The 47,377-nt window shown below is 48.4% G+C and carries 38 protein-coding genes; 15 read left to right on the top strand and 23 right to left on the bottom strand.

Going from position 1 to position 47,377, the window contains the following annotated elements; all coding sequences use genetic code 11:
• The 3 genes from GJR95_RS05940 to GJR95_RS05930 form a co-directional block, all read left to right on the top strand.
• On the top strand, nucleotides 1-1,082 hold a 1,082-nt coding region (locus GJR95_RS05940), incomplete at its 5' end, for a hypothetical protein (protein ID WP_198424810.1).
• A complete protein-coding gene (locus tag GJR95_RS05935; protein WP_162385001.1) occupies nucleotides 1,019-2,155 on the top strand; it encodes a S41 family peptidase in 1,137 nt (378 codons plus the stop codon). The genes GJR95_RS05940 and GJR95_RS05935, both read left to right, overlap by 64 nt.
• Before the next feature lie 192 nt (nucleotides 2,156-2,347).
• The gene (locus GJR95_RS05930; protein ID WP_162385000.1) at nucleotides 2,348-2,962 is read left to right on the top strand and encodes a hypothetical protein; all 615 of its coding nucleotides are present in this window, start codon (nucleotides 2,348-2,350) and stop codon (nucleotides 2,960-2,962) included.
• A 296-nt stretch (nucleotides 2,963-3,258) separates the two neighbouring features.
• Here the strand turns inward: GJR95_RS05930 and GJR95_RS05925 are convergent, their stop codons facing one another.
• Nucleotides 3,259-3,843 (bottom strand): S41 family peptidase, encoded by a 585-nt coding sequence (locus GJR95_RS05925; protein WP_162384999.1) that lies wholly within the window; start codon nucleotides 3,841-3,843, stop codon nucleotides 3,259-3,261.
• A gap of 357 nt (nucleotides 3,844-4,200) precedes the next feature.
• Between GJR95_RS05925 and GJR95_RS05920 the strand changes: the two genes are divergently transcribed.
• On the top strand, nucleotides 4,201-5,664 hold the full coding sequence (locus tag GJR95_RS05920; protein WP_162384998.1) for a S41 family peptidase: 1,464 nt from the start codon (nucleotides 4,201-4,203) through the stop codon (nucleotides 5,662-5,664).
• Between the two features lie 314 nt (nucleotides 5,665-5,978).
• On the opposite strand, the gene GJR95_RS05915 is transcribed toward GJR95_RS05920, so the two are convergent.
• The 3 genes from GJR95_RS05915 to GJR95_RS05905 all read right to left on the bottom strand — a co-directional run bounded on the left by GJR95_RS05915 (nucleotide 5,979) and on the right by GJR95_RS05905 (nucleotide 8,284).
• The gene (locus GJR95_RS05915; RefSeq protein ID WP_162384997.1) at nucleotides 5,979-6,497 is read right to left on the bottom strand and encodes a DinB family protein; all 519 of its coding nucleotides are present in this window, start codon (nucleotides 6,495-6,497) and stop codon (nucleotides 5,979-5,981) included.
• 540 nt (nucleotides 6,498-7,037) lie between these two features.
• Nucleotides 7,038-7,217 carry a hypothetical protein gene (locus GJR95_RS05910; RefSeq protein WP_162384996.1) on the bottom strand — a complete coding sequence of 60 codons (180 nt, stop codon included), beginning with the start codon at nucleotides 7,215-7,217 and terminating at the stop codon, nucleotides 7,038-7,040.
• 77 nt (nucleotides 7,218-7,294) lie between these two features.
• On the bottom strand, nucleotides 7,295-8,284 hold the full coding sequence (locus GJR95_RS05905) for a site-specific integrase (RefSeq protein WP_162384995.1): 990 nt from the start codon (nucleotides 8,282-8,284) through the stop codon (nucleotides 7,295-7,297).
• A 569-nt stretch (nucleotides 8,285-8,853) separates the two neighbouring features.
• On the opposite strand from GJR95_RS05905, the gene GJR95_RS05900 reads away from it, so the two are divergent.
• The 6 genes from GJR95_RS05900 to GJR95_RS05870 all read left to right on the top strand — a co-directional run bounded on the left by GJR95_RS05900 (nucleotide 8,854) and on the right by GJR95_RS05870 (nucleotide 17,450).
• Nucleotides 8,854-9,447, top strand: coding sequence for a hypothetical protein (locus tag GJR95_RS05900; RefSeq protein ID WP_162384994.1), 594 nt, complete (start codon nucleotides 8,854-8,856; stop codon nucleotides 9,445-9,447).
• A gap of 506 nt (nucleotides 9,448-9,953) precedes the next feature.
• The gene (locus tag GJR95_RS05890; RefSeq protein WP_162384993.1) at nucleotides 9,954-10,367 is read left to right on the top strand and encodes an energy transducer TonB; all 414 of its coding nucleotides are present in this window, start codon (nucleotides 9,954-9,956) and stop codon (nucleotides 10,365-10,367) included.
• A 1,352-nt stretch (nucleotides 10,368-11,719) separates the two neighbouring features.
• Nucleotides 11,720-15,784, top strand: a complete 4,065-nt coding sequence (locus GJR95_RS05885; RefSeq protein WP_162384992.1) for an FG-GAP-like repeat-containing protein — start codon at nucleotides 11,720-11,722, stop codon at nucleotides 15,782-15,784.
• A gap of 91 nt (nucleotides 15,785-15,875) precedes the next feature.
• The gene (locus GJR95_RS05880) at nucleotides 15,876-16,223 is read left to right on the top strand and encodes a LytTR family DNA-binding domain-containing protein (protein WP_162384991.1); all 348 of its coding nucleotides are present in this window, start codon (nucleotides 15,876-15,878) and stop codon (nucleotides 16,221-16,223) included.
• A gap of 212 nt (nucleotides 16,224-16,435) precedes the next feature.
• Nucleotides 16,436-16,663, top strand: a complete 228-nt coding sequence (locus GJR95_RS05875) for a hypothetical protein (RefSeq protein WP_162384990.1) — start codon at nucleotides 16,436-16,438, stop codon at nucleotides 16,661-16,663.
• Between the two features lie 199 nt (nucleotides 16,664-16,862).
• Nucleotides 16,863-17,450: a DUF4082 domain-containing protein gene (locus GJR95_RS05870; protein WP_162384989.1), complete on the top strand. Its 588-nt coding sequence runs from the start codon at nucleotides 16,863-16,865 to the stop codon at nucleotides 17,448-17,450.
• 186 nt (nucleotides 17,451-17,636) lie between these two features.
• Here GJR95_RS05870 and GJR95_RS05865 read toward each other — a convergent pair whose 3' ends face one another.
• From GJR95_RS05865 to GJR95_RS05825, 9 genes are all read right to left on the bottom strand, one after another.
• Nucleotides 17,637-18,212, bottom strand: a complete 576-nt coding sequence (locus GJR95_RS05865) for a hypothetical protein (RefSeq protein WP_162384988.1) — start codon at nucleotides 18,210-18,212, stop codon at nucleotides 17,637-17,639.
• Nucleotides 18,213-18,345: 133 nt separating this feature from the next.
• The gene (locus tag GJR95_RS05860) at nucleotides 18,346-18,819 is read right to left on the bottom strand and encodes a hypothetical protein (RefSeq protein WP_162384987.1); all 474 of its coding nucleotides are present in this window, start codon (nucleotides 18,817-18,819) and stop codon (nucleotides 18,346-18,348) included.
• 74 nt (nucleotides 18,820-18,893) lie between these two features.
• On the bottom strand, nucleotides 18,894-19,169 hold the full coding sequence (locus GJR95_RS05855; protein WP_162384986.1) for a hypothetical protein: 276 nt from the start codon (nucleotides 19,167-19,169) through the stop codon (nucleotides 18,894-18,896).
• 390 nt (nucleotides 19,170-19,559) lie between these two features.
• Entirely contained in the window at nucleotides 19,560-19,982 is a 423-nt protein-coding gene (locus GJR95_RS05850) for a UPF0158 family protein (protein ID WP_162384985.1), read from the bottom strand.
• A 380-nt stretch (nucleotides 19,983-20,362) separates the two neighbouring features.
• Nucleotides 20,363-21,097, bottom strand: a complete 735-nt coding sequence (locus tag GJR95_RS05845) for a head GIN domain-containing protein (RefSeq protein ID WP_162384984.1) — start codon at nucleotides 21,095-21,097, stop codon at nucleotides 20,363-20,365.
• Nucleotides 21,098-21,108: 11 nt separating this feature from the next.
• Entirely contained in the window at nucleotides 21,109-22,542 is a 1,434-nt protein-coding gene (locus tag GJR95_RS05840; RefSeq protein ID WP_162384983.1) for a S41 family peptidase, read from the bottom strand.
• Nucleotides 22,543-22,566: 24 nt separating this feature from the next.
• Nucleotides 22,567-24,978, bottom strand: a complete 2,412-nt coding sequence (locus tag GJR95_RS05835) for a TonB-dependent receptor domain-containing protein (RefSeq protein ID WP_162384982.1) — start codon at nucleotides 24,976-24,978, stop codon at nucleotides 22,567-22,569.
• A 176-nt stretch (nucleotides 24,979-25,154) separates the two neighbouring features.
• Complete coding sequence (locus GJR95_RS05830; RefSeq protein ID WP_162384981.1) at nucleotides 25,155-27,551, bottom strand: ABC transporter permease; 2,397 nt, start codon at nucleotides 27,549-27,551, stop codon at nucleotides 25,155-25,157.
• A complete protein-coding gene (locus GJR95_RS05825; RefSeq protein WP_162384980.1) occupies nucleotides 27,548-28,210 on the bottom strand; it encodes an ABC transporter ATP-binding protein in 663 nt (220 codons plus the stop codon). Before GJR95_RS05825 ends, GJR95_RS05830 begins: the two co-directional genes overlap by 4 nt.
• A gap of 92 nt (nucleotides 28,211-28,302) precedes the next feature.
• Between GJR95_RS05825 and GJR95_RS05820 the strand changes: the two genes are divergently transcribed.
• Both GJR95_RS05820 and GJR95_RS05815 read left to right on the top strand, forming a co-directional pair.
• On the top strand, nucleotides 28,303-29,658 hold the full coding sequence (locus GJR95_RS05820) for a sigma-54-dependent transcriptional regulator (protein WP_162384979.1): 1,356 nt from the start codon (nucleotides 28,303-28,305) through the stop codon (nucleotides 29,656-29,658).
• Nucleotides 29,655-30,971: a sensor histidine kinase gene (locus GJR95_RS05815; RefSeq protein WP_162384978.1), complete on the top strand. Its 1,317-nt coding sequence runs from the start codon at nucleotides 29,655-29,657 to the stop codon at nucleotides 30,969-30,971. Before GJR95_RS05820 ends, GJR95_RS05815 begins: the two co-directional genes overlap by 4 nt.
• A gap of 998 nt (nucleotides 30,972-31,969) precedes the next feature.
• Here the strand turns inward: GJR95_RS05815 and GJR95_RS05810 are convergent.
• The 6 genes from GJR95_RS05810 to GJR95_RS05785 all read right to left on the bottom strand — a co-directional run bounded on the left by GJR95_RS05810 (nucleotide 31,970) and on the right by GJR95_RS05785 (nucleotide 40,986).
• Entirely contained in the window at nucleotides 31,970-33,310 is a 1,341-nt protein-coding gene (locus tag GJR95_RS05810) for a hypothetical protein (RefSeq protein WP_162384977.1), read from the bottom strand.
• A gap of 54 nt (nucleotides 33,311-33,364) precedes the next feature.
• Nucleotides 33,365-34,855, bottom strand: coding sequence for a RagB/SusD family nutrient uptake outer membrane protein (locus GJR95_RS05805; RefSeq protein WP_162384976.1), 1,491 nt, complete (start codon nucleotides 34,853-34,855; stop codon nucleotides 33,365-33,367).
• Between the two features lie 25 nt (nucleotides 34,856-34,880).
• Nucleotides 34,881-38,261 (bottom strand): SusC/RagA family TonB-linked outer membrane protein, encoded by a 3,381-nt coding sequence (locus tag GJR95_RS05800; protein ID WP_162384975.1) that lies wholly within the window; start codon nucleotides 38,259-38,261, stop codon nucleotides 34,881-34,883.
• Between the two features lie 199 nt (nucleotides 38,262-38,460).
• A complete protein-coding gene (locus GJR95_RS05795; protein WP_162384974.1) occupies nucleotides 38,461-39,495 on the bottom strand; it encodes a FecR family protein in 1,035 nt (344 codons plus the stop codon).
• The gene (locus GJR95_RS05790) at nucleotides 39,492-40,112 is read right to left on the bottom strand and encodes an RNA polymerase sigma-70 factor (protein ID WP_162384973.1); all 621 of its coding nucleotides are present in this window, start codon (nucleotides 40,110-40,112) and stop codon (nucleotides 39,492-39,494) included. The genes GJR95_RS05795 and GJR95_RS05790 overlap by 4 nt, the downstream gene beginning before the upstream one ends.
• A gap of 706 nt (nucleotides 40,113-40,818) precedes the next feature.
• Complete coding sequence (locus GJR95_RS05785) at nucleotides 40,819-40,986, bottom strand: lmo0937 family membrane protein (protein WP_162384972.1); 168 nt, start codon at nucleotides 40,984-40,986, stop codon at nucleotides 40,819-40,821.
• Nucleotides 40,987-41,220: 234 nt separating this feature from the next.
• On the opposite strand from GJR95_RS05785, the gene GJR95_RS05780 reads away from it, so the two are divergent.
• A complete protein-coding gene (locus GJR95_RS05780; protein WP_162384971.1) occupies nucleotides 41,221-41,763 on the top strand; it encodes a hypothetical protein in 543 nt (180 codons plus the stop codon).
• Between the two features lie 237 nt (nucleotides 41,764-42,000).
• On the opposite strand, the gene GJR95_RS05775 is transcribed toward GJR95_RS05780, so the two are convergent.
• The 4 genes from GJR95_RS05775 to GJR95_RS05760 all read right to left on the bottom strand — a co-directional run bounded on the left by GJR95_RS05775 (nucleotide 42,001) and on the right by GJR95_RS05760 (nucleotide 44,929).
• Entirely contained in the window at nucleotides 42,001-42,393 is a 393-nt protein-coding gene (locus GJR95_RS05775; protein WP_162384970.1) for a hypothetical protein, read from the bottom strand.
• A 250-nt stretch (nucleotides 42,394-42,643) separates the two neighbouring features.
• The gene (locus GJR95_RS05770) at nucleotides 42,644-43,108 is read right to left on the bottom strand and encodes a hypothetical protein (RefSeq protein WP_162384969.1); all 465 of its coding nucleotides are present in this window, start codon (nucleotides 43,106-43,108) and stop codon (nucleotides 42,644-42,646) included.
• A gap of 220 nt (nucleotides 43,109-43,328) precedes the next feature.
• A complete protein-coding gene (locus tag GJR95_RS05765; RefSeq protein ID WP_162384968.1) occupies nucleotides 43,329-43,844 on the bottom strand; it encodes a PAS domain-containing protein in 516 nt (171 codons plus the stop codon).
• Between the two features lie 257 nt (nucleotides 43,845-44,101).
• Entirely contained in the window at nucleotides 44,102-44,929 is an 828-nt protein-coding gene (locus GJR95_RS05760) for a helix-turn-helix domain-containing protein (RefSeq protein ID WP_162384967.1), read from the bottom strand.
• Between the two features lie 564 nt (nucleotides 44,930-45,493).
• Between GJR95_RS05760 and GJR95_RS05755 the strand changes: the two genes are divergently transcribed.
• Nucleotides 45,494-45,982 carry a hypothetical protein gene (locus GJR95_RS05755; RefSeq protein WP_162384966.1) on the top strand — a complete coding sequence of 163 codons (489 nt, stop codon included), beginning with the start codon at nucleotides 45,494-45,496 and terminating at the stop codon, nucleotides 45,980-45,982.
• 333 nt (nucleotides 45,983-46,315) lie between these two features.
• Nucleotides 46,316-47,071: a class I SAM-dependent methyltransferase gene (locus GJR95_RS05750; RefSeq protein ID WP_162384965.1), complete on the top strand. Its 756-nt coding sequence runs from the start codon at nucleotides 46,316-46,318 to the stop codon at nucleotides 47,069-47,071.
• Nucleotides 47,072-47,377 lie beyond the last annotated feature (306 nt).

The following is a 47,377-nucleotide window of genomic DNA, read 5'->3' as shown; positions in this document are numbered from 1 at the left end:
GCGGTTTACCTCCTCATCACAATCTAGTAGCCCAGTCAGTTCCTCTCGGGGTAGCTAGCTCGATCCGGTATGATTCAGCCGCCATCAGCCGAATTGCTGATTTTGGCCGGGTTTGGGGCGTGATTCGCTATTTTCATCCCCTAGCTGGTAAGGGCCAGTTGGATACAGACAGTCTGGTCATTGATTATCTAGAGCCCCTGCTAGCCAGTCCTACGCCGACGAGCTTCCAATGGGCGTTGACTCACGTATTTACTCGATTAGGTGATCCCCAGTCCGGCATCGTTATCTCAACTAGTCTATCGACCCATACGACTTGGTTTAAAGAGCGTCCAAACCTCGTTACTAGGCGTTTGCCTACGGGTGAATGGTACCTGGCGCTGTCTCAACAGGCTTTTCAACAGCCCATCCGAGCCGACTCGTTACTAGAGCAGCTGGCCAGTCAGTCGGCGGTGGTGATTGACTTGCGGAACGAACGGATTGATAATGCCCTGGGGTTAGCCCAATATACGCAGTTTGTCCAGCCGTTCATCAGTCAACTCATTGAGCAGCCGCTGGTGCTCCCTACCGCCCGCAGCTTTTACTACCACGGTCTGTTGCGGCAAGACTTTCCCGATGAGTTAAATCTATTACCGATCGAGAAAGATGGTCGAATGAACCAGCATTATCAAGTCTACTTTGGTCTGCGCAATATGTCGGAGGGTGTGTACCTACCCATGAACCCACTCAAAAAACGAATCAATACCAGGGTCTGCTTCCTAATCAATCGCTTTGTTAACGTCAATACGCTCAAAGCCGTCATGGCGCTGCATCACCGGCAAGGCTGCCGGGTTCTCTTGGAAGGAGATATGCCTGACTATATGTACGGAGAATCCTATCGAATGACCCTGGCCGATCAGGTGTCGGTTAAGATTAGAACGAGCGAAGTTCTGTATGAAGATGGTACCCTGGGCAGTGCTGTCGATCAACAGCTGAGTGAGCAGGCGGATACCTCCTGGCAGGCCCCCATGCTTCGGCAAGCGTGCCTCACTTCATTCCCCAATTTCTGGCGGCCTCCACGGACTCCCTCTATTTCATGGCGTTGATGAAGCTGACGGGATCGCTACGGGATGGGCATAGCATCCTGATTAGTAAACAAGGGGGGCGGTCACCCAGGGGAATACTGGATGGGAATCTGCCCATTGGCGTCAACGTGTTTGGTCAAAAAACGTATATCATTAACGTACTCGCTGATACCACCCAGGCTAATGCGCTGGCGCAACTCCAGCCGGGCGATGAACTAGTGCGTATCGATCAACAAACACCGGCTCAGCTAGCGGCTCAATGGTGGGACTATTTACCGGCTTCGAACCAAGCTGGTTTTGATCGGGAATTTTACATGAGCTGGTTGACAGTAGGTCGCTCAGGCAGTCGATCCCAAGTGACCATCAAACGGAAAGGTCAATACCAAACGGTGTGGCTTACCCGTATTGCTAGGGACCACTACTACAGTTTATGGGGCCAAACCGCGCCTAGTCCTAAACTGCCTCCCTACATGAGTCGTTTACCCGGCAATATAGGCTACTTACGCATTAATCGGCTTTACTCTTCGCAATTGGATAGTATCGCCAACTACCTGAAAGATTGTTCCGTCATTTTGTTGGATTGCCGAGGCTATCCTCGTGACAGCCAGTTCGGCAGTCAGCTGGCCTCCTACCTTGCCCATCAACCGGATACGGTGGCTTCCAATCGATTTCCTTTTCTTTTCAGTCCCAATTCCAGCCAGCAGTTAACGAGTACGGAGTACCAGATTATTCAACCTTCGCGCAATGTATTGCTAAAACATAAGCGTTATATCCTGCTGGTGGATGAAGGGGTGCAAAGCCAAGGAGAGGGTAACGTAATTGGTCTACAGGGGGTTAGCCAATCGATTACCGTGGGTACACCAACGGCAGGGGCCAACGGCATGGCTATTACCCTAAAATTCCCGGGTCAATATTTTAGTTTCTTTTCGGGCTTTGGCGAGTATTACCCCGATAACACCCCCAATCAACAACGAGGGGTCAAAATTGATCAACTCGTTCCCATCACGTTAGGGGGTTATTTAGGCGGGCGCGATGAGATCTATGAACAAGGCTTACGCTTAGCGAAGCAGCTAGTCAACGCACGGAACGATTAATTTTCATAGACTAGGCAAGTCAAAAGACGCCCGAATTTTGGATATCCCCTTGTCTCGCATAGGAGCCTTTTGGGAGACACGCACTGGATAGCGATTTACAGAGTTTTTAACGCTTGTACAGCTAACCTAAAACAATAACTATATAGGTAGTTTTAAATCGTAGGCTTCTTCCTTATCTCAAAGAAAGCAACTATGAAGACCACCTATTATTGCGTATTCTTCCTTCTGATCGGTGCCGGATGCGCCAGACAGCCTACACTCTCCGCCAACAGCCCATTCAATGTGACCAGTAAGCTCAACGATTCTACCTGGTACGGTACCGGTCAACTCTTACGTGTCAAGGAATCGATACAACGGCCCGACGATGGCAGGCAGTTGAACCTGCTGGTCTATACGGATATTGATTATCCAGGCATGGGGAGTGAGCCAAATCCTAACACGACTACGGGATGCCTTAACGGTGACTGTACCCGGACCCAGATCTTGATGATTTATAATATTCCCTTCAAAAAAGGTCGCACTACCCTTGCCAAGCTAAACAAACGTAGCCCTAATGAACAAGCAAACCTTTCGTATGTGGGCAATTCCGGCGGCTTAGCGAAACGCTATATCGACAAGGGAGCAGAGCCTAATTGGATCAGGGTTACGAAGATCAATCAGGCAACTGGTGTGGTAGAAGGGCGCTTTGCTCTTTCCTTTAAAGAAGATATGACCGTCTATAACCGGCTAGAGAATGGTATGCCAGCGACGGCTCAGTTCACGGGTGGCCTATTCCGGATTAAAGTCAAAGATGTAATCATGAAATAGCGAAGCTAATCCTGCCTTTCCAGGAATAATCTGAATCTGTTTGCAAACGCAATATATTATCGACAATCCCCGGACCTATGCCATCGCTTATAATCTTTCTAGCTGAGCACCCTATTTAAACAGAATCTGCTTCGTCTCAGGCGGGAGCGTTTAATGAGCCTGAATAAGATTAGCTTACTTTTTCTCGGCAATAGTCACCTAATGCGCCGACCATAGCCTTTTTAATTCAATTTGGTCTTGTAGCCGAGTAAGATTGTCTTTTGAGTTAATGCTGGCCCTCGTTAAAGAAACTAGCTTTATTTATTTCTTTTGTTCACTCTTTCACCCAATAGTTCCTGGGCTTTTTTTAATGCATTTTCTGCTTTTACTTCATAGTCAGGAATTACCCCAACGGCTTCCCAATTCGTGTTCGTCGTAGTGAATACGGGCCTTCCATAAGGCACGGTCATGATATAGTGATCGCTCACTTTCATTTCTCTGTAGGTATGGGCGCCACCAGCCGTTGTTTCTCCAACAACAGTGGCCCTTTTATGAACCTTCATCGCGTAACAAAAAGCTTCACTCGCCGAGAAGGTTTGCTTGCTGGTTAGGACTATAATTGGGACTTCCACAAATCGATGTCCTTCCACATTGGGCAGCGTCCAGGACTGTTCGATGGCCTGGGAGCCTCGAAAATGCCAGGTACATAAAAGTGTTTTTGGCGATAGGAAATAACTGAGCAGTAGTTCTAAGGTATAGGAATTACCCCCTCCGCGGCTTCTTAAATCAAGGATCAAGCCATCGACATGCTTTAGAAAAATAGAGCTAGCCATCATGACTGGCCCTGCCATTTCAGGGGAGGTAAACTTGGTTATTTTTAAATACCCAATGTTGTTTTCCAAAACGCTGGCTTCTGGCAAGCCGAAATTGCTTCTTTTCCTTTCTTCAAAATCGTTGGTATAGGCTGGAGATTTCGCTGCCTCAGACCACCTGATTCCGTTGCCAATTGACCACCTCCATATCATAGGGGAAAAGAATATAACTGGCTGATGAAAAGAAAAATAAGGTGGTCAGTACACCCCGAAATTACTTGGTCCGTCGATCTCGGAATCGGGTGGTCAATTTGTCGGTTCTGAGCCACTTTTGGTGATGATAGTATGTTCATAAAGTATGCTATCATCCCTCCTGTTGCCATTTCAACTTGAAGTGCAAACGGTAACTTCACAACCTAACCTGGTTATAGTAGCACTAACCATCAGGTGTCGGTTAAGATTAGAACGAGCGAAGTTCTGTATGAAGATGGTACCCTGGGCAGTGCTGTCGATCAACAGCTGAGTGAGCAGGCGGATACCTCCTGGCAGGCCCCCATGCTTCGGCAAGCGGGTCAACTCCTGCATGAGCCCCTACAGCCTTTGGCTCCAAATCCGGTGCAAAACATGGTTTATATTCGCCACCCTCAGTCCGATTATCCATCTAGCCAAACACCTGGTGCTGTTCTCCGGCTGCTAGGCTTGTTTAATGGGTGGAATACCATCCACTACTTTTCCCCCAATAAAGCCTTGCTCACCCTTTCCTGGGATAAGGCGCTGCCTCACTTCATTCCCCAATTTCTGGCGGCCTCCACGGACTCCCTCTATTTCATGGCGTTGATGAAGCTGACGGGATCGCTACGGGATGGGCATAGCATCCTGATTAGTAAACAAGGGGGGCGGTCCCCCAGGGGAATACTGGATGGGAATCTGCCCATTGGCGTCAACGTATTTGGACAGAAAACATATATCATTAACGTACTCGCTGATACCACCCAGGCGAACGCGCTGGCGCAAATTCAGCCGGGTGATGAGCTGGTGCGTATCGATCAACAAACACCCGCTCAGCTAGCGGCTCAATGGCGAGACTATTTACCGGCTTCGAATCAGGCGGGTTTCGAACGGGAATTTTATATGAGCTGGTTGACGGTCGGTCGCATAGGTAGTCGAGCCCAGGTAACCCTTAAACGAAAAGGTCAAACCCGAACGGTGTGGCTCACCCGTATTTCCAGAGATCACTATTACAATATATGGGGCCAAACCGCGCCTAGTCCTAAACTGCCTTCCTACATGAGTCGTTTAGGGGGCAATATAGGCTACTTACGCATTAATCGGCTTTACTCTTCGCAATTGGATAGTATAGCCAACTACCTGAACGATTGTTCCGTCATTTTGTTGGATTGCCGAGGCTATCCTCGGGACAGCCAGTTTGGCAGTCATCTGGCCTCCTACATTGCCCATCAACCGGATACGGTGGCTTACAATCGGTTCCCTTTTCTTTTCAGTCCCAATCCCAGCCAGCAGTTAACGAGTACGGCGTACCAGATTATTCAGCCCTCGCCCAATGGATTGCTAAAGCATAAGCGGTATATCCTACTGGTCGATGAGGGTGTACAAAGCCAAGGAGAGGGTAACGTTATTGGTCTACAAGGGGTTAGTCAGTCGATTACGGTAGGTACACCGACGGCAGGGGCCAACGGCATGGCTATTACCCTACAATTCCCGGGTGGCTATTTTAGTTTCTTTTCGGGCTTTGGGGAGTATTACCCCGATAACACCCCCAATCAAAAGCTAGGCGTTAAGATTGATCAGTTGATTCCGTTGACACTCGGGGGTTATTTAGGCGGGCGCGATGAGATCTATGAACACGGTTTACGCTTAGCGAAGCAGTTAGTCAACGCACGGACCGATTAATTTTCATAGACTAGTCATTTTAAAAAACGCCCCAATAAAGAAGCATCCACTCAATACATGAAGCATTGACCATACTTTGTCTTTTTAAAGGCTCGTTTAATTGGATTCAGGGGGCTTTTCTAAGGATGGCACTACCTGGGAAGCCGAGTCAGCCCAGACCTTTACACGCATCAAGTATTAAAAATAGCTAATTCTGGAAGAAATAGGTATCACGGGATGGATAGCCCCAGCACGATACATAAAAGCCTTTGCCAATCTTTATAAGGGCAAAGGCTTTTGTAAAACGGCTTACTCCCTGGGGGCTTATCGGCGGACTATACCTGGGGGCGATCCCAGAAAGCAGGCGGTTCTACGCCCAGGGTGCGTAGATAGACATAAGCCTGACCCCGATGATGAATTTCATTATCGATCAGGTAAAAAAGAAACCAGTAGATAGGTCCTTCGTACAGACCAAAAGCCTTGTCGACTTCCTGGAAGCGAGCGGGTGGAATCTGCGACCAATGGGCATTAATCGTCTCGGTCACCCGATCCCACTGCGCCAGTACCTGCTTCTTCGTCGTTGCTTTGGGTGGAGCCTCCGCCCCATCGCCAAATGAAGGCCACTGGCCCGAAACAACGCCCTGCATGCTCTGGTCGGCCATTTGCAGGACTTCATCAATCAGCGCCGAGCAAGGTCGCATGCCGCCCAGGGTATAGGAAAAGAAGTGCTCCTCGGGGTAGGCTTCGATCACCCGGCGGGTGAGTCCCCGGTGGCCCTGCCAATGGGCAAGAAGTTGCTCTGCAGAGAGGACGATCTGATCCATCGTTTGGCTAAGCTGCGCTGTGTTTTCCATGAGTTGCTATTGGTTGACGTTGTCGCTTGATTGACAACACAAAGAAAAGGCAGGAGGGTGACAGCAGTATGTCAGTAGTGAACCGGTCGACTGTAACTAATCAAGCACAGCAACATTATTTATGATGCTAGCTGGTTGAAGCGGTTGCAGGCCACAAACGCAGCCGCAACTAATACGACGAGGTACCCCCTCATGCCAATCAACGAAATTCTCCGCATTAGAAATTATTTTCAGCCGTAAAGGCAAAACGCCCTATTTATTAATAAGGAATTCTTAATCGTCTCATATGGGAGCTTTTTGGGTACTATGTACTAGATATATGATGGTTCAAGAAACGCCCCATTTTGAGCACGACTATAGTCTCGTATAGCCAAACTTAGGGCCCTAGTCTCAAAATGCCGTCTCACCAATCAAACGCAAAATCTCACATTCAAGCTGAGTTTGTGAGACACGGCTTTTATCCCGTTTCGTTTAGAGTTTTGTTTCTTCGTGTTCAGTCCGCCCCTGCCCAAAAAACTATATTGGGCAAAGGCGATAAGCTTACCCTTTGCCATAACTAATTCTATAGGAGGTACGATCGACATCGGCTCCATCCCGATTCAACTCCTCAACGATCATCCGTACATATTGCTCAGCTAAGCCCTGAGTCAGTTTATCCAGCAACGCCTGGTCAACTTCAATACTTAATTTTAGCGATAATTCGATCTGCTTAACGGCCATACTTAATAAGCTAGTTTAAGGATTTTCTCAAATGGGCATTGAGGCCAAGGGCTATACCTACTCAATCCACCCCGTTGTTAAAGGCCCAGTTTACCCGAGGCATTATGCTTACGAATATTGCGACGCCGATCATACCGCTGGATCATCGTCGTGGTTCGATGTTTAGTTTGATTCATCACCTCCAGATCATCCGCTCCGTTAGCTTTAGCAATGGTAACAAAACTGGCCCGTAGCGAGTGAGCCGTAAAGGATTCGCCCAATTGGTGCTGAACTAATACGTTCACCCACTCATCGGAAAGACGCTCCTGGGTAACTCGCTCCCCTTTTCGGATCCGCACAAATAAAGGGCCGTCATGCCGACCTACCACCGCTAGCCAGGCTTGAAGAGCTCCAATGGGGCAATACTCCACTTCACTGGCATACGTAACCGCTTTTTCTTCGACTTCTCCGAATTGATTGGTTTTGGAGCGGTCTAGCCGGATCACCATACCGGCATCATCAATCAAAATATGATTGACATCCAATTGGGCTAATTCACTGCGACGAAAAGCCCCGGTGAAGCCCAGCAGCAGAATAGCCCGGTTGCGTAAACCGGTTGGTGTGTGAGGTAAGGCGTCTATTGCCTGGCGGAACTGCTTGAGGGAAAAGTCAGGCGCCTGTTTTTGGCGCACAGTCTTTTTGAGCTTAAAGCCTTTCATAAAGACCTTGAACTGCTCGTCGGTGGTCGGCGAGTCGACTCGATGCTGGCGATGAAGTTTGGCGATGCTGGCCAGGTGTCGCTGGATAGTGAAGAAGGAACGCGAGCGTCCCAGGAAGGTAACATATTCGACTAAGGCAACCGCCGACAAGGGCGTTGGTTCGTACCCATTCTGTTGGCACCAGGCTGAATACTGCTTGAGGTCGGTGCTAAACGCCCGGTGCGAATTGGGGGAACCTTGCAGGCCCGCCCGCAAATACTCCCGGGCTTCCTGATGAATCTGTTCATCGACCCGCAGCGTCAAACTTTGCTCGGTGTCTGGAATGATCGTCAGAGCTTGGGGAGGGGTGTTGGATTGAGGCTGAGGCATAAGTTGGAAAGGGAAATACAAGCTTGAGGCTAACAAAGTTGAAAGGACTTCATCAAAGACATAGCCTTTTTGCAAAGATAGGATTACTCGTGATAATTGAACGTTATCACGAGTAACGAATTACCTAGTTAATTAAAAGCATCGATTTACCGACTAAATAGGTTTAACCCTTCCGCTTATCATGGAACATGTTCCACGATCATTTAGGTAATCCATTCGTGTGATATAGGCTATTTACGCCCATACTGGTGGCTTATCTACTTTAATCCGCTTAAATCAAATTAGAAAAGTAGCCAGAACGTTTATGCCGCTTCAGCCGAACTCGTTAAGGATGGCTAAATTCCACTTGGCTTTGTACCCATCAAGACGGTTGTCTCTAATTGTACTTTTACGCGGAAAAGTCGCCTGTAACCAAAAAATTACCAGACTATCGAAAGTATAATTATTTTAAGGGTGGAACTAAGATCGAGCACTGCTTTTCCTACTAGACAATAGGTAGATCCTATTGGCCAACTCGTGTCATTACGTGTATATTCATGCCTGATTTTACCTAACGCCTGGTCCGATCTATGACGCCTAAACAAACCCAACGGCTGATCAAAAAAATAGCCGATATCAAACGAGCCTTGGCCGCCGAAAAACGGAAATTTGGTGGCTATGATGATTCGAGAGGATTGCGTTATCTACCCACCCGCTATTATCTCCAGTTAGGGGATTACAAAGGCGGATTAGCCTATACCCGCTGGTTCGCCAAATCTTTTCCCGATGACATTGGCTTTCCAGACTTTCTTTTTGAATGGGCGGTGCTGCTTTTTAAAGGGAGCAAACTCGACATGGCTAAAGCGAAAATCTGGCAAACCTTCTGTGCCAATACGTATGTACTAGATAAGTTCGTTGGCCATCCCATTCAACCCCTCCCAAAATATGAGTGGTCAAACTTGGCTCAAGTTGGTTTCACCGAGTATTTCTCCTATTCTCATCAGCAAACCGATTTGCTTGATTTCAGCCAGTGGCTGGAGGAGTTTATGGCCAGCGAGTCCTTTACCACCCGAAAAGCACGTTACCTGATCATTTATCAACGTCTGCTCGTGGAAGAAGATCTAGAAATCAGAAACTATCTACGAAAGGAAGCGGATCAGCTAGAAAACGCGATTAAATTCTAAAAAACGTCTGTCTTACACCTGTAAGACAGACGTTCATTTTGTCTTACAAATTGTACTACTTTACATAAGTCAGGTGGCTATTGCAAAAGTCTGAAGGAGCTAATTTTGCCCCTCTGTGCATCCGTTATTTGACCAAAATTAGTATAAGTTGTGGGCCGATTTTGCCTGCACAACAATGACTCGTTTACTTTTGCAACCGCACCGGCGGCCCGGAGCCACTCAGATTATACAACAGAAGTAGGTATCACGTATGGCTAACTACATGAAAACTATCTGCTGGATTTTGACCCTGATTAACCTGGGGCTGTACTTGATCGATCCATTGCAGGAGAAGATCAATAAAGGATGGATCGTGTTACTGTATCTTTTAGTCGGCCCTGTTTATTTTTGGAAGAAACAACTGTTTTATCCATCGTTGAATATAATGCTCTTAGGGCTTATAACATATTATCTCATTAGAGGTTACGTAGCTTACTATATGGTTTACTTACAAGATCAACCTTACTATGCGTACGCCCGTTCTCATTATCGTTCTACTAGCCACATTTTGGCTGCCTCTTCAGGCGCAAACCGTTCAAACCGATTCGAGCTCAACGCCTGATCATTTAATTTACACAGTTGTCCAACAGCAACCCGAATTTCCGGGCGGCATGAGTAAACTGGGTCAGTACATCAGTGATAATCTACGGTATCCTAAAGCGGCTCAAGTAGCGGGGTTAGCCGGACGGGTCTTTATTCGCTTCCTCATTACTAAACAGGGTGCCATTGAGGGGGTAAAGGTTTTAAAAGGGGTTTCCCCCGAGATCGATGCGGAGGCCATCCGAATGGTGGCCACTATGCCCAATTGGGTTCCTGGTAAGGTGGATGGTCAGGCTGTCGATTGCTTTTATAATTTGCCCATCAACTTTTCTGTACGGTGAAGGAGTGCATCCTTTTGGGCGCTTCGATAAATGAAATGGCTATGGCATTTAAATTAGTCAAAGCCTTATTTACCAGAAAAGGGTATCAATAGGCTTGATTAACATATTCCTAGTGGATGTTGCAAAAGTCTAAACCATTCTATTTATGGGATAGCTGACACAGGTAGGGTATATCTGCCACTGGAGATAGTTAACTGGTTGTACATTAGTAAGTTGCCGAAAGATCCATGTTTTTAATGTTCGTTTTACAGAGTATATAACTTTGCAGTTTGGGGTATGTATAAAAGCGTGAAATCTTGATGCTTTTAAGGCAAGAAATACTCGCACTGGCGACCCGGCTTAAAGCAAAACCATAGCGAAATGCTGCTTTTGGAAGTGAATTTGAGTCGTTTTATAAGCCATTTAGTCAAACGGGTGAAATTGCCCCCAAGCGCAGGTAGTTAAATCTGTATAACTAGCTAACTATTAATCAATTATAGCCTTCACGTGGCGGATATACGGCAGCGGCCAACCGTCCCAAATGTGTTAAGTAACCCAAGATATAAAACATAGCTCCATCTCTTTTTAGTATACGATCTGAATAACCAGGTTTAGTCGGAGGAGCACACTATGATGCTCTGGCAAGAACATTCACTGAAATGATACCGATTTCTCCGAAAATATCTCCTAACTGAGCCAAAATACCAATAAATGAATAATTCTTTATTGGTTGACCTTTTCACGTACAATCGGGCTGTATATCAAGACAATAGCACCCTCCAGGCGTAGCCGATTGGCAACGGTTTTGAACGCTGTTTTTCACACATTTTTTAATTAAGTAGTTGTAGGTCAGCGGTTTGTTATTTTTAGCTTTGATTTCCGGTTCCGGTTTCTCTCGGTAGAGCACGCCACGCACGAAGGACACGATACAATTGTACGGTTAAAAGCTAGGTATATATGAAACGGGACTAGCGTTTACAAGCCCCATTTTAGCCTGTGTCAGATCCTTCCTGGCTTATGAAGGAGCCAAGCGTTTCGTGATCCCACACTACAGCAAACCCGTAATTTCTCTCACCAGCATCTTAAGTATATTTACTAAGTAGAAAAAATAATTCATAGCTAGTACATCTAATCAGATCTTATGTACGTATATAGCCCTGTTTTTGTGTCTAACTAGCACAAAACATGCCCTTTCTGTTTATCCTCGACTAACTTTCCTTCGGCTTATGCATCCAAAATTACCTCCCTTTGCCCCATGCTGGCAAGCTTTTTAGCGAATCACCGACAGCCAGCGCTTTGGGCGCCTGCTTTTTAGGTGCTCCATTGATTCGTAACCGGTTCGTCATTCACTCCCTTTAACTCAACTCTTTTCTATGACCTCTTTTCTACCGTTCGTTTTTCTTCAGCGGCTGGCGATCTATTGCCGCCCTCAATTGTTTTGGCTGGCTTGTTTACTAGGGGGCGGGTTCTTAATAACTCCCTCCAGGCTTGTTGCCCAATGCTTTCTACCCGCTACCAATTATGGGGTAGGCACCGAACCCCGATCGGTGGCCGTAAGTGATGTCAACGCCGATGGTCATCTGGATATCATTTCAGCCAATAATACCAGTAACACTATTTCCGTGCTGTTGGGGAAAGCAGAAGGAGGGTTTGCCTCAGCGATCAACTACCCGACAGGGAGTAATCCTCGATCAGTAGCGGCCGGGGATGTGAATGGAGATGGACGACCCGATCTCATTACGGCCAATACTACCGGTAACAATGTATCGGTGCTGCTGGGAAATGGAGCCGGAGGCTTTGCGGCTGCGGTCAATTTCCCAGTGGGGACTACACCTTCTTCAGTAGCGATGAGTGATATCAACGCCGATGGTCATCCAGATCTCATCACCGCCAATTATAATAGTAACAGTGTGTCAATATTACTGGGAGATGGAGCCGGAAGCTTTGCGGTTCCTGTGAACTATCCAGTAGGGGATTCTCCATTTTCGGTCTGTGTGGGGGATGTCTATGGAGATGGTAAAATCAGTATAGTCACGGCGAATGGTTTTAGTGACAACGTATCGATACTCCCTGGACAGGGGGATGGAAGCTTCCGTCCGGCAGTAAACTGGGCCGTTGGGAGCGGGCCTACCGGCGTAGTATTGAGTAATATCAACGGCGATTTCAATCCCGATATCATCACCGCCAATTCATCGGATAATTCCGTGACGGTACTGCGTGGGCAACTTGGAGGAGTCTTTGTGAGAACCAACTACCCCGTTGGGAATGTGCCTTTTAGTGTGACGGTGAGTGATGTCAACACCGATGGTTTTCTGGATCTCATTTCAGCTAATAATTTTAGTGACAATGTGTCGGTGCTGCTGGGAAATGGAGCTGGAAGCTTTGCGGCTGCGATCAATTACCCCGTAGATAATCAACCTTACTTCGTCGTGGTCAGTGATCTTAACGCTGACGGTCGTCCCGATATCATTACCGCCAATGGGGGCAGTAACACTGTTTCGGTGCTATATGGCAGTACGCCACTAGCCATCACCCAGCAACCCGTTAGCAGTTCCACGGTAGCGGCCGGAGCCAACGTGCGGGTACCGGTGGGGATCAGCGGCACAACCCCCAGCTTGCAGTGGTATAACCAGGCCGGCATTGTCAGCGGGCAGACCTCAGCCACCCTGACCCTCAATGGAGTCACTCTCAGTCAGTCGGGCAGCTACTCACTGGTCGCCACCAGCTCCTGCAACTCCCTGACTACAAATGCCTTCACGCTGACCGTGAATAACCCACCGGCTGCCCCGACTGTCAGTACACCGGCCAATGGCGGGTATTTCAACGACAGCACGCCCGAGTGTTCGGGAACCGCTCCCGCCAACAGTACGGTCTTGGTGTATATCGATAACGGGCTGAGCGGCTCGACTACCGCTGGCCAGACCGGCAACTGGAGCTATTCCCCGGCCACTTCGCTGACCGATGCGCCCCATACGGTTCATGCCATCGCCCGACTCAATGGCCTCGATAGTCCCCAGAGTAACACCAACTCCTTCACGGTGGATACCGCCCCGCCCGAAACGACCTTTTCGACGACTCCTCCGCTGATTACCAACAGCACCTCGGCCCTGTTTAGATACTCTAATAGTGATGCTATCTCTACTTTCCAGGTGAGTCTGGATGGGAGTGATTATGAATCGAAATCGTCTACTAACCAGTCCTATTCGGGGCTGGCGGAGGGCGAACATACCTTCCGGGTAAGGGCTGTCGACAGGGCGGGCAACGTAGACCCTACGCCGGCCACCTACACCTGGACCATAGACACCACCCCACCCAGCGTTACTATCACCTCCTCAGGGGGACCTTCGGGTAGTAGCATCACCGGACCCGTCACGCTGACCATCGCTTTCTCGGAAGCCGTTACCGACTTTGAGGTAGGCGATCTTAGCGCTAGTAATGCTACCCTGACGGACTTTACTGGCTCGGCAGCGGCCTACACGGTCAATCTGCAACCCATCAGTTCGGGGCTTAGCTCAGTGAGTGTGGCCGCCGATGTGGCGGCTGATCTGGCCAGCAATCCAAACACGGCTTCCTCCGTCTTTGAGCTTAACTATAATTCGGGCCCCACGATTGAGGGGTTTGCTCCGTTAAGTGGGACCGTCTGCGCCGGTAGTCCGCTCACCTTTACTGCCTTGGTGGGCAACGTATCGGGAACGTATGCCTACACGTTGGCAGGAGCCATGATAGTAACAGGCAACTCCAGTAACCCGATCTTCAGTGCGACGGTGATACCATCCAACCCGTCGGAAAATGACTTTTACCGGCTATTTATTAGCGCAAACGGCCTGGAGGTTAACAGTATTACGGAGGTCAATGTACTATTTCCACCCTCCGCCAATCTACAAAACAATGGCCCCTTGACCTGTGCCCAGACCAGTGTAACCCTAACAGCCAGGGGCGGGGAAACCTACAGTTTTAGTGGGCCCAATGGTCCCATTACCGGCAGTGGCAACACAGCTAGTGTCAGTCAGGAAGGGGTTTACTCGGTGACGGTGCTGGCGGGCAGTGGCTGCTCGGCGGTGGCTTCGACCACCGTCACCAGCAACACAGCTCTGTCGGCGCCAACCCTGCAAGCCTCTTCCCTCTCGACGTCTAACCAACCCATCTCCGTGACCGCTACGGGTTGTGCGGGAACAACCAACTGGCTACCCCAGGGCGGAGCAGGCCAGGCTTCCGGCAACATCTATACCTTCAGCCAGCCGGGCAACTATACGCTGAGTGCCACCTGTTCGGTGGGCAACTGCACCAGCCCGCAGGCGACTCCGGTAGCCTTGCAGATCCTGCCCGGTGGCTTTGCCATTCAGGCTGTCAGGATGGTCAACTGTACGCTCGTCGATGAGGCCAAGGGCGGCTATCAGGTCCAGTTCACCCCCCAGTATAGCGGCTCCAATGGCAATCAAATCACCTTCGCGGTGGTCAATGAAAAGGCGGCTACCACGGAGGCTCCACCCTACTCCTTAAAGCTCTACACGGATAACCCGGTCATCACCCTGGTGGCCAATCAGGCGGGCAGTACCGAAGCGCGCTACGCCTACAACTGGTTTGCCTCCTGTCAGAGTGGCAATGACCCCAACCAGCAGCCCACCACGAGTGGTCTACCCAACCAGACCATTCTGGTGGGGCAGGCTTATCAGTTGACGCTGACTAACTACTTCTCCGACCCTGATGGGCAAGCCTTAACGTATTCCGCAACGGGTTTACCCAGTGGCCTCTCGGTCAGTGGCAGCTTGATCAGCGGTACACCCTCGATGACGGGTGTGAGTAATGTTCAGGTAACGGCTTTGGATCCGGGCGGCTTGCAGGTGAGTAGTAGCTTCCAACTGACGGTGAACCCCATGCCTTCGACGCCAGCGGGCTTTACGATCGTAGGGGTCTCGACAGTGAGCTGTGAGGTAGTGAGTACTGGTCTTCACCGGGTAACGTTTACGCCCCAATACGGAGGAGTGGACAGTTCCCCGATTAGTTTCTCGGTGGTTAATGAGATGCCATCGACCACCAATCCGGGGCCATATAGTCTGAATCTGTACACCGACAATCCAAGTATCACACTGAGTGCCCGTCAGGGCGCTACTACAGCTACGTACCTCTACAACTGGTTAGCCGTCTGTACGGCACCCACCCGAGTGGGTGTGGCCGAAGCGGGAACAGGCTTACAGGTCAAGGTGTTGGGCAATCCGGTGGAGGGTAAATCCGTTGAGGTCGAGATTCGTGGCGTGTCAGGCCAATCGGTGCAGTTGAACCTGACGGATCTTCAGGGTCGGGTATTACATCAGCAGCGTCTTGATGAAGCGGATTCGCTGGAACGGGTGAGTGTGCCCATTGGTTCGGGTAAGGGGCTATTGCTCCTGCAGGTCAATACGAATCAGGAACACCAGCAAGTGAAGTTATTGACGCCTTAATGGCTAAACAGGTTAACAAAAAGCCCGGATCGGAATCGGTTCGGGCTTTTTGTTAGCCAACTAATCCCGCCGAATGCTTGTTATACACCCTATGTCACCTCCGTTTATAGGCAATCAACCCGTCGCCTGGTTATCGGGCCAGGGTGAGTCCACCTGGGTGTATTATGCCAATGGCCAGCAGGAGCTGGTCAGCATCCCGCTGCTGGTCCTGCTGGAGCGAATGCCTACCCTGCTCCGAATCCACAAGCAGGCGGCCATTAACCCGCGCTTTCTGGCCAGTGCTCAGCTGATCAATTTCCGGCGAGCCACAGTGCTGATTCGTTATGCCGGCACCGAACGCACGTTTGGGGTGGGCCATCGGTGGCTGGCGGACGTCAAGCTGGTCTTAAGGCGTCATCGCTGGGGAGCTGGGGATGGTTTATCCGACGGAGTAGACTAATCATGTCCTGGGCAACCACTGGAGTAGGGAGCTGATCAATCCTTACATTAGAACATGCCGCTTCAGCGCTTCTCCCCATAAACGTGATTATGCAACAACTTTGTCGAGTAATAGCTGTGTTAGTTGGGGTTAGTATGGGTTTGTCCTCTTGCATTACCTCCAACATTAAATCAATCCCCCAAGTAAGCGGTGGCTCACAAACCGATAGTTCCTTGGTTAAGATCTTCCTCTTAGAACGAGCGATCCCTCAAGCCATTGAAGAGTTGGGCGTTGTTTCCTTATACGTGAATATCAGACCAGGTCTTACTGTGGATCAGCAGGTAAAGCAGCAATTGCGCAAGGATTGTCAGCGACTAGGGGCCAATGGAGCCTATCGAATTAGTGACGGCACCTATTATCCCACGGTGGTCAGCTATCTGGTTTTTAGATATAAAAAGTGATTACTTAACCTATTGCCACTTATACAACTGCCGAGTTTAGTAATGAGTGAGAGCCAGTGGCCCAATAATTCTACCTTTCACTCAACGAAGTGCGGCTGAACACAAGTATGTTTTTAAGTTTGATTCTGAACTGCGCTACGCCATTCCGAAAGGCTACGGTGGATGTGTTCCAGGTGCCAAACTACAAACTTCCGTTACCATGAAAAATCTAAAGGTATGTGGACTATTGCTGCTTATGGCAAGCCTAACGAGTTGTAGTAAGAACGAAACTGCTAAACCAGCTGAGAACCCGATAACTACCCTCCTGAGTGAGCAGTTGCAGGCCTTGAAATTAGTAGGGATTCGGGAAAATAGTTTTCGAGAGTCGGGTGTGGTTTTTAGCAGTTCCGTTGCCGGTAAACTCACCCAGCTGGGTAGCAAACTGCCGGACGCTGGTATTTATGTTGTCACGGTCTGGGACTTCGATAGCGGACAAGTATTGCTACAAAAAACGGTGGAGCAAGAGGTACCCGACAAACTCACGCTCATCGACATAGCTGTACTACCGCTAACAATCAATAAGAAGTACTTAATCAGCATCAACAACAAGTCGGGCCAGCGCAGCCAGGGATCGTACACCCAAGCTTTTAAAGCCAGCGGGGGCAATGTTTTGCCAGCCACTCAAGGCAACATTACGCTGCATGCTAGCCGCTCCGGCGGTGGCAGTATGGTTGCCTTTCCAAGCTCCTCTGCGAACCAGTTCAGCTTACTTACTGGCTTCCCCGAGTTTACGTTTATCCCTGACTGAGCCACTGCTCGTTGGAAAGTGTTGCCTATATAAATAGCGTTTAATGGAAAAGTGCAAACTCATGATACATCGCTTGTCCCTAAACAATATCACTATTTTTACTCCGGTTGTAGAACTAACTTTATGTTATGAAATTTTTACGAGAAATCGATTAAACCATAGAAGACAGCTTACCTTGAAATAATTTTAAACAGGCAATAGTTTTTCGTAGCTGCCATCAGCGTTAAAGATGATAATCAGGCTACCTCCATTCCCTAATGTATGACGATGGGCGCCTTCTTTCATCTTGTGATTCGTGACTGGTAGAACCATATCTGTCCAGCGACTTTTAATCGTAGGTCGAGTGTAAACACGATCACCAATGATCTGCTCTAAGCATTGATTCAGCAAGGTTTTATCGCCGACCGTTGGTTTAATGTTTTGCTTGGAATCTGCATCGAAAATTAGAATGATGTCCCCATCAAATGAAGCAGAGCGGTTAGGGGGATTATCCTTATAGCTATCATCGATACTAGGTAAGAGTAACCAGCAAGATTTACCTTGTTGGTTCTGGTATTCTCTTAAAAGAATGATTCCTTTATCATTTATCCAATACTTGTTTTGTACACAGCTGCTAATAAATTCGGATAAGATGTGTCGCTTCCTTTGATCAGTATCTAATTTGACTTGCTTTACTTCGTCACAAGGCGGAGGATATCCCGACTGAGCATACGTACTCAGAGTCAGAAGTGCAAAAATCAGAGATAAGCAAGCCCGGTTCATACAGAGCAGTTTTATTGTATAAGTGATGTTATGTAAAGGGATTATAGCAAGAAGAAAGCATTTTGCATCTTAAGCACGAAAGTCTTCTCTGCATCACTAACATAGCCATGATGGCTAAAATGATCTGGCCAAATCAATTATAAGCAGGAACATATACTTCGCTGAGCTGGGGTAAAGGTCGCAGAGATCTAGCTATTTGTTCAAACATTCGAGTATAAGCTGTCATTACTTCTTGGGCAGAAGACTTGCGGTTCTCATCTTGCGTCCTCTCCTTTCCAAATATAATCGGTAGTATATACTCGCCGACATAACCTGGCTTTTGAGGCGGAAAATGCCACAATACTCGACCCACTTCAGCAGTAAATGGATTATCTATCTCATTTTCGTTTGGGTACTTGATATTGGTTATTTTGCCTTGCTGGTTAATAGTAAAATTGACAAAAACAACCGTTGTTTTCTGGGCAAAAGATTGACTATGCGGATATTTAATTTCTTTCAATGCATTTCGAAAAGTGGAGTCAGTGTCTAAAGTAGACCGAGAGGCTTGTCCAAATGAAGTTAAAATACCTAGACCTAAGAGGACCAAATAAGCGGCTAGCGTTTTCACAGCATGATATGATAGTAGTGGCGAGATATTTGTCCTATAAGTGAACGTTATGATAACCAAATACCCAAAAGCCGCTATTTTACTATCTCGATCCGGACGCAGTTAACGTACACATTCACCCGCTCCAAAAGATTACTGATCGCTGTTTGATAAGCGGTATTGTTTGACAAATTTCCCTCATAAAGCACACGAGCGCCTAGCTTGTTCTCCACTAGCAGCCCGGCAATATGCCAGTTGACGGCTTGCTCATTAAAGACATCAAGCTCGTAGAAGCTCACTAGGAGGTTCCCGTCGGGCGTACCCGTTAGGCGAAACTGGACTAAATTCTTAGCTTCAAGTTCTTTTTTCATCCCGTAACCAGCCCCGTTAAAGGGGGCTTTATGGCCGCAAATCTACTACTTTGCTGCGAGCCTGTCGAGTGGTAACTTAATCCATTTTAGTGAGCTTATTTTCTCCGATTTTGTAGCCTTCGGTTAGGGTGCATTCCTTGGAATAATCGCATAACATAAGATTGCCTATGCAACTTGACTAAAGAAAGTACAATAAAGTACAATCAAATTAATTTTGGTTCGCGGTGCATCCTTCCATCCTGCTCAGTATAACAGAGTTGCCAACAGTTTATGATTGAAAAAATCCCTATTAGCAACTTACTTCTCCAGCAATACAAATTGCATTATAAACATTCAATATAGTTAGCAACAAAAAGCTTAACTAATTGTACAAAATCAAGCATCACCTTGTCAGTCGGCCAAAGTGAGCTGCTGCTTCAGCCAAGATATTTTCTGCTTATCTCGAAAGCTAAACCACACCAGGCGTTGAGAGCCTGATCGATCAACTGCCTCTTTAAAATGGCGAAAAGGCTTCGATTGGCCCAGAATAGTCAATAGACGACTTTGCAAAGGCTCAGCCGCTTCGTATCTGGCAAACTGCTCCATAAGCGCAAATTCCTCGCGGCTGGTCATGATGGCCACTTTCCAATAATGGTCAGGGAAAGACTGTACTTGGTCAATCTGGTCTTGCCACTCCTCACTTTCCAGATCAGAGAACTGCTCGGGATTAGGAAATGTAATGAGTTGGCCTGTTTGCCGGTGTACATAACAAAGCATGCCTATTTGTTGCTGCTCAACAATTTCTTTTACTTGGCTATCGTCCATCTGAATCATAGGAATACGATTGGGTTAGGACTAATTTAAAAATTGTTTGACATGTAATTGTAAGAGTTCTACTAGAGAAGGGTTTTCGTGAACGAAATGAACACGACAGTTAATTGTATTTATTGAAGTAACAGCTTATTAAGCTGTACAGAATTTCGATCATTAAAAATTGTATATTTTCAAAGATACGCTCATTAGAATTAGTGAAAGACATTCTATCAAAGCCAAGCTTTGGCGGGTGCTACTACGGTGGTATTTTTATGAAAAAGTGCGCTATACTGAACGACCCGTAGCTAAAGAACAAGTTAAGGCGCCATGGCTAGGACTTGCTGAGTTGCGTTAATAACTATCCAATTTAATTCGTAGTATATAGTATTGTAAAAACGGATCTAATTCGTATGTTTTATTTTCGACAAGCCCGTTGCCCGTTGTGAAGTTATGGTTGGATTTCCGGAGTACTTTATCGTACTGACGCCATCTGCTGAAGCTGATAAGGTTTCGATTACGTGAATAATCGCGTGGCTCGCTCCATTCAGAGTCAACTCCGCTTTAGCTATTGTCAGGTCGGCTGCTGCTACGCGGCTGGCTGCATCCAGTCGTAAAACGGCAGTTTGCGTTTTTCCCTGGAAAGCTACCGACGAAGCCGCTGCCAGATCAACCGTGAGTTGCTGAACAGCCAACGGGGTGGTTAGTGTAGAGGCTTCGTCAAGCATAACTGTCAGCCCTTCCGAGTTGATGGGTAAATCGGAGGTAATGGCGCAGGCGGTTTTTGCGTTGATTGCCTGCAACGTAGCCCGGTGAATGGTTACGGTAATTGGTTTCGTTTCCTTAAATTTAGTTGTACGCGATAAGCCGATGGTTAATTCCCCCTTATTAACCGAAACCGTCACGTAAGGAAGCACGTTCTGTTCGCCTTCGAGTTCTGCCTTGGCTGGATCGCCCTGGGTGATGCGTACCTTGACGGCGAAATCAACCAGGAGCCGGTCGTATGGTTCCAGGGTACGCTCTTCGCTGACAATCTTCCCATTGCCGACAAGGCCATCCCCAGAATTTTTAATTTGGGCCCACAAGGGCTGGTAACAGGCGAATAACGCGCTGATAATGAGTGTGCGTACAGTATTCATGATTCTTCGTTTCATTTACTTTGATTAGCCAGTGAAGTCTTGCCAGTAAGCATAGCCACGGCCCGCTCCAGCACCACATCGTTGCCGGTAATCAGGCTCTGCACGGTAGGTTTCACCACAACATCAGGTTTTACCCCTACACCCACGAAGTCAGTGCCATCGGCGTAGGTGTCGCGTTTGGTGCAGACGCGGGCCGACCCACCACCGGGCAAGGAAAACGATAAGGGCTGACCGGTTGTACCCATCGACGGCTCACCGATAATCGGAATCCGGGTTGTTTTTAACTGACGAATCAGAATTAAAAAATCTTCAGCGGCCGAGCCGGTATTGCTGCCGGCCAGTACCATCACCGGGACGAGTAGCTTAGGTTCACGGATCGAGTTATCAAAGGTCATCGTGTCGCCTTTGTACCAGAAATCACCTTTGGCGGTTTTCAACGCCCGCTGGTAGAACTCATTTTTGGCACGGGCCGAGTCCAACTTCTGGGTAGCGTAGTAGGAACCCCAGGCTTTAAATGCAGGCCGATGCTCGCGGGTACGCCAGGCTGAGCCAATTAGCCGCTTTTCGGTGGTAAAGTATTTTAGAATTTCAGCCCCGATTCCGGTGTCTCCACCCCCATTTTGTCGAATGTCGAGAATGATACCCTTGGCCGTGCGGAGCTGGGGCAACATCGCTTTGAACTCGTCAACGATTTTTTCCTCGCCAAAGCTGTTCAGTTCGACATGAGCGATATTACCGGGGAGCATGGTTAGCCGCGATAGTTGTGATTTGGCCGGGCTGGTTCCGTCACCCAGCACCCACTTCGACCCGTCGCGTTCGCGTTGGGAGAATAGCCGGGAGTTGAATGAAATCGTCTGCCCTTTGGGGGTGCGGAATGTCATCGGGTAACTCGTCGTCGTGTCAGTGGTAGCACGCCAAAATTGCATCAGGGCCGTATTCCATTTTTGCTGTTCGGTCGATGAGGCGATGTAAGGAAAGACCTCTTTATCCAGGTACTGCTGTACCGGCTGGCCCTTTACCGTGAGCAGTTCGGAACCAACCGGCACGCTGTCCGACAATCCGTTCAGCACCCGCGTCACGTACGGTTTCTGGTCGATCATTACGAAGCGCAACGGCACATACGTTGAATACCCGTAGAGTGACCAAGGCGCGTTGATGTTGGTGTGTCCGTCTTTGAGTAAAGCGCAAAACCGTTCGAGGGTTCGGTAGTATTCATACGTGGTTTGGGTCGCTAACACCTGCGGAATAAACGCTTGGTACGTACTGTCCCAGTTGATGTTCGTTTTGTCGAAGTAAGCAAAGTTGTAGCTCGCTTCGGACCAGAATTTCGACAGGCCCGCGATTTTCTCCGCATCGGACAAATTGACGCTACGGTCTTGGGCGCGAAGGAATTGGCTCGTTAGAATAAGCAACGAAGTAAGCAGCAGTGTTTGTACGATTTTCATGGTAGATGGGGTTATAAAAACAGGTTATCGGGCACGGCCTTCCTCTTCCGCACTTCCCGAGTTTCGGTTGTTGCGGTTGAAAGTAGACCGGCCAAAAGTATACGTGAAGCGAAGGGTTAGTTGGCGGCTGTTGCGCTTCTGCAAAGTCCAGACGTCCAGGTTGGCGAACTGGCCATAGAATAGCTCCCGGTACGTGTTAAGCAGGTCGTTCGCATTGATTTGCAGGTTACCCCGCCCTTTCAGCACCGACTTTTGCAAACCCAGCGAAAGGGTGCCGTTGGAGGCTACCGTGTAGATATAGCTGGCACTGGGCGAACTGTAATAGTAACTCAAGTCCAGGTTGTATCCCTTCCCCAGCGTAAATGTATGACGACCATCGAGGTAATAACTCCAGGCCTGCGTGTTAATCAGCCCGCCCGTTGGGTACGCTGATTGCGTTTGCGCGTATTGCAGCTGGGCATAGTGCTGCGTTTTCCACCATTTTGTTAGGGCGTGCGTCACCGCCACGTCAAACCAGGCTCTCCGCTGGGTATCCAGATTAACCCGAGTGTAGCGGACAATCTTCGTCTGGTCGTCCTGAATTGGCAGTTGCACGAATACATCTTTGTCGAGGGTATAGTTTAGGCTAAACGTAACGTCGCGGTGCGTGTACGTCAAATCAAGTGTATTGTTGGTTACGGGCAGCAAGAACGGGTTTCCTTCGGTGTACATGTACGGGTCGACGTAGAGCGTAAACGGGTTCAGCTCCCAAAACGCCGGCCGACGCATTTTCCGGGAAAAGCCGGCCGATACCATGTCGGTTTCACTTAATTTCTGTTGCACCTTCACACTTGGTAACCAGCGGAAATACGACCGGTCCACGCTATTATTCAAGGTCAGCGAATTGCCCACCGAGCGGGTGTTTTCGACGCGTAAACCCGCTTGCAGTTGCGTGTTACCCCATTCCTGGCTTAGTTGCGCATAGGCCGCCGTGATTTTTTCGTCGTACAGAAAGTGGTTGCTGCGCGAAGGGTCGAACACGAAGCCCTCAGCGGCTAAGGTATCATAACGGAGGTCGCTGTCGGTGGTGGTCCAGGTCAGTTTGGTACCAGCCTCGAACTTACCCATTTTACCGAACGGGTGACTATAATCGGCGCGGAACGACCGAATACGAATCGTACTGGGAAACTGGCCTCTCATCACCATCGGAGACCGCTGAGCGATACCCTCAAACGACCGGTAATCGTTGCGAAAGTCTTGCCCTTTCTGCGTATTGTAGGAGGCATAGTCCAGAAAAACCGTCAGTTCATCCCCTCTTTCGTTGAGCTTACCTTTGTAATTGAGGTCAATCGCAACGCTTTGATTACGCGACTGATTGACATTGAGGGTTTGTAGCAACACTGTGTTCACCCTTTCGTTGGCGTAATCCGTTTGTTGGTTGAGGTTCGTTAGCTGATCGGTGCTGGCCGTAGCATTGCCTTTGACCAACACCCCGAATTGATGACTAGCGTTAGCCGTCAAATCAGCCGAAAACTGGTACGTGAGTGGTTTCGAGGTCCACTTGTACAGTTGGTCGTTGTTAAATTCCGTGCGTCCGGTTGATGACTGCACCACCCGGCGACCTAGTCCCAGCAGGTAATCATTCGAAAGGCTATAGCCGACCCGCCCATAATAAGCCCACTGCTTGGTTTTGTAGGTCGCACTGCCCCCCACTTCGCCCCCGGTATAGCGTTGATTCTGCCGATAACCACTGTACAGACTGCCTTTCCAACCCAAGGCTTTGTCCCGTTTCAGTTTGATGTTGATCACCGCCCGCGTCTCCCCGTCGAACTGAGCCGATGCATTGGTAATGACTTCCACCTGGTCAATATCGGAGGCCGCCAGGCCCCGCAGTTCGTCCGCCGTCAGCGGCAATTGCTTACCGTCGATGTACACCACCGGCGTATACTGCCCTTTAACGGAAATAGCGCCATCCTGATTGACTAGCAGACCCGGTGCGCGTCGTAACACATCGAGCGCATTGGTGGCGGTTTTGAAAAACGAGTTGGTTACGTTGAGCACCAGTTTCCCCATTGACTGCTCCACCACGGGGCGTTCGCCTTTGACGATTATTTCACCCAGATTCTTACTTTCCGCAGTTAGACGAATCGACCCTACATCCATAACGGACTCATGACTCGATACCATGATGAACTGACTCGTGAAGGACGCAAATCCCAGTGCCGTAATCCGCAGCCGATACGCTCCCAGAGGCAAACTATTGATAGCGAAGCGGCCTGTCGTATCAGTCAGCCCACCCTTTACCATTGACGAATCAGCCGCCGACAAGACCAAGGCTGTTGCGTATTCAACGGGTTTTTGGTTACCGTCTGTAACACGTCCTTTCAGTTCGCCCAGTTGTCCAAAACTAGTGAAACAGGCGGACAAGAAACCGGTGAGTATAACGAATGTCTTCATGATCTGTGCGTGGACTATTTCCATGCTTTATCCAGACCAATGGGCGTGCCAACCGCATAACTACCTAATAGTAAGTATTTTATTTTTTTTGCTCTCTGAAAACTGTTCGAAAACGAACAGTTGTTGTTCGTAATTGAGCAAGTATATTCTGGCCCTTTATGCCGGATTCTCAGCCATTATTCCGTTCGCAACGCCTGGGCAGGATTGGCCAGCGCGATCCGGAGGGTGTGAAAACCGATAGTCAGCAACGTAGTCAGCGAGACCAATACCAGACCCGTGAACAACAGATCGGGCGTTAGCGGGATACTGGTTGCGTAGTGATTCAGCCATCGATGCATCAGCCACCAAACTACCGGAGCGGCCAGAGCAAACGCTACTGCAAGCAGGTAAATAAACTCCCGCAGAAAGAGCCAGACAATAGCGCCTTCAGAAGCACCCAGTGCTTTTCGAATCGCAATTTCCCGCGTACGGCGGCTGGTCAGGAAAACAATTAATCCTAACAGGCCTACCGAGCCGATGGCAATCGCTACCCCGGCAGCCAGCTGTACAAAACGGAGTTGCTCGGCCTCTTCGGCGTAAAAATCGCTAATCACCACATCCAGATGCAATTCGCCGTAAACAGCCGCAGGGAAATAGCGGTTCCAGATGGTCTGCACGCGGGCCAACGTTGCCGCTTGATGGGCCGGTTTCAGATGCAGGTGGCAACTGCTATAATTACCTCGGCTGGTGTAGAGCACCATCGGCTGTACGGGTTTTTTGAAGCTGGCCTGTCGCCAGTCCTGCACAACGCCCAAAATAGGTTTAACAATTTCCGGGGTATAGGGTATCGTTAACGTGCGACCGATCACCTCTGCTGGTGCGGTAAATCCCAGCATGTGAAGGGCGGTTTCGTTGATCAAAAATCCAGTCGTGGTATCCCTATCGGGTAAGGGACGACCCGCCACCAATGGTATGTTATAGAACCCCATATACGATGAATCAACGGGGAAGGTAATCATCTGGAAGGGTTCTACCTGAGGGCGGTTAGCAAACCGTACATAATAAGTGTTAGTGATGCCACCAACAGGCGCATTGTCGCTAAAACTAACGGCCTCCACCCCAGGTATGCGTAGTAAATCCCGTTTAAAACTGCTTAAGTCAGTCGCAAGTGGCATCTGCACGGGTATGGACACCCGATTGCTAGCATTGAACCCTGAATTAGCCCGGAGCCAAAACGTCAGTTGACGGCTCATCACGACTACCGCTATGGTGAACCCCATGTTGATGGCTAACTGCCCCACCACTAGCAGCCGACGTAACGATAATCCCCGAATTTGCTGCTGTATGGCCTGCCCCTTGAGTACCAACGCCGGCCTGAACCCCGCTAGCACCAGACCGGGATACGTGCCAGCGCCAATGGTAGCGAGGCCCACCAGGCTCAGCAGAAACGCCCAGGTGTGCACACTCATGGTAAACGGTACGGGCGTTTGGGTCCATTTTCGAAGTACGGGAAGGAATGTGTAAGCCAGCACGATGGCCACCCCCGCAGCCAGGCTCGTAATCAAGCCCGTTTCGACGAGGAACTGCCAGAAAACCCGTCGGCGGGTCGCTCCGATTACCCGTCGAACACCAATTTCGCGTCCGCGTCGTAACGACTGCGCCGTGGCCATGTTGATGAAATTCACGCAGGCGGTCAGCAGCAACAGCCCCCCAATAACGCCGAGCACGATCAGCACGTCCCGGCGAATACCTGTGTAATAGTTGGGGATTGTGTGCTGGTCAAGCAGGGGTACTACCCGGTACTGATAGGTGTCCAGTGTAGCCGGGCTCCGCTGGCGGTGAAAGGCGTAGAGCGCACGTTCAAACCGATCAAGAGCAGAAGCGGTTGGCAGCAATACCCAGCACTGCGTCTGCGAGCTCACCCCCTCCCATTGATCCAATGGGGTTCCGTTGTGGGCATAATAATTCAACGTGGGGTACGAGACAAACAACTCGAACGGTTGATCGGTATTGTTGGGAATGTCGGCTAGGAGGCCGGTAACCGTCAGCTCCAGCCGATTGTTCATGCACAGCCGACGCCCGATGGGGCTTGCCTTCCCAAAGTATTTGCGCGCCAATCGTTGCGTGAGCACGGCCGTAAAGGGTTTCTTCAAAGCGGAGTTAGGCGATCCGATCAGCCATTTATAATCCAGGATGCCAAACAGATCAGGCTCGGCGTAGGCCATCGTCGAGGCTTCCATAAACTTGGCCCCTAGTCGACCGTTGGGCTCCTGCACCTGAATCGGTCGGTGTTGCTGCCCAATGACCATCGCTACGGCGTTAAGCCAGGGCATATCCTGCCGCAACGCGGGGCCAATCGGTGTGGCAATACCCGACGAGTAGGTCGTGGCCCCCTGATGAACTTCCGTTACGAGCCGTACGATGCGCTCCGCCTTCTGGTGATACCGGTCGACGCTCACGTGAAAGCGGATGTACCAGAACAGCAATAGACAACTGCCGATGGCCAAGGCCAGGCTCAAGGCATTCAGCGCTACGTAGGCCGGGTGCCGAATGAGTGTATTGACCCCGTTGCGGAGTGCATTGTATAGCCTCATACCTTTATTTCTCCGTCGACCATTGGCACAATCCGATGGGCATACAGCGCGTCCAGTTCCGAATGCGTCACCATAACGACCGTGGTTCCCGCTTCGTTAATATCGGTTAACAGGCGCATAACGGCCTCCCGATTGGCCGAATCCAGGTTGCCCGTGGGTTCGTCGGCCAGCATCAACGGCGGGTTATTGACCAGGGCACGGGCAATAGCGGCCCGTTGCTGCTGCCCCCCCGACAACTGTGCCGGGCGGTGGTACCGTCGATGCATAAGTTTAAACTGATCCAACAAGGTGGTCACGCGTTCGTGCCGGAGGGCCGCCCCCACACCCCCATACACCAGGGGTAATTCTACATTTTCATAAATGCTTAGTTCGCTGATCAGGTTGAATTGCTGGAACACAAACCCCATATGCTCATGTCGAAACAAGTCCCGTTGCCGCTCAGAAAAGTGAGTCACATCAGTTGGCCCGAACCGGTACTGTCCTGCGTCTACCTCATCCAGCAAGCCCAAAATATTCAGCAGCGTCGATTTGCCGCATCCTGAAGGCCCCATAATGGCCACGAACTCGCCCGCCTGGACTTGTAACGACAGGTTGGTAATGACGGGCGTAACGAGCGCACCGGTCCGGTAGTTTTTCTGAATATGGCGGAGTTCAATCACGGAGTCCTAGGGCTACATCGCTGGATTGCGTATCTTTCCCCTCAAATATAGTTCTTTCGGTCAATGACCCAACACGACCGTTTTTCCCTTTCATGCCTACTCAATTGCTCAAAAAAGCCACGGTGCTGCTGGTTGACGACGACGCGGATGTGCTGACTTCGATGGCCATGCTGCTGCGTACCGAAACGAAGGCGGTCCGTACCGAAAAGAACCCCGAACGACTACCGGCACTGCTGCGGAAAGAGCGATTCGATCTCGTTCTGCTCGATATGAACTACCAAAGTTCGGTCAACACCGGCAACGAAGGCTTGTATTGGCTCCAACAGGTCCGCAAGCTTTCGCCCACGTCGGCGGTGCTGCTTATTACCGCTTACGCCGACATTGACCTGGCGGTTCGGGGGTTGAAAGACGGTGCTTCCGACTTCCTGGTCAAACCCTGGCGAAATAATAAACTACTCGCTTCGCTGGAGGAAGCCCTGACCCGACGTCAGTCGGCGGATACGCCACCCAGGCAGGCTTTCCAGGTGGATGCATTGCCCCTGCTGGGTGAATCTGAAGCGATGCAGGGGCTGCGGTACAAGATTGAAAAAATTTCTCCGACTGACGCGAACGTGTTAATTTTAGGGGAAAATGGTACGGGTAAAGATGTGGTTGCCCGGCTGATTCACGCCCAGTCAGCCCGATCTGCAGAACCGTTCGTCGCGGTTGATTTGGGAGCGCTGACGGGAAGTCTATTCGAGTCGGAATTGTTTGGGCACGTGAAAGGCGCCTTTACCGATGCCCAGCAGGATCGCATCGGGCGGTTCGAAGCCGCGCAGGGTGGCACGCTGTTTCTGGATGAAATTGGCAACCTCCCTCTTGGGCAGCAAACCAAGTTATTGACCGCCCTGCAAAACCGTCATATTACACGGTTGGGCAGTCATACGCCGATTGCCGTCGATGTTCGAATAGTGTCGGCCACGAACGCCCCACTTTATCAGTTAGTACAAACCAACCAATTTCGGAAAGATTTAATTTATCGGCTCAATACGATCGAGTTAACGCTACCCCCCTTGCGCGAGCGGGGTAACGACATCCGGCTATTAGCAGCTCATTTCCTGGCACACTATGCTGAAAAATACGGTAAGCCTACACCAAAGCTGGAAGGTCGTGCTCTGGCGCGACTGCAAGACTACGGGTTTCCGGGCAATGTTCGGGAGTTACAGCACACCTTGGAGCGAGCCGTCATCATGACCGAATCCGACACGCTACGTCCCGAGGATTTACTCTTCTCCCCTATCGAGACAGCACTGTCCACCGGTCCGGAAACGACGCGGCTGGCGGAACTGGAAAAAGGCACAATTCAGAAAGTCGTTGACAAACACCACGGCAATATTACCAAAGCCGCCAAGGAACTCGGTATTACCCGGATGGCACTCTACCGGCGGCTTGGCAAATACGATTTATGAACACTTCCTACGAACTGGGCCTTCCCCTCCGCGCCGGACTGCTGTTGCTCACGATGACTGGGCTGGCCTACGCACTGTTGACGCAGCAGGCCGTCTACTGGATTTCGGGTACGCTGGTGGTGGTTGGGCAGGTGTGGACGTTGATTCGGTACCTTAATCGCCAGAATCGGGAATTGACTGACTTTCTGGAAGCGTTGCGCTACCACGATTTTTCGAGCAATCTCAACGCGGTCCATGCACCCACGTCGGTACGCCAGGCACGGCAGTTATTGAATCAGATTAGTCAGACATTCAGCACGTTATCCCGCGAGAAAGAGGCTCAGCATTTGTATTTGCAAAACGTGCTGGCGCTGGTTAATACGGGTATTCTTTCGTTTCGGGAAGACGACCAGACTATAGGCTGGATGAACGAGTCGCTGAAACGCCTACTTCAGGTGCCCTACGTGAAGACGCTGGATGGCTTTCGCAAACGCAACGAACAGCTGTATGGCCACCTCATTAGCCTCCGGCCCGGCGAAAACCGTGTGGTAAAAGTAAGTGGGCGGGCCATATTGCTCTCGGCAACGGCGTTTACGGATGATGCTGGTCGGTCGAGACTCATAGCCTTTCAGCCGGTGGGCGAAGCGTTGGACGAAAACGAAGATCAGGCCTACCAGAAAATCCTGCGCGTTCTCAACCACGAGATCATGAACTCGGTGGCACCTATTGCTTCGCTCGCGGATACGCTGCAAAAACGCCTGGCCTCCGGAACCATACCAACGGCCGAGATCAGCACGGGGATCACCGTCATTCGCAACCGAAGCGAGGGCCTGTTGCAATTTGCCCAAACCTACCGCAGCCTAAGCAAATTCTCGGCAGGCTCGTTCCGAGCGGTCCGCGTCATTGATCTGTTCGAGTCCGTATTGACCTTGCTTGAGCCTACGCTGGAACAGCGCGGTATCGAGCCGGATGTCATTGTCGCCCCTACAGATTTGACGATTCGGGCTGACCCACCACTCGTTGAGCAAGTGCTCATCAACCTGTTGACCAACGCCATGGATGCCTTGCACGATTGGCCAAATCCGACGCTTGCCCTATCGGCTTCCCTCAACAATGAGGGCCGGCCGGTACTCGCCGTCACGGACAATGGTGTGGGGATTTCAACGGAACTCCTGGATGAGGTCTTTGTTCCGTTTTTCACCACAAAAAAGAAAGGGAATGGCATTGGCCTAAGCTTATCGCGACAGATCATGCATCTGCACCGGGGTAGTATCCACGTGCAATCCATAGTAGGGCATGGCAGTACGTTTAGCTTAGTATTCCCAATGGAATAACACCCGATGCATGGATAATTCTATTTTAAGATTTACGATCAGCTAAGTAATTTATACAGTAAATCCCATTTTTAATCTGATTAATCACCCCGAACATATATAGTCACCGACGATAGTCAGTTGCGCGATAATGCCCCTTTCCCCGAGTCAATCTTACCCGACTAACACAGAAAAGTATTCTAAAGTTATTTACTCGGGACTAGGTCGGATTGGAGGTGTTCAACTGGTGATCACGTCCTCAATCAGCCCAGCAATTGGTAGATTAACGGCTTTCATGCTTAATCAGGACGCGATTTCAACGGCCATGTAACAAGGGTTCAATTATTAAAAAACGGATCTATTTGTTAGGAGTTGACAGCATTCTATTGACTAGCTAAACGGACTGAACTCAAGTCTGATCAGATGCCATTCTATTCTACTATAGGCATTCATTTATCTTGGAACAACGTGTTATAACAGGCAGCAATTTCCAATTTATTAATCACAAAATGGTATTATCCCACTAATGGAGCCGAAGAAAATCCAAACATCAGCTTTGCTGAGAATTGTACTTTTCGCATATAACACTCAAAAAATGCAACCTTTTCGTAAACGCTTTCAGGTATAGTAACTGAACGGTATTCTATCACTGTAAATCATGAAAAGCGTTCATCGGTCTAAGGGTTTTGCTGGGCGAAAAGGATTAATCAACTAGTTGTACTTAAATAATAAGTTACCGTTATAAGTTGTCAAAAATCTAAATTATAAAAATAGTGTCTTTTTAAGACTTGACATTAGTCCAAATTCCTTTTAGCGGATTTATTATTGTTTACTCGACACTACGCCAGGAGCATTAAACTTATGCCCAGTTAATGATAGCAAGTTCGATTCTAGCCGGTCAAAAAGTATAGACATCCATGGTTAATGATTTTGAGTCTTCTATCCATAAATTAATCCGATGAACTTTAGGCTTTCTAGTGCCGAACTAAGTCAAGGATAATCCTCCCGAAATTGACTCGTTACATACCATATTTCAGGCCCTCAAAATAAACTGACTCGGCAATGAAGAAGGGGACGGTATATATCGTTGACCAATCATAATGGGTTAATAGCTGCCGTAAGTCCTGGCTGACCGATTGAATTAAATTTTTATCATCCGACAGAACGATAACCCAGGCCGCAAACAGGGGTTCGGTCATGTAATCGAATTCGTACCGGTTTCTGGGCGACAATTTATATCCCTCTTCAACCTGTTCCAGGCCCAATTTCCGAGCCTCCCAACAATCGGTTTGAGGCCGCCAGTAGGCATTAAAAAGGCGCCAGTTTATCTCATAGGTAAAAGCATTGGCATTGCTGAACGTAGTGTAGAGCCGCATATGGGCGATTGCTTTGCGGCCATTGTTCAGTTGGGCTTTCTGGTACGCAGCTTTGATTGTTGAATCGGTTTCCAGCTGAACCAGCTCGTGGAGGGCGGCCTGCGAACTGGCTGATAGCCAAAAGTTAAACTTATTATCGCCTGGGACTCCATAGGCAATTCCGTTGGCAAGAAGATCAATTCGTTTAGCTGATTCACCGGTTGGAATTTCTGCCAGGCTTACGTTATAGCTATCCAGCCAAACCTGCTTCCCGGTCAGTTCATAGGCAATACGGGTTACAAACGGTATACGAACCAGATGTTTGTTGCCGGCTTTCGAAAACGAACCGTAATACCCAAATTCAATTGGATCGCACGGAATGTTCCAGTTGTAGGTTTGAAGGGCGGTTGCCTTATCGACGATCAGCTTTGTAATAGCGTCGGATTCTTTTTTGTCGGGGATTCCACTGTTCAGGTATTTCCACAGGCCATAAAACCAGGGAAATGTCTGATCATCCGAACTGGCGGGATAATAGGTCTTTCCATCAGGAAGGATATTCCGGGCAATAAACCCCGGGACCTGGCTGACGGTTGCCAGCTTGATCAACGCGTTGGCTACATTCCGGGCTTCGGATGCCGTCTGTTTTGTTCGTAATTTTTTCCACCGTTCACATAAACCATCCAGATAAATGCCATTATAGAAGGCCCCATCTTCGATGACTGTCGTATAGCTCAAGCCATTGGGAAGCCGCTTTTTTACTTCTTCAGCGGTCGGAATATGCACCGTTCCCTGCTTGTTCGTATAGTCATACAAAATAGTAAATTGAGGATTGACAAATCGTCGCCATATTTCCTGATGCGCTTTTTCAATCGACTGCCAAAGTGAGTCAGGCTGTTGACGCGTGTTAGCCACCACGATGGGCTGCGGTGCCAGAAAGGTAATTACTAGATAAAGGGCAATTCGGCGGGAGGTCGAGTGCCGATACGGCCTGATAGCGAAGTTCATAAATGATGTCAGGAAGGAAAAAGGGGTTGAACAATCAAATTCAAATCGAGTCGCTTAGTAGCCTGGATTTTGATCTCTTGCCGGATTAAGCGCCTGATTATAGTTCAACTCAGAGACTGGAATTGGCCACAGGTAATGTTTTTCGGCAATGGTTTTTCCTTTTGCTGCCAGAATAATGTCGGCAGCTTTACCCGTTCGTTTCAACTCCAGCCAGCGTTTGCCTTCGTATTGAAACTCATAGCCACGCTCTTTTATGATCAGATCGAGAAAAGAAGCTGCGGTATACTCCGTGAGTTTAAAATCAATCGCAGAAGGAGTTGTCGGATTTTGCCCATAGGCCCGGCGGTGTACCTGATTCAGGGCTTCTAGCGCGGTTGCCGTCGGGCCATTTCCGGCCCGACTGGCCGCTTCGGCGTAGATCAATAACACATCCGCGTAGCGATACATGGTGAAATCGTTCCCGGCTCCGTCGGCACTGATGGCCAGCGGGTCAATCAATCGCTTGCTCATCAGGGAGGTAGACCCGCGATTGATATTCCACGAAAACCACAGCCCTTTTCGAAGATCTTTACCGTCCCAGCTCAGTTGAAATGGCATGGTCACATCGCTGTAGTGGGCCGTAAAACCACCCGCGCCGTGTAGTTTGGTCCCTAAATCGTTGACAAACATCGCCCAGTTATAGCCCTGACCGGTTTGCCGGATGTATTTCAGATAAAAAACTTCTTCGGACGTAGACAGTACATCGGGGCCGAAGAGTTTCTGTAGATCATCCGTTGAGGCAATCGGAACCAGCGCATACTGTTTCGACTGAATCACTTCATCGGCTTTATCCCGCGCTTCGGCAAATTTGCCTAGCTGTAGGTATACATCGGCCAGCAGCGTCTTAGCCGCCCATTTGGTGGGCCTACCGATATTGGCTGGTTTGTCGGGAAGCGTTGTTTCGGCCTCTGTTAAGTCTGCCAGGATCAAACTATACACCTCGTCAACAGAGCCTCTTTTCAGATCACGGTCTTTCATATTGACCTCGGTTCGCAGGGGTACTCCCCCCCAGTTTCTGACCAGAAAGAAATAAGTTAAAGCCCGCAAAAACCTGGCTTCACCAACGTAACGGGTCCTATTGGTCGTACTGATGGCACTCCCCAGTGGGGCATTCTGAATCACCAGATTGGCATTACGGATGGACAGGTAAAACAGATCCCACATCTGGCCTACCCGGGTAATATTGGCGGAGTTAAGGCCCTGAAAATCATTCAGCACGGCATAGCTTCCATTCCCATACACATAATCTGTGTAGGATTCCACCTGAGCGGGATAAAGACCGCCCAGGCAGTTATTATTCCGTAATGGCGAATAGATGGCATTTACGGCCGCTTCTACTTCCGAAGCCGTATTATAAAACGTTTCAACGGCTAATGATTTAGGCGCTTCTTCGAGTGACTCCTGACAGGACGAACACAAAAACAGGAGCAGTGCGGCCGGGAAAGTGTAGTAACTATGACTTGTAAAAAGACCCTGAAAAACAGCGGGTAAGGATATAATTTTCATGGATTTATCGTTTAGTAGCCTGATGTTAAAATCCGGCGCGAAGGCCAACCGTAATGGCTTTGGCAGTGGGGTAGCTGAAATAATCGAAGCCCTGCGCGGTGGAGTTTGCGCCCCCGTTCGAGTTTACTTCGGGGTCCCACCAGGAATACTTGGTCAGCGTGAGTAAATTTTGCCCGCTGGCATAGATCTGAAGGCTCTGAACCCAGCTTAGTCCCAGTTTTCGGGTAGGAATGGTATAGCCAATCTGGATATTTTTCAGCCGCATATACGATCCAGGTTCAATCCACCGATTCGATACGTTGCCGGATACGGACCGGCTTATAATGGGATACTTGGCCGTTGTATTGGTGGGTGTCCAGTGATTTAGGTAAACTTCACGGGGCATGTTCAGGGCGTTGCCGTAATCAATGGTATTATTGATCGAGCTACTATTGAATAGATCATTTCCCTGCACACCCTGTAGAAAAAAACTCAGGTCGAAATGCCGGTAGGAAAGCGTTGAATTGACCCCATAAATGAAGCCTGGATTAGGATCGCCAATGTAGGTTTTGTCTTTGATGGTAATCCCGCCGTCGCCGTCCAGATCCTTGTATTTTATCTTTCCTTTATCATCGTATCCATCTTCCAGATAGCCCCAGAACTGGCCAATGGGCCGTCCTTCACGCAGAATATTGGCCACATCATTGACGATCGTTACGGCCACCGTTCCGCCCAAGACATCCTGACCATTGTAGAGTTTAACGACTTTGTTCCGATTGAATGAAATGTTCGCGTTAACATCCCATTTCAGGCTACCGGTCAGGATTTTAGCATCAATCCCTACTTCAATTCCTTTATTCTGAACCTGGCCTATGTTCTGAATGGTGGTTGTAAACCCTAATGAGGCTGGCAACTGAACCGTATTGAGCAGATCCCGGGTGTTTTTGACGTAGTAATCGGCTGTTAGATTAATGCGGTTTTGCAACAGGCCAATATCTACCCCAATATCCATTTGCTCGGTCGTTTCCCATTTCAAATTGCCGGGTAGGCGCGTGCCGGGCGCGTAGAACGTGTAGAGTGCATTATCGAAAACTGTTTTTCCAGACCCTAACTGATTGAGGGTTGCATACGCATCAATGGCCTGACTACCCGTCATACCCCAACCGGCTCGTAGTTTCAGATCAGAAATGAAGGAGACTGACTTAAAAAAGTCCTCGTTTGACACGCGCCAGGCTAGCGCGGTTGAGGGAAAATACCCCCACTTATTGCCCGTACTGTATTTCGATGATCCGTCCGTTCGGAAACTAATCGTAGCCAGGTATTTATTGTTGAACGCATAATTGACACGCCCCAGGTAGGAAACCAGGGACGATTCGGCATAGCTTGACGAAGGGATGCCGGGTGTAGTGGCCGAACCCATATCGTAGGTCTGGCTGGCATCACTAATAAACCCCGTTCCACTAGCGCCCAGCGAGGTGGTTAAAAATTTTTGATAGGTGAACCCTGCCACCGCTGCCAGCGAATGCTTTTGATGGAGCGTTTTGGTATACGAAATCGTATTTTCGCTGAGCAGGCTGGTAAACTGGCTGGTGCCAACACTGGCACTCCCCTGCGAACTGACAAAGTTTCGGGTTGTGTAGGCGTCATTACGTTCATCTGTATTTTCAATGCCGCCCGCAATCCGAATACTGAGCCCTTCGAGCGGTTTATATTCCAGCGCGGCATTCGTTAAAACCCGGTTCGACTTCACCCGATCGGTTTGTTCATGGATGAAGGTCAGTGGATTTTGCGACGCGCTGGGTGGGTTTTCCAGAATAAAAATTCGGTAGGTGCCGTCATCCTTATAAGGCGTAAGCGTAGGCGGAGCGGAAAGAATGGAGGAGATCAGCGTATTTCCCCGACCACCACCACCGCTGTTTTTTCGATCAGACTGAATCCGAGTGAGCGTACTGGACAGGCTCAGGCTAACTTTTTTACTGATTTCATGACTAAGATTGGCCCGTAATGAATACCGGTTAAAATTGCTCCCAATGATAATGCCATCCTGGCCAAACGCGCTTCCCGACACAGAAAACTGTGTTTTTTCGGTTCCTCCCGAAACGGTCAGCGTGGCCGTCTTCATCGGGGCTTGCCGAAAAATAAGCGACTGCCAGTCGACTCCTTTTCCCAGCGCATCGATCTGCGCCTGGGTGAAATACGGCTTCTCTTTATCGTTGACGGTCTGCTCATTATACAGAAGCGCGTACTCCTGGGCATTCATCAAGTCCAGCTTCTTTCGCAGGGATTGCGAGCTATAGCTGGATTCAAAATCCACGCGTGTTTTGCCCGCTTTCCCTCGTTTTGTAGTAATAATCACGACGCCGTTGGCACCTCGGGACCCATAAATGGCCGTTGCTGAAGCATCTTTTAAAATCTCAATGTTTTCAATGTCCGCATTATTCAGCACCGTAGGGTTGCTACCCGACAGCGGGAAACCATCCACTACGTACAGCGGTTCATTGCTGCCCTGGACCGAGTTGGTTCCCCGGATTCGTACACTGACCGGCGCACCGGGCGCTCCGGTATTTTGCAGCACCTGCACGCCAGCCGCCCGACCCGATAAGGCCTGTAAGACATTTGTGGTAGGGTAAGCATTCAGGTCTTTGGCTTTGACCTGGGTCAGTGAACCAGTCAGATCACTTTTTTTGACGGTTCCATACCCGACGACCACCACTTCGTCCAGGGACTTTTGGTCAGGCATAAGCTGCAAATCGATACGGCTGCGATTGCCAAGCGCCAGTTCCTGATTCAGATACCCAACAAATGAAAATACCAGCGTAGTGGCCGTGCCATCACCCGTGGGAATTGATAGCCTGAATTTCCCTTCAGCATCCGTTGTGGTGCCGCGCGTTGTATTTTTAATGGACACGCTGACGCCCGGCATTCCGGCTCCTTTTTCATCGGTTACCCGGCCTGTCACCAGTCGATCATCCTGGCGCTCTACCGATTGACTAGGCGTTGTTGCCGATTGGGTAAGCTCGTTGCTGGTAGTAGAGGTAAGATCAACCGTAGTCGATTGCCGTTTTCGATCCGTATCGCCCGTCACGATAACGTAGTTATTTTTTACTTTCCGGTAATGCAGGCCGTGTGGTTGAAGTAAAGCGGTTAGACTGGCTTCGAGGGTGGCCTGTGGTTGAGTGGCCTGGGCCGATACATACAAATTGCGCAGGGCGCGCTCTTCAAACAGAATGTTGACGCGATAGCGAACCTTAAGCTGCTGAATGGCGTCCGTTAAGCGGTATGTTTCAGCCTGGCGGGCGATTGGTACGGTTGAGCTATTCTGGGCTAGTACCTGTGCCCTGGTAGGTAGTGGGCCTAGTGTCACTAAAGCAATAAGAAAAAGCGTCCACGATTGGCGTTCAGGACGAACAGGTAAAGGAGAGTGCATATAGATACAGGGTTATTGACCTACGTAGTGATACCGAACAGGCATATCGGGTGTCGCCTTGGCCGTTACTAGATAGATGCAGAACGCATTGGTTACCCTAATTGAAAAATGTAGTTTTTTGTGAAAAAATTTATAAAGTGCAAAAAGCACAAAAAAAGACAGGGATGTGGCCCTGTCTTGATACTAGATTAGTACTGCCTTACTGAATGGGCTGCGTGAGCGTAAAGCCGGTTGATGAATCGTTGATTTCCAGATTCATCATCAGTTTCAGCGCTTGCAGCAGATCGTCAGCCGTTTCAGCCTGGAACGTACCAGACACGGAGCGGTTCATCAATTCAGGCTGGAGAATTTGAACGGTCACGCCAAATGTATCGTGCAGTTGAACAACTATATCCTGTAAGGGTGTATCGTGAAAAACGAACTGGTGATCATGCCAGGTAACTTGAGTCGATACTTTATCTGCCTGCTGTTTGTGTAGTTTTTGCCCGATCGAAACGGTTACCAAATCGCCTGGTGTCAGCATCAGCGGCTGGTTTGACTGGGGCGTAGTCAGACTGATTCGCCCCGTTTTGAGCATAACCCGGGTGGTGTTGCGACGGCTGTTCACCACAAACACGGTCCCCAATACTTCAATAATCGTCTGATCGGGCGTATGTACCTGGAAGCGTTGCGCGTTGGCTTGGTGGGTTATTTGAAACTGCGCTTCGCCCGTTAGCCAGACCCGCCGTGTGCCCCAGCCAAAACCAAAGCGGGGGTAACGTAACGATGAATGGGCCCCCAATTCTACCGCTGATCCATCCGGCAACTGAATCGATTGAAGTTGGTGGAACCCGTTACTCCAGGTTTTGTAGTACCAGGACTCCGCCGATAGCCATAAGCCAACGACCAGCAGGATCGAAGCCGCTACAGCCAGCCATCCAGACGATTGTAGCCAACTGGTACGCTGGAGGGTGACTGGGGATTCCGTTAGCAAAGGGGCCGGATCGAAATGGCCTGATTTGGGCTCTTGAGCAGTCTGGTGCATGAACTGGGTAAACCGCTCACGAGCCCGATTCAGGTCGGGCTGAAACTGCGGATGCTGCCGTTCCCATTCATCCAGATACGTAAAATACAAGGTAGCTCCCTGCTCGGTCATTAGCCAGGACTCAATCTGTTGCCGTTCTAATGGCGTGGCCTGATGGGCAAAATAAGCAAAAAGGCTTGCTTTGGTTGGGTATGCTTGCGGCTCATTCATGGCAGTAGAACTTTACGAAAAAGGGCGAGGGCTTTCGTTACGTGCGCTTCGACGGTTTTTAACGAAATGTGTAGCTCATCGGCGATTTCCTGATTTTTGCGGCCTTCGAAGCGGCTCAGTAGAAACACCCGGCGAACGGGCGAACTCAGTGCATTGATGGTCACTTCGATCCGTTCATTGAGTTCATCGAATTGGATCTGGTCACTTGGTGAAGCGGGGTCAATTAATAAATCTGCCGGGATTAACTGATCTGTTGAGATCGTTTGTCCCGCTTCCCGTTGCAGGAATAGCAGGCAATTCTGACGAACAGCCCGGTAGAGGTAGGCCCGGTACGAATAATCGATACGTTCGTAGATCCTTTTTTGCCAAAAGGTCTGAAAAAGTTCGGCTACGATATCTTCCGCCAGCGCTTTATCATAAACGAACCGTACTGCCTGACTGCATAAGGGATGGTAATACCGGCGAAATAGCAAATCGCACCCCTGATATGCATCCGTCTGGAAAGCATGTCGAATCAATAATTCGTCGTCCGGTTTCGGCGGCACCGCACCCGCAACTGGATCCGGGTGGTGAGAAAAGTTATCGCCGGGTAAGTCAAAAGGAAGGCCAGGTGCCATGCATGAACATTGACGGTCTCTACAAAGCTTAAGATACAGAAAGGACGTCTAACCCTAATTGGCAGATCAAAAAAATAACAAAATGGTACGATTTGTCGGGTTGTTAAGCCTCGAATGAACAGGAGTTCTTATAAAAGTATATCTTTTTCCAGACCTATTTCGGCAGAAAGTCGGAGGACAATACGCCTGGAAACTCAACAAGCCAATCTAAGAAATATTAGATTTAAACGTGTTGATAGTTAGCTAATAAGTCAAAATTTACCCATTCTAGATTTTGTACTTTTCATAGTTAGCGTTCAGGAATGTCAACCCTTTCGTGAACGGTTTCAGGCATCGGAGCTGAAAGTTGCCCTATCATTGTAAGTCATGATAAGCGTTCATTGGGCCAAGCGTTTTCGTGGACGAATAAAATCTGTGGACTATTTGTACTTAAACAATAAGTGTCCAAGAATATATGTCAATTCTTCAATTGCTTAAATTGTTGTTATTTCAAGACATAGCCTTTTTATCGAACTGGATAACCGCGGATCAGCGAAACGGCACGGTACACCGCTGGATTGAGGGTGATCCCAATAAATCCACGCACTAGTTTAGCCACTTGAGCCAATTGTACTTTTTCTAGTTAAGTTGCACATTACTTCTTATGTTAAGGGATTAAAACAAAATTTAGCGTTGAATAAGGGCGAGCAAAACCACATCAAAACAGTTAGACGCTTCGACCTTGAATCAACCGAAAAATAATGGCAATCACAGCAATTACTAATAGAATGTGAATCAGCCCGCTACCCGCAATGCCCGCCCCTAAAATACCAAAAAAGCCTAAGAGCCAAATAATAATCAGCACCACAGCGATTGTATACAGAAGATTGCCCATACGTTTAGAATTTACTGGTGAAAATAGGTGTATTTTCCAGTAGAACTCTGCTCCTATGAGTATGTTATGAAATCTAATCGAACGGTAAATAGCTAGTGGTTTCTGTTCACAGCCCACCGGTTGCCTCCCCGTGCCGTTACCTCACAATGTTAGAACATAGCTCCCTTCCTCAGGTTTGTGTGTAACCAACTAGGTTTTCTGAGTTGGTTACACACAACAAAACCATCTAGTTTCATGACCAGTCAAACAGACAACACTAACTTAAACAGTTCATCGTTTACCGAATCATCAACAATGATGACAGCTATTTTTAACGATCGAGACGCGGCAGAGACCGCTTATGACGCGCTACTATCGCATGGCTTTTCGAAAGATGATGTGAACATCGTCATGACGGATGAAACCCGTAAACGGCATTTTGACGCTAGTGACTCGGATGATTCAGCATTAGGAGACAAAACGATGGAAGGAGCTGGCAAAGGGTCTGCTATTGGGGGTACAGTGGGAGCAGTAGCGGCTGCTATTGCCGCTATCGGTACGACATTGGCTTTGCCAGGATTGGGTTTACTGATTGCTGGTCCGCTGGCGGCTGGGTTAGCCGGTGCTGGAGCAGGTGGTTTAGCCGGTGGCTTGATCGGGGCTCTAGTGAATTCGGGTATTCCGGAAGAAACGGCGAAAGCGTATGAATCGGGTCTAAAAGGTGGTGGTATCGTCGTGGGAGTACATCCTCGGGATGAAGCGGATAAAGTGTATTTAACTCAGCAGGGCTTTCATTGAGGCCCAGCTTGTAAACGGGTGGGTACTCAGTTCTGAGTAGACTATATCAATAGTAAGTAAATCTTCTTGTATTTTACCTAGAAAGCAGCTATCTTATTAGATAAGCTGCTTTCTAGCTTTATTCCCTTTACATGTTCATAGTTATATAGCAAGACTTGAAAAAAGACCAGTAGCAATATGTAGGTCGCTATTGGTCTTTTAGTATTTTTTAGTGAGATGCCGGTCGAATGTTTACGGTTATGAAGCCGATCGTTTGATCAAGTCAAGCCTGGTTTGTGCTTGCTCATTTAATTGAGTTAACCGCAACGTATGACTGACCAACTTAGCACAAATCTTTTTCGTAGCAGACGCCTGGAGACGATCGACTTGATCTATATCTTGACTTAGCTTTGCTAACTCCGTTTCCATGCTACGAGTCAGTTTGGTCAATTGACTCATTGGGCACTGACCCCTATAGGTCGTCTTACCTATGCTCAACTCTGGTTCCAGTGCCCGCTGGCTTATACAGGTGATTAATTGGTGATAATAGGCGTGGAGTTTGGTAATTGCTTCAAGCCAGTGAGCTACTATATAGTCAGACTTAGCTGTATCTAATACAGGTTCCTGGTTTACCAATGCTGAAGTCTTCATATAGACATTTATTTAACTTTTAGATGACAAATAGCCCTTAAAGTCAAACAAAATAGTTAAATAATTCTAATTTTATATAGCTATTTATTATTTGGTATGCATGCATACTAATTATTTATTTATTTAGATTATTGGGGTGATATGTAAAAAGTACAAACTCAGTATGGTAGCATAAGTCTTAGCGTTTTGTACTTTATTAAGTATTGCCGTTTGAAAAGGGAAGAGCTTAACCCTGTATACAAACAGCTTTTTATATCCCTGCCAACACCTGTTGATCCTGCTTAATCGCTTTTTTCAAGTTGGCCGACTCAATAAACCAACCCGCAATTAATACCACAAGGGCAATGGTGAATACAAACAAATTAGCGTCGATTATGCCCATAATGGGTGGTACACCATTCGGATCAGCTAACGTACCGTTATAGAGCGAGCGTACTAAAACGTTGATCTCAAATGCACCTAACACCGACAGGCCAAGCAGTCCAGACATTTTAGTAGAAAATTGGCGGTTTTTAGGCTCTACCCAAAGCAGATACAGACTAATCAGGGCTATGTAAGCCATTGTAAGCACCTGCCAGACTACATGGAAACGAGCATGACCTATCCAAAGTGGATTGGTAGCATGGGTTGGGCCAAAATCGACAAGTGGCGGAATAAATCCATACATGCAAGTAGCAATGGTCATCAAAATTCGACCGACGTTGTTCTTAGCCATAGATATAAGCGGTATATTAGGAACGTGAATGAATACTATTTTTCCACTGACTATCAGATACTTAACATTAACAAAATTATATTATTTACAGTAGTTTAGCGAAAATACTTTAGATTATTTTTGCCTTACTTCCGAAGTATATGAACTGTTATATAAGTGACGATTATTTTATGTCTAGCAGGAGAGTAAAGTGCACATACTAACTTAATTTACAACTTAATCATGAATTCGTTTCTTCTTTAACTTCAGCTAGAAAGTGGGTTAATTTACCGTCTTTGTTATGTAAAGGCTCAATCGCAAGACGGCACATATAAGCTTGACCATTTTTACGATAATTCACTAGGTCAACTTGCACGGCTTGTGCTTGTCGAATGGAGTTACCTATATGACGTGTTACGAGTGGATCCGTATCGGGGCCCTGAAGTAACTTGGGTGTTTGACCGATCACTTCCTGGGACCCATAGCCTGTCATGCTCAAGATATTATGGCTTGTCCATAGGATTCTATTCGATACATCTGTCAAGATTAAGGTAAAGCCTAGTTGCATACTTTTTAAATAGGCCGCTTGCTGCTGCCGATCTATAGCCCACTTAAATGTGTGATTTAATTGGCAGAAATGAGCTTCCTGTTTTCGTTTTGCGAGGTGTTGTGCTCTCTCCAGCAAAGTAATCTCATAAGCTACAGACGGATAGAATGGCGCACTCTTCTGATAAGATGGATAATAGTTGAAACTCATAATCTTGCCTAATAAAGTTACTAATCAATTATACCCTGCCCAAAGGCTCTATAACCTATACCTTTTTGAACTGATCATTTTCAATACTAAACTGATGGTGTATCCGAGGTCAATAGGTAGGTTCAAAAATGGATCAAGAGTTAACCAAATAGACGGTTTAAAATCGAAAAAACTTGTCTTCATTCGTGCTTGGCTAGTTCAGTGTAATACATGCTCGCTTTGCCAACCTAGTGAATCGTTGGCTAGAAAGGAACTTGTTAGTGAAAGCATTTAGAAAAAAAATCCTCTACCTCATTCATGCTATTTCTATAACGGGAAGGCGACCGGCCCGAAAAGGCCACGAATTCGTTGATAAAGTGGGCTTGATCGTAATAATCGACATGGACCAACCCAGTTTGCCAGCTCCAGCCCGGTTTGTCAAGCAATTGGTGGCGGACTCGTTGAAACCGCTGGATACGAAGGTACGTTTTCGGGGAAATGCCGAGTTGCTCGTTAAAATGACGCAACAGCGTACTCTTGCTACAATACAGTTGCTTAATGAGCTGATCAATCCTTACGGATTCGGGTGCTTGCTGAACGAGCTGTTCAACCCCCTCTACTAACCCCGCCTTGGTGGGTTTGCTGGTGATGTGCCCAAGTAAAAAATTTTCCATCAAATCAAATCGTTGGGCCGTTGTCTGGGCTTCCCCTAATTGGTTATAGACCCCAAGCGCTTCTGGCCCGATAACCGCTTGTAAATCATAGAGTACAGTATCCGACAAACTGATGGCATATAAGGGAATTTGCCACAGTCGATAAAAACCCGTGAGGGTAAACTCGACGCCAATATGTAAATGAGTCCCTTCTAACCTATTGATGACAGGCTGGGTGAGGGGCGTAATCAAATTCGTCGCATTGGCCTGAATGAGTTGATCACCCCGCTTTGTTTTAAAGGGGGGCTTCAGATTAAACAGGAAGTGAGTCGTGGCGGTGCAACAGTCAGGCTGATGGATCACTTCACCCATCGGTACGTCCATTTCAAACTCCCAGACTCGGTTAACAAAGGGCTTTAACAGGGGACTAAGGGGATATTCAACGTATTTCATATCCAGTTGATAGGTTACTTTCCGAAAAGCCTAATATGGCCTTTTTAAGCTAAATAGAAAAGCGGTTCAGCCTAAAAATTTTACCCGTACTTCATGGCTAATTCGCCAGCAACGTCAATGCTGTTTTTAGGGATGAATGGAGTGAACGGTTAGTTGGTGGCCGATTTTCCAATTCGTAGCCCTGGGCGCAGGGTTAGTTGATGGCCTATGCCTTCAGTCATCCTTTCCCGCTTCATGCAGTCCCCAAGAATAGCTAGTGTATCATCAGTTCCCAACTATTTACCAGTAACGAAATTGACGTTTTTTTACAATATAGGAAAATACCACCGATTTACCTTTACACCGGCCTCATTAGATACGTAGCCCTTTGCTTAAGCCTTCGGTTGGCTATCGGAAGTTGTCTACCTTCCAGACCGACACAGGCGCAATAGCACACGCAAATGAATGTCTACCGTTTAAAAACATAGCTATGAAACGAATTCCGATCCCTTTCATTGATTTATTTAAGGTGCTGTTTAGCTACGGGCAAACTGCACAAAAGGGCTCACCTAGCGTACGCGAAAAATGAACCGCACTACACACACACCACGCTTCGTGCGGCCACTGGCCTGGCTACTTGTTTGTATCCTGCTGACAGCCTCCTGCCAGGATCATCAACTACCTCAGCCTAACTACAACCTGGATGTCACTCTGCTGGGAGCAGGCAAAGCATCTGGTTTCGTGAAATTCCGGCAATTTCCTGAAAATCCATTCACGATCTATCTGGATACATCGGTACAGGGGCTGGAGCCGACTACCAATTATGGGCTTCAGCGGGCCGTGGACACGAACCTGGATGGCAATTGCACCAGTACGTCCTGGCTCACGCTTGGTAAAGGCCTAGTGGCACAACCCATTTTAACGGATAATCTGGGTGCCGGTAAGGCGGCCCTCTTTCGTGATGTGTCGGCTTTCGCCCCCGGCACAACCTTCGACATTCACTTCCAGATCATTAATCTACAAACCTCAGCCGTCGTGCTAACCAGTACGTGCTATCAGTACACGGTTAGGTAGTTGGCTGAGTTTTGCAGGGTAAGGTCATAGTTGGCTAGATCTTCTCAGTCGGTGCGACTCCTTCATGCGTCCCTGAGTTATTCACTCATTTAGGATGAAGGAGTCGCACCGATTCGGAAGATCTACCCTCATGAACGTATTGTCTATAGTTGCATTGGAGAGTCCTATTTGGTCGCTTTGGAATTTGACAATGGCAACCAAGGAAAGCAACAAGATTTTACTGGTCTGGTCCCTTTGATTATTACCTGGCAATCCCAATGTCAGCTACTAGAAGTCATGTCAAAAGAACATAGTTTTCTAGTAGGCTCGATCTCAATCCAACTCAATTGCATCATGACACTTAAGGAAGAATATAAAAATCAAAACATGTGGCGAAATTGGGCTGCCTATCTCCAGAAAATCCCACTCGTTTCGGGTGAAACCATTTTGGATTTAGGCTGTGGTCTAGGCTATGTGACGAAGCTTATGGCTGACAAAGCGTTACAAGTAATCGGTATTGATTCAAACACTGAATTATTAGCCGAAGCGACTAAACTAAATAAGGCCAGTAACAGTCGCTATGTTCAGCAAGATCTCCGACGTATTAATCCGCAAGATCTGCCACTCGCTGATGGCATTTGGACGAGTTTTACCGTAGCCTATTTTCCTGATTTTGTGCCTGTTCTCCAGCAGTGGCTAGCGCTGCTGAAGCCTACGGGTTGGATTGCCATCGTTGAAATAAGTGATTTGTTTGCCCATTATCCAATCCGTTCAACGACCCGCGACATGTTAAGAAACTACTATGATCAGCAAAGAAGAGCCGGTATTTATGATTTTGAAATGGGCAGTAAAGTGAAGGATATATTAGTCCATGAGGGCTTATCCATCACTCATGAGGAAAACATGTCTGATAAAGAGCTCTCCTTTAACGGACCAGCTGATGAACAAATAGTGCTAGCTTGGGAAGCTAGGTTAAATAGACTGGTAGGTTTTCAAAATCAGTTTGATAAAGACACTTATCCAGGCTTTAAACGTGAATTTTTAGCGAGTCTGCTTGATGCGGAGCATGTTTGTACTACTGAAGTGAAGTTTATAATTGCCCGAAAATAATGTTTTTACGCACTCATCGCCTTAATTTATCGTTTCGCAAAAGATGTATCTACACACGAATGCCCGAAAGATTTTTGATTGTTGATATTTCTAGTAATGGCCGTATGTGTTAGACCTTACCCTACTATTTCCCCTCCCCTGTTATCCAAACTTATTTTAGATTCCCTAGAGTAGTATTTTATAGTGCTCCCTATATTTAGGACCAGTTTTTGCTTTTTTTAATTGAGGTTTTCCGATTCTACGTCGACTTGCAAAGGAGTACAGTACACCTCAGCAGGTGTTTTTCTAGCCAGACCTTGATGGCAT

The organism is Spirosoma endbachense (genome assembly GCF_010233585.1).
In the GTDB taxonomy this organism is placed as follows: domain Bacteria; phylum Bacteroidota; class Bacteroidia; order Cytophagales; family Spirosomataceae; genus Spirosoma; species Spirosoma endbachense.
Note: the sequence above shows the minus strand (reverse complement) of the source record. Positions and strands in the feature narration are given on the sequence as shown.

Coding starts and splice junctions, on each gene's coding strand:
- GJR95_RS05775 (WP_162384970.1), bottom strand. CDS start 42,393: ATGAAGACTTCAGCATTGGTAAACCAGGAACCTGTATTAGATACAGCT.
- GJR95_RS05785 (WP_162384972.1), bottom strand. CDS start 40,986: ATGGGCAATCTTCTGTATACAATCGCTGTGGTGCTGATTATTATTTGG.
- GJR95_RS05840 (WP_162384983.1), bottom strand. CDS start 22,542: ATGAAAATCGTACAAACACTGCTGCTTACTTCGTTGCTTATTCTAACG.
- GJR95_RS05755 (WP_162384966.1), top strand. CDS start 45,494: ATGAACCGCACTACACACACACCACGCTTCGTGCGGCCACTGGCCTGG.
- GJR95_RS05835 (WP_162384982.1), bottom strand. CDS start 24,978: ATGAAGACATTCGTTATACTCACCGGTTTCTTGTCCGCCTGTTTCACT.
- GJR95_RS05830 (WP_162384981.1), bottom strand. CDS start 27,551: ATGAGGCTATACAATGCACTCCGCAACGGGGTCAATACACTCATTCGG.
- GJR95_RS05930 (WP_162385000.1), top strand. CDS start 2,348: ATGAAGACCACCTATTATTGCGTATTCTTCCTTCTGATCGGTGCCGGA.
- GJR95_RS05815 (WP_162384978.1), top strand. CDS start 29,655: ATGAACACTTCCTACGAACTGGGCCTTCCCCTCCGCGCCGGACTGCTG.
- GJR95_RS05870 (WP_162384989.1), top strand. CDS start 16,863: ATGAAAAATCTAAAGGTATGTGGACTATTGCTGCTTATGGCAAGCCTA.
- GJR95_RS05780 (WP_162384971.1), top strand. CDS start 41,221: ATGACCAGTCAAACAGACAACACTAACTTAAACAGTTCATCGTTTACC.
- GJR95_RS05915 (WP_162384997.1), bottom strand. CDS start 6,497: ATGGAAAACACAGCGCAGCTTAGCCAAACGATGGATCAGATCGTCCTC.
- GJR95_RS05910 (WP_162384996.1), bottom strand. CDS start 7,217: ATGGCCGTTAAGCAGATCGAATTATCGCTAAAATTAAGTATTGAAGTT.
- GJR95_RS05765 (WP_162384968.1), bottom strand. CDS start 43,844: ATGAGTTTCAACTATTATCCATCTTATCAGAAGAGTGCGCCATTCTAT.
- GJR95_RS05885 (WP_162384992.1), top strand. CDS start 11,720: ATGACCTCTTTTCTACCGTTCGTTTTTCTTCAGCGGCTGGCGATCTAT.
- GJR95_RS05905 (WP_162384995.1), bottom strand. CDS start 8,284: ATGCCTCAGCCTCAATCCAACACCCCTCCCCAAGCTCTGACGATCATT.
- GJR95_RS05795 (WP_162384974.1), bottom strand. CDS start 39,495: ATGAATGAGCCGCAAGCATACCCAACCAAAGCAAGCCTTTTTGCTTAT.
- GJR95_RS05800 (WP_162384975.1), bottom strand. CDS start 38,261: ATGCACTCTCCTTTACCTGTTCGTCCTGAACGCCAATCGTGGACGCTT.
- GJR95_RS05820 (WP_162384979.1), top strand. CDS start 28,303: ATGCCTACTCAATTGCTCAAAAAAGCCACGGTGCTGCTGGTTGACGAC.
- GJR95_RS05855 (WP_162384986.1), bottom strand. CDS start 19,169: ATGAAAAAAGAACTTGAAGCTAAGAATTTAGTCCAGTTTCGCCTAACG.
- GJR95_RS05750 (WP_162384965.1), top strand. CDS start 46,316: ATGACACTTAAGGAAGAATATAAAAATCAAAACATGTGGCGAAATTGG.
- GJR95_RS05845 (WP_162384984.1), bottom strand. CDS start 21,097: ATGAATACTGTACGCACACTCATTATCAGCGCGTTATTCGCCTGTTAC.
- GJR95_RS05805 (WP_162384976.1), bottom strand. CDS start 34,855: ATGAAAATTATATCCTTACCCGCTGTTTTTCAGGGTCTTTTTACAAGT.
- GJR95_RS05810 (WP_162384977.1), bottom strand. CDS start 33,310: ATGAACTTCGCTATCAGGCCGTATCGGCACTCGACCTCCCGCCGAATT.
- GJR95_RS05790 (WP_162384973.1), bottom strand. CDS start 40,112: ATGGCACCTGGCCTTCCTTTTGACTTACCCGGCGATAACTTTTCTCAC.
- GJR95_RS05760 (WP_162384967.1), bottom strand. CDS start 44,929: ATGAAATACGTTGAATATCCCCTTAGTCCCCTGTTAAAGCCCTTTGTT.
- GJR95_RS05900 (WP_162384994.1), top strand. CDS start 8,854: ATGACGCCTAAACAAACCCAACGGCTGATCAAAAAAATAGCCGATATC.
- GJR95_RS05850 (WP_162384985.1), bottom strand. CDS start 19,982: ATGATTCAGATGGACGATAGCCAAGTAAAAGAAATTGTTGAGCAGCAA.
- GJR95_RS05770 (WP_162384969.1), bottom strand. CDS start 43,108: ATGGCTAAGAACAACGTCGGTCGAATTTTGATGACCATTGCTACTTGC.
- GJR95_RS05865 (WP_162384988.1), bottom strand. CDS start 18,212: ATGAACCGGGCTTGCTTATCTCTGATTTTTGCACTTCTGACTCTGAGT.
- GJR95_RS05880 (WP_162384991.1), top strand. CDS start 15,876: ATGTCACCTCCGTTTATAGGCAATCAACCCGTCGCCTGGTTATCGGGC.
- GJR95_RS05890 (WP_162384993.1), top strand. CDS start 9,954: ATGCGTACGCCCGTTCTCATTATCGTTCTACTAGCCACATTTTGGCTG.